Source organism: Niallia oryzisoli, from assembly GCF_036670025.1.
In the GTDB taxonomy this organism is placed as follows: domain Bacteria; phylum Bacillota; class Bacilli; order Bacillales; family Cytobacillaceae; genus Bacillus_BD; species Bacillus_BD oryzisoli.
Genome location: NZ_CP137640.1, coordinates 5,126,029 through 5,183,699 on the forward strand (window position 1 = coordinate 5,126,029; position 57,671 = coordinate 5,183,699).

At 39.6% G+C, this 57,671-nt stretch carries 57 protein-coding genes and 1 pseudogene (1 of these 58 running past the window's edge); 8 read left to right on the forward strand and 50 right to left on the reverse strand.

The features are described 5' to 3' along the window. On the reverse strand, positions 1-168 hold the beginning of the coding sequence (locus tag R4Z09_RS25600) for an alpha/beta hydrolase (RefSeq protein ID WP_338449510.1). Its footprint begins 672 nt before the window's first position; 168 of the gene's 840 nt are visible here — the first part of the coding sequence; the start codon lies at positions 166-168; its stop codon lies off the left edge, out of view. Between the two features lie 276 nt (positions 169-444). On the opposite strand from R4Z09_RS25600, the gene R4Z09_RS25605 reads away from it, so the two are divergent. Further along, on the forward strand, positions 445-1,242 hold the full coding sequence (locus R4Z09_RS25605; protein ID WP_338449511.1) for an IclR family transcriptional regulator: 798 nt from the start codon (positions 445-447) through the stop codon (positions 1,240-1,242). Between the two features lie 460 nt (positions 1,243-1,702). On the opposite strand, the gene yppF is transcribed toward R4Z09_RS25605, so the two are convergent. Continuing rightward, complete coding sequence (yppF, locus tag R4Z09_RS25610) at positions 1,703-1,939, reverse strand: YppF family protein (RefSeq protein ID WP_338449512.1); 237 nt, start codon at positions 1,937-1,939, stop codon at positions 1,703-1,705. A 308-nt stretch (positions 1,940-2,247) separates the two neighbouring features. Between yppF and R4Z09_RS25615 the strand changes: the two genes are divergently transcribed. The 3 genes from R4Z09_RS25615 (at position 2,248) to R4Z09_RS25625 (ending at position 5,625) form a co-directional block, all read left to right on the forward strand. Next, on the forward strand, positions 2,248-2,991 hold the full coding sequence (locus tag R4Z09_RS25615) for a glucose 1-dehydrogenase (protein WP_338449513.1): 744 nt from the start codon (positions 2,248-2,250) through the stop codon (positions 2,989-2,991). Between the two features lie 603 nt (positions 2,992-3,594). Further along, the gene (locus tag R4Z09_RS25620) at positions 3,595-4,530 is read left to right on the forward strand and encodes an endonuclease (RefSeq protein WP_338449514.1); all 936 of its coding nucleotides are present in this window, start codon (positions 3,595-3,597) and stop codon (positions 4,528-4,530) included. Between the two features lie 132 nt (positions 4,531-4,662). Further along, entirely contained in the window at positions 4,663-5,625 is a 963-nt protein-coding gene (locus R4Z09_RS25625; RefSeq protein ID WP_338449515.1) for an LAGLIDADG family homing endonuclease, read from the forward strand. Between the two features lie 44 nt (positions 5,626-5,669). On the opposite strand, the gene R4Z09_RS25630 is transcribed toward R4Z09_RS25625, so the two are convergent. The 20 genes and pseudogenes from R4Z09_RS25630 to R4Z09_RS25725 form a co-directional block, all read right to left on the reverse strand. Beyond that, positions 5,670-5,828 carry a hypothetical protein gene (locus R4Z09_RS25630; RefSeq protein WP_338449516.1) on the reverse strand — a complete coding sequence of 53 codons (159 nt, stop codon included), beginning with the start codon at positions 5,826-5,828 and terminating at the stop codon, positions 5,670-5,672. A 74-nt stretch (positions 5,829-5,902) separates the two neighbouring features. Continuing rightward, positions 5,903-6,058 carry a hypothetical protein gene (locus tag R4Z09_RS25635; protein WP_338449517.1) on the reverse strand — a complete coding sequence of 52 codons (156 nt, stop codon included), beginning with the start codon at positions 6,056-6,058 and terminating at the stop codon, positions 5,903-5,905. A 219-nt stretch (positions 6,059-6,277) separates the two neighbouring features. Then, positions 6,278-6,391, reverse strand: a complete 114-nt coding sequence (locus tag R4Z09_RS25640) for a flagellin (RefSeq protein WP_076512307.1) — start codon at positions 6,389-6,391, stop codon at positions 6,278-6,280. Positions 6,392-6,735: 344 nt separating this feature from the next. Beyond that, positions 6,736-7,767, reverse strand: a complete 1,032-nt coding sequence (locus R4Z09_RS25645) for a flagellin (RefSeq protein ID WP_422392219.1) — start codon at positions 7,765-7,767, stop codon at positions 6,736-6,738. Between the two features lie 313 nt (positions 7,768-8,080). Further along, positions 8,081-8,287: pseudogene (locus R4Z09_RS25650) on the reverse strand (flagellin); the annotation flags it as partial. Between the two features lie 140 nt (positions 8,288-8,427). After that, positions 8,428-8,661, reverse strand: coding sequence for a carbon storage regulator CsrA (gene csrA, locus R4Z09_RS25655; protein ID WP_338449519.1), 234 nt, complete (start codon positions 8,659-8,661; stop codon positions 8,428-8,430). Between the two features lie 6 nt (positions 8,662-8,667). Next, positions 8,668-9,114 carry a flagellar assembly protein FliW gene (gene fliW / locus R4Z09_RS25660; RefSeq protein ID WP_338449520.1) on the reverse strand — a complete coding sequence of 149 codons (447 nt, stop codon included), beginning with the start codon at positions 9,112-9,114 and terminating at the stop codon, positions 8,668-8,670. 57 nt (positions 9,115-9,171) lie between these two features. Then, positions 9,172-9,726, reverse strand: coding sequence for a DUF6470 family protein (locus tag R4Z09_RS25665; RefSeq protein WP_338449521.1), 555 nt, complete (start codon positions 9,724-9,726; stop codon positions 9,172-9,174). A gap of 82 nt (positions 9,727-9,808) precedes the next feature. Continuing rightward, positions 9,809-10,693, reverse strand: coding sequence for a flagellar hook-associated protein FlgL (gene flgL, locus R4Z09_RS25670; protein WP_338449522.1), 885 nt, complete (start codon positions 10,691-10,693; stop codon positions 9,809-9,811). Between the two features lie 15 nt (positions 10,694-10,708). Beyond that, positions 10,709-12,352 carry a flagellar hook-associated protein FlgK gene (gene flgK / locus R4Z09_RS25675; RefSeq protein ID WP_338449523.1) on the reverse strand — a complete coding sequence of 548 codons (1,644 nt, stop codon included), beginning with the start codon at positions 12,350-12,352 and terminating at the stop codon, positions 10,709-10,711. A gap of 18 nt (positions 12,353-12,370) precedes the next feature. Further along, entirely contained in the window at positions 12,371-12,847 is a 477-nt protein-coding gene (locus R4Z09_RS25680) for a flagellar protein FlgN (RefSeq protein WP_338449524.1), read from the reverse strand. 80 nt (positions 12,848-12,927) lie between these two features. Further along, positions 12,928-13,365, reverse strand: coding sequence for a YaaR family protein (locus R4Z09_RS25685; RefSeq protein WP_338449525.1), 438 nt, complete (start codon positions 13,363-13,365; stop codon positions 12,928-12,930). Between the two features lie 101 nt (positions 13,366-13,466). Beyond that, the gene (locus R4Z09_RS25690; RefSeq protein ID WP_338449526.1) at positions 13,467-14,306 is read right to left on the reverse strand and encodes a flagellin; all 840 of its coding nucleotides are present in this window, start codon (positions 14,304-14,306) and stop codon (positions 13,467-13,469) included. A gap of 3 nt (positions 14,307-14,309) precedes the next feature. Further along, positions 14,310-14,762 (reverse strand): flagellar export chaperone FliS, encoded by a 453-nt coding sequence (gene fliS / locus R4Z09_RS25695; RefSeq protein ID WP_338449527.1) that lies wholly within the window; start codon positions 14,760-14,762, stop codon positions 14,310-14,312. A gap of 165 nt (positions 14,763-14,927) precedes the next feature. Next, positions 14,928-15,191: a flagellar biosynthesis anti-sigma factor FlgM gene (gene flgM, locus R4Z09_RS25700; protein WP_338449528.1), complete on the reverse strand. Its 264-nt coding sequence runs from the start codon at positions 15,189-15,191 to the stop codon at positions 14,928-14,930. Positions 15,192-15,299: 108 nt separating this feature from the next. Beyond that, the gene (locus tag R4Z09_RS25705) at positions 15,300-15,599 is read right to left on the reverse strand and encodes an EscU/YscU/HrcU family type III secretion system export apparatus switch protein (RefSeq protein ID WP_338449529.1); all 300 of its coding nucleotides are present in this window, start codon (positions 15,597-15,599) and stop codon (positions 15,300-15,302) included. Next, positions 15,596-18,076, reverse strand: coding sequence for a hypothetical protein (locus tag R4Z09_RS25710; RefSeq protein ID WP_338449530.1), 2,481 nt, complete (start codon positions 18,074-18,076; stop codon positions 15,596-15,598). The genes R4Z09_RS25705 and R4Z09_RS25710 overlap by 4 nt, the downstream gene beginning before the upstream one ends. Positions 18,077-18,631: 555 nt before the next feature. After that, complete coding sequence (locus tag R4Z09_RS25715) at positions 18,632-19,054, reverse strand: TIGR03826 family flagellar region protein (RefSeq protein WP_338449531.1); 423 nt, start codon at positions 19,052-19,054, stop codon at positions 18,632-18,634. A 112-nt stretch (positions 19,055-19,166) separates the two neighbouring features. Then, on the reverse strand, positions 19,167-19,928 hold the full coding sequence (locus R4Z09_RS25720; RefSeq protein ID WP_338449532.1) for a ComF family protein: 762 nt from the start codon (positions 19,926-19,928) through the stop codon (positions 19,167-19,169). A gap of 96 nt (positions 19,929-20,024) precedes the next feature. After that, positions 20,025-21,536, reverse strand: coding sequence for a DEAD/DEAH box helicase (locus tag R4Z09_RS25725; protein WP_338449533.1), 1,512 nt, complete (start codon positions 21,534-21,536; stop codon positions 20,025-20,027). A gap of 14 nt (positions 21,537-21,550) precedes the next feature. Between R4Z09_RS25725 and R4Z09_RS25730 the strand changes: the two genes are divergently transcribed. Next, positions 21,551-21,811 carry a hypothetical protein gene (locus R4Z09_RS25730; protein ID WP_338449534.1) on the forward strand — a complete coding sequence of 87 codons (261 nt, stop codon included), beginning with the start codon at positions 21,551-21,553 and terminating at the stop codon, positions 21,809-21,811. Here R4Z09_RS25730 and R4Z09_RS25735 read toward each other — a convergent pair. The 3 genes from R4Z09_RS25735 to R4Z09_RS25745 form a co-directional block, all read right to left on the reverse strand. Next, a complete protein-coding gene (locus R4Z09_RS25735) occupies positions 21,785-22,624 on the reverse strand; it encodes a DegV family protein (protein WP_338449535.1) in 840 nt (279 codons plus the stop codon). The genes R4Z09_RS25730 and R4Z09_RS25735 overlap by 27 nt on opposite strands. A 973-nt stretch (positions 22,625-23,597) precedes the next feature. Further along, positions 23,598-24,281 (reverse strand): response regulator transcription factor, encoded by a 684-nt coding sequence (locus R4Z09_RS25740; RefSeq protein ID WP_338449536.1) that lies wholly within the window; start codon positions 24,279-24,281, stop codon positions 23,598-23,600. Between the two features lie 118 nt (positions 24,282-24,399). Continuing rightward, positions 24,400-25,569: a sensor histidine kinase gene (locus R4Z09_RS25745; protein ID WP_338449537.1), complete on the reverse strand. Its 1,170-nt coding sequence runs from the start codon at positions 25,567-25,569 to the stop codon at positions 24,400-24,402. 487 nt (positions 25,570-26,056) lie between these two features. Between R4Z09_RS25745 and R4Z09_RS25750 the strand changes: the two genes are divergently transcribed. Further along, positions 26,057-26,689, forward strand: coding sequence for a YigZ family protein (locus R4Z09_RS25750; RefSeq protein WP_338449538.1), 633 nt, complete (start codon positions 26,057-26,059; stop codon positions 26,687-26,689). A gap of 60 nt (positions 26,690-26,749) precedes the next feature. Here the strand turns inward: R4Z09_RS25750 and R4Z09_RS25755 are convergent, their stop codons facing one another. The 18 genes from R4Z09_RS25755 to R4Z09_RS25840 all read right to left on the reverse strand — a co-directional run bounded on the left by R4Z09_RS25755 (position 26,750) and on the right by R4Z09_RS25840 (position 48,462). Further along, the gene (locus R4Z09_RS25755) at positions 26,750-27,814 is read right to left on the reverse strand and encodes an MraY family glycosyltransferase (protein ID WP_338449539.1); all 1,065 of its coding nucleotides are present in this window, start codon (positions 27,812-27,814) and stop codon (positions 26,750-26,752) included. Positions 27,815-28,642: 828 nt separating this feature from the next. After that, positions 28,643-30,097: an oligosaccharide flippase family protein gene (locus tag R4Z09_RS25760; protein WP_338449540.1), complete on the reverse strand. Its 1,455-nt coding sequence runs from the start codon at positions 30,095-30,097 to the stop codon at positions 28,643-28,645. A gap of 22 nt (positions 30,098-30,119) precedes the next feature. Further along, on the reverse strand, positions 30,120-30,854 hold the full coding sequence (locus tag R4Z09_RS25765) for a LicD family protein (RefSeq protein ID WP_338449541.1): 735 nt from the start codon (positions 30,852-30,854) through the stop codon (positions 30,120-30,122). A 159-nt stretch (positions 30,855-31,013) separates the two neighbouring features. Continuing rightward, positions 31,014-31,865 carry a dTDP-4-dehydrorhamnose reductase gene (gene rfbD / locus R4Z09_RS25770; RefSeq protein WP_338449542.1) on the reverse strand — a complete coding sequence of 284 codons (852 nt, stop codon included), beginning with the start codon at positions 31,863-31,865 and terminating at the stop codon, positions 31,014-31,016. Then, positions 31,865-32,887 (reverse strand): dTDP-glucose 4,6-dehydratase, encoded by a 1,023-nt coding sequence (gene rfbB / locus R4Z09_RS25775; RefSeq protein WP_338449543.1) that lies wholly within the window; start codon positions 32,885-32,887, stop codon positions 31,865-31,867. The genes rfbD and rfbB overlap by 1 nt, the downstream gene beginning before the upstream one ends. Positions 32,888-32,902: 15 nt before the next feature. After that, positions 32,903-33,463: a dTDP-4-dehydrorhamnose 3,5-epimerase gene (rfbC, locus tag R4Z09_RS25780; protein WP_338449544.1), complete on the reverse strand. Its 561-nt coding sequence runs from the start codon at positions 33,461-33,463 to the stop codon at positions 32,903-32,905. 18 nt (positions 33,464-33,481) lie between these two features. Beyond that, positions 33,482-34,360 (reverse strand): glucose-1-phosphate thymidylyltransferase RfbA, encoded by an 879-nt coding sequence (gene rfbA, locus R4Z09_RS25785; protein ID WP_338449545.1) that lies wholly within the window; start codon positions 34,358-34,360, stop codon positions 33,482-33,484. A gap of 406 nt (positions 34,361-34,766) precedes the next feature. Continuing rightward, a complete protein-coding gene (locus R4Z09_RS25790; protein ID WP_338449546.1) occupies positions 34,767-35,474 on the reverse strand; it encodes a glycosyltransferase family 2 protein in 708 nt (235 codons plus the stop codon). A gap of 333 nt (positions 35,475-35,807) precedes the next feature. Continuing rightward, positions 35,808-36,641 (reverse strand): glycosyltransferase, encoded by an 834-nt coding sequence (locus R4Z09_RS25795; protein WP_338449547.1) that lies wholly within the window; start codon positions 36,639-36,641, stop codon positions 35,808-35,810. Then, positions 36,638-38,014 carry a hypothetical protein gene (locus tag R4Z09_RS25800; RefSeq protein ID WP_338449548.1) on the reverse strand — a complete coding sequence of 459 codons (1,377 nt, stop codon included), beginning with the start codon at positions 38,012-38,014 and terminating at the stop codon, positions 36,638-36,640. Before R4Z09_RS25800 ends, R4Z09_RS25795 begins: the two co-directional genes overlap by 4 nt. An 18-nt stretch (positions 38,015-38,032) precedes the next feature. Beyond that, the gene (locus R4Z09_RS25805; protein WP_338449549.1) at positions 38,033-39,082 is read right to left on the reverse strand and encodes an acyltransferase; all 1,050 of its coding nucleotides are present in this window, start codon (positions 39,080-39,082) and stop codon (positions 38,033-38,035) included. A gap of 41 nt (positions 39,083-39,123) precedes the next feature. Continuing rightward, positions 39,124-39,909 carry a glycosyltransferase family 2 protein gene (locus R4Z09_RS25810; RefSeq protein ID WP_338449550.1) on the reverse strand — a complete coding sequence of 262 codons (786 nt, stop codon included), beginning with the start codon at positions 39,907-39,909 and terminating at the stop codon, positions 39,124-39,126. 695 nt (positions 39,910-40,604) lie between these two features. Then, positions 40,605-41,795 (reverse strand): hypothetical protein, encoded by a 1,191-nt coding sequence (locus tag R4Z09_RS25815; protein ID WP_338449551.1) that lies wholly within the window; start codon positions 41,793-41,795, stop codon positions 40,605-40,607. A gap of 104 nt (positions 41,796-41,899) precedes the next feature. Then, positions 41,900-42,964, reverse strand: coding sequence for an acyltransferase family protein (locus tag R4Z09_RS25820; protein WP_338449552.1), 1,065 nt, complete (start codon positions 42,962-42,964; stop codon positions 41,900-41,902). A gap of 496 nt (positions 42,965-43,460) precedes the next feature. Further along, positions 43,461-44,528, reverse strand: coding sequence for an N-acetylmuramoyl-L-alanine amidase (locus tag R4Z09_RS25825; protein WP_338449553.1), 1,068 nt, complete (start codon positions 44,526-44,528; stop codon positions 43,461-43,463). A gap of 400 nt (positions 44,529-44,928) precedes the next feature. Then, a complete protein-coding gene (locus R4Z09_RS25830; RefSeq protein ID WP_338449554.1) occupies positions 44,929-45,618 on the reverse strand; it encodes a sugar phosphate nucleotidyltransferase in 690 nt (229 codons plus the stop codon). Beyond that, on the reverse strand, positions 45,615-46,595 hold the full coding sequence (locus R4Z09_RS25835) for a DMT family transporter (RefSeq protein ID WP_338449555.1): 981 nt from the start codon (positions 46,593-46,595) through the stop codon (positions 45,615-45,617). Before R4Z09_RS25835 ends, R4Z09_RS25830 begins: the two co-directional genes overlap by 4 nt. After that, a complete protein-coding gene (locus R4Z09_RS25840) occupies positions 46,582-48,462 on the reverse strand; it encodes a phosphotransferase (protein ID WP_338449556.1) in 1,881 nt (626 codons plus the stop codon). Before R4Z09_RS25840 ends, R4Z09_RS25835 begins: the two co-directional genes overlap by 14 nt. On the opposite strand from R4Z09_RS25840, the gene R4Z09_RS31195 reads away from it, so the two are divergent. After that, positions 48,427-48,504: a hypothetical protein gene (locus R4Z09_RS31195; protein WP_422392319.1), complete on the forward strand. Its 78-nt coding sequence runs from the start codon at positions 48,427-48,429 to the stop codon at positions 48,502-48,504. The genes R4Z09_RS25840 and R4Z09_RS31195 overlap by 36 nt on opposite strands. Before the next feature lie 154 nt (positions 48,505-48,658). Here the strand turns inward: R4Z09_RS31195 and R4Z09_RS25845 are convergent, their stop codons facing one another. From R4Z09_RS25845 to R4Z09_RS25860, 4 genes are all read right to left on the reverse strand, one after another. Next, a complete protein-coding gene (locus tag R4Z09_RS25845; RefSeq protein WP_338449557.1) occupies positions 48,659-50,578 on the reverse strand; it encodes a glucosaminidase domain-containing protein in 1,920 nt (639 codons plus the stop codon). 250 nt (positions 50,579-50,828) lie between these two features. Beyond that, positions 50,829-51,578 carry a C40 family peptidase gene (locus R4Z09_RS25850; RefSeq protein WP_338449558.1) on the reverse strand — a complete coding sequence of 250 codons (750 nt, stop codon included), beginning with the start codon at positions 51,576-51,578 and terminating at the stop codon, positions 50,829-50,831. A gap of 315 nt (positions 51,579-51,893) precedes the next feature. Further along, complete coding sequence (locus tag R4Z09_RS25855; protein ID WP_338449559.1) at positions 51,894-52,145, reverse strand: hypothetical protein; 252 nt, start codon at positions 52,143-52,145, stop codon at positions 51,894-51,896. Between the two features lie 275 nt (positions 52,146-52,420). Beyond that, positions 52,421-53,734 (reverse strand): hypothetical protein, encoded by a 1,314-nt coding sequence (locus R4Z09_RS25860; RefSeq protein ID WP_338449560.1) that lies wholly within the window; start codon positions 53,732-53,734, stop codon positions 52,421-52,423. Between the two features lie 448 nt (positions 53,735-54,182). Here R4Z09_RS25860 and R4Z09_RS25865 point away from each other — a divergent pair, with 448 nt between their 5' ends. Further along, complete coding sequence (locus R4Z09_RS25865) at positions 54,183-55,190, forward strand: LCP family protein (protein ID WP_338449561.1); 1,008 nt, start codon at positions 54,183-54,185, stop codon at positions 55,188-55,190. A gap of 71 nt (positions 55,191-55,261) precedes the next feature. Here the strand turns inward: R4Z09_RS25865 and pssE are convergent, their stop codons facing one another. Genes pssE through R4Z09_RS25880 form a run of 3 tightly spaced genes read right to left on the reverse strand, consistent with a single transcriptional unit; the run spans position 55,262 to position 57,339 of the window. Continuing rightward, on the reverse strand, positions 55,262-55,741 hold the full coding sequence (pssE, locus tag R4Z09_RS25870) for a PssE/Cps14G family polysaccharide biosynthesis glycosyltransferase (protein WP_338449562.1): 480 nt from the start codon (positions 55,739-55,741) through the stop codon (positions 55,262-55,264). Then, entirely contained in the window at positions 55,738-56,223 is a 486-nt protein-coding gene (gene pssD / locus R4Z09_RS25875) for a PssD/Cps14F family polysaccharide biosynthesis glycosyltransferase (protein ID WP_338449563.1), read from the reverse strand. Before pssD ends, pssE begins: the two co-directional genes overlap by 4 nt. A gap of 6 nt (positions 56,224-56,229) precedes the next feature. Beyond that, on the reverse strand, positions 56,230-57,339 hold the full coding sequence (locus R4Z09_RS25880; RefSeq protein WP_338449564.1) for a glycosyltransferase: 1,110 nt from the start codon (positions 57,337-57,339) through the stop codon (positions 56,230-56,232). Positions 57,340-57,671: the final 332 nt, after the last annotated feature.

The following is a 57,671-nucleotide window of genomic DNA, read 5'->3' on the forward strand; positions in this document are numbered from 1 at the left end:
GAGGTTATCGATAGCAAAGACTCTAAAGTGTTTTGCAAAGGCCGATAAATGATCACCCCAGACGGTATGGTCTACACCTGTTGCAGGAATTAAGAGTAATGGGGTACCTTCTCCTATTTCTAAGTAAGAAATCGTATGGCCGTTTGATAATTGCTTTTTCGCTAACACCCAAACACCTCCACATAGGAATAACATATTATTTTCTCTTTTAAGAGAATTGAAAACCTTTTCAGTTTGAGAGAAGTAATTTCTCAGTTGTCTGTAAGGAATAATATCTTATTTTTCAAATGATAAAAACAGGCAAATCCCTGTCAGAGGGATTATAATTTAATTATTCAGAAGAATGTAAATATTTTGATTAATTTACTTTTATATTGTATGATAAAAGATGCAATACCATATTCATATGTTTGTCTATCACTTTAAAGGAGAGATTGATCGTCTATGACTCTTTTGGAAAATCGAAAAAAGTCATCCGTTTCCTATGTAGTCAATGTATTGGACATTTTACGTTCTTTCACTATTGATGAACCGGAAAAAGGAGTGCTTGAAGTTTCAAATTCACTTGGAATGCCTAAAAGTGTAGTACAACGTATTATGGCAACTTTAGCTAGTGAAGGTTTTTTAGAGCAGAATCCTTCTACTAGAAAATACCGTCTTGGCTTCCCCTTTCTCTCCCTCAGTTCAATCGTTATGTCAAATTCAGAAGCACATAAAGAGGCATTCCCTTTATATAAGGAACTGGCTGATAAGTTAAATGAAACCGTGAGAGTCTGCACTTTAGAGGGTTCGAGGGTAACCAATGTACATTTCTTTGAATGTAAATTTCCACATAAAGCATATACCCATATTGGAAAAGATACCCCTATCCATTGTACAAGCGCTGGAAGGGTCTTACTTGCTTTTCATCAAGATGAAGAATTAATAGAAAGAGTAATAGATAATGGGTTGAAACGCTATACAAGTTATACGATAACAGATCCGGATTTATTTCGTGCGGAAATAAGTAAGGTAAGATCACAGGGATATTCGATATGTGAAGAAGAGTTTGGTTTAGGAGGAATTTCTTTTGCAGTACCCCTAAAGGATTCCAGCAGATCCGTTAATTTTGCTATACAGGTTATTTGTTCAAGCAAAAACTTTGATCGTAGTAAAATCTCTTACTATATAAAAGAAATGCAGAAAACTGCCAGTAATATTTCTACTATTTTAGAACAATGGGATTTTAAACGATATTGGTAATTAATTTATAAAGATGATAATTGAAAATTCCATACAATCTAATATGTCACCAGAAGCCTTTGACGTTCGTTTCCTTATTATATTCGTCAATATTATTGCATTTATTGGATACAGATTCCATTGATTTGGATTTAAATTTGTACTAGTCTCATTAATTGAAATGCGGGGACGATGTTTCTCCGAAAAAACCCCGAATAAGGACTTTTATTAAATGTCCACTAATCGGGGGTTCAGATCAAATTAAGAGGTTTTTTTTAATATTATTAAATGCTAAAGATATAAGTAGCGTGGAACATGATTGAAGATTAACTATATTAACTATGCTTTGAAATAAAGTTTGATTAAAATAACACTACAAACTTTAATACAAGAACAAATAAAAGAGCGTGTTTTGAAAAAGAATCGTTTTGTACAAAACATGCTCTTATTTAATATAATGAATAAACTTTTTATGAAAAAATCAGGATAGTTGTTGAACTGAACTTACATCTATAATTAACTCCCTATTATTACAAATAAAAGACTCTGGCTTTTTTGCACCAAGTTTGTTCAATTCAAAATAAAGCTTTTTGTACTCAGCAATACTTATTTCTCCATTAATATAACATTTCTGAGTGAAATCCAGTAGTTCGTTAAGATTTAATGCGTTTTGTTTTTTTACTATCGCAAATCCATACATTAAGTCTTTTAATAGCATTATAATTCACCCATTTCTTATGTGATTTAAGATACTGTAATCGCTTACATTTAGAATAACATATATCACTGATACATTATATAGTCCACTTTTTGGAAATTGATAAATAGTTTATGTTGGTTAGATAGAAAATAGCAATACAATGAAAAGAGGTAGTTATTGGAAGGTGATTTGATAAAAATGAAAAGGGTTTTACCTGCCAGCTCACTGTACTACCTGGAATTTTCCTAAAGAACCCTATAAAGACTGAATAATAAAAAATGAACTACAATATACTAAATTTGTTATAAATCAAAGGAGTTGTTATCATGTTTCATTTAAAACAAAAAGTCGCAATTGTAACAGGCGGAGCTTCTGGTATTGGTTTAGCCACGGTAAAAGCTTTTGTGGACAAAGGTGCAAAGGTTGTCATTGCTGATTATAATGAAGATGGTGGAAAATCAGTGGAAAAGGATTTAAAAGACAATGGTGCTGATGTTACGTTCATCTATGTAAATGCTGCTGAAGAAAAATCAGTCGAAAACCTTGTAAGTGAAACAGTCAAAATTTACGGAAGAGTCGATATTATGGTCAACAACGCAGGAATTGGTGTACTTGCAAAGACCCATGAGCTGACATTTGAAGAATATAACAAGGTAATTTCGATCAACCAAAATGGTGTCTTTTTTGGTTCAAAGTATGCCATTCGTGAAATGTTAAAAACAGGTGGAGGGTCCATTGTAAATACAGCTTCCATTTTGGGCCATGTTGGGGAGGCAGGTGCTTTTGCTTATAATGCAAGTAAAGGTGCTGTTAACATATTAACGAAATCACTTGCCCTAGAGTATGCGGATAAAAACATTCGCGTAAACGCTGTTTGCCCTGGATACGTTGAGTCTGGTATGGTTAATAAAGAAGCGTTAGGTGAATTTTATGATGGATTAGTGGCCAGACACCCTATTGGCCGACTCGGCCAGCCCGAAGAAATAGCACATGGAATCGTATTTTTGTGTGAAAATGAGTTTGTAACAGGAAGTTCGCTTATGATTGATGGTGGTTATACCGCAGTATAATAATGTTAGTGGTACATGGGGAAGGTACACGTGAACACCCCTATTCCCTGTTGGTCCATTACATATAAATAGAGTGATATTAATAAGTCATATAGATAACCTTGCTTTTTTGCAAGGTTATTTGTTTGGATGAATTTTCATCTGGTTTATATCCTGTAGAAAGTACCAATTCTTTAGTAAACAAAATACATCCATCTTGTGGAACAATTCGTGAAACAAGATTTTTCGGGGAGCGCCTGGCACCAAGCACCAGTAAAACACTTTTTATTAGGAAGTCCATCTAATGCCAAGTTATTACTTGATAAATATGTTGTAGATTCTAGATCGAATAAAAAGCAGTTGTATTTACCTATACAAATGAAAGTGGGGAAACGCGGGGACGATTCGTCCCGGCGTTTCAATTTTTCAGTAATCGGTGGTTAACGTATAACGTGAGGGCTGCAACGTGGAGCGATGAAGGTTAAATATTAATTTGCGGATATACGCATTGGTTTATTAAAATTTGTTACTAAAAAATTCAAAATTTTTATTTTAAAAAGCATTCAAACTAGGATCATATGTTCTATAATAAAGTTAAATGAGCTAGGGAAGGGAGTGTTTCAGATGAATTCCGTAGAAGAGAAAGACTTCTTATCATATATATGTGGTAAGTTATTAGGAGACGGCTGCATCACATTACAACCCAGACGCAAACCGAGATTTCAGTTTATTCATACTGCTAGTGACTATGATTGGTGTAACTTCTGTTACAAAAAACTTCAACCATTCTTACCTCTTAGTCCTCCCTCATATAGAAAAGTCCAAGATATTAGAACCTTGAAGGGGTATACAGAGAGATATATGGTTCAATCGAAAACGGCTAACATCATTACATACTTGGAGTCTATCTGGTATTCATCCCGAAAGAAAATTATCCCCTTTGACTTTTTAAAAAGTTATTTTAATGAAAAAGCTTTGGCATGGTGGTACTTAGATGATGGTCATTTAAAAGTAGATAACGGCACGCCAAGAAAAATAATCCTCTCTACAGACAACTTTACAAAGCTAGAAAATCAACAATTAATAAAGCTTCTTGTAAAAAGGTTTTCCTTGTGCTTTTCACTAGACGGCCAAAATCGTTTAGTTATTTATGATCAACCTCAAATTTATTACTTTTATCGACTAGTCGAGCCATTCATACACCCTTCAATGCACAGGAAAATGATTCAATTTGATGAACTACAAAACAAATCATTTCCTAAGAGGACTACAATCTATTTACCTAATAATTTCACAATATCAAAACCAACTTTTACCATCAATGATAATTTGGAATACCTGCCGAAGCTTTATGAAATTGTAAATGATAGAAATCATTATATAGACTATTACAAGAACTATTTCATAAAAGTCTTGGACCTAAAAGATATGAAACCCTATCAAGTAAATGTTGACCTGAAACATTGGCAAATAATTGATAATATAAAGAAATTTACCGGAATGAACAACAGTCAGATTACTAGTCTATGCTTTATTTTGCAAAGCTATAAGGAGATATAAAATTGGAAGATATCTAGGCTTTTTCGGAGCGTCATTGTGCAGGAACAATTTTCATTGAAACGCGAAATTACCGTCCCTGCGTTTTTAAATTCAAAATAACAAGTCAAAGCCTTGAAAGTGAGGAGCTGTCAAATGGGTAAGTTAATAAACTTAAAAGGTCGTATTTTTGGTATGTATACTGTAATTGATAGGGTTTTTTTAGAAAGCAGTAAAAATACCATATGGTTGTGCAAATGTAATACTTGTGGAAACAAGTTTGTAAAGCAAAGCAGACATTTATTAGCTGGTAAAGGACTAACGTGTAATTGCGCAAAAGATAAACCATATAAGTATAAAGAACAACTTAAAAAGATGCTCTTACAATATAATGATGTCGAAATAGGGAAAATGTTTAACGTCAAACCTGAAACAATTAAATACTTCCGAAAAAAATTTAATCTAGATCCATGCCCTATTAAGAAAAGTGCCGGCAGCTATAGAATCTATACATTAGACACACAATTCTTTAAGGAAATAAATACTGAATATCAAGCGTATATTCTAGGCTTTCTAACTGCAGATGGATATGTGAATAAAAACGGGAGAAATTTAGCTGTTGCAATAAAGGAAAGTGATGCCGATATACTTAAACAAATAAAAAAAGCTATGGGGAGTAATGCAATATTAGGAACAAAACGCAAACCCAAAAATCAAGAAGACTTAAAGGTATTGGGGATATCTAGCAAAGAAATAGTCAGCGACCTCGTGAAATTTGGTATTGTTCCTAATAAAACAAAGGAAATTACTTTACCGGTTCTCCATAAAGAATTGTATAGACATTATATCAGGGGTCTTTGGGATGGCGATGGCTACATTGGAAAACGTCAATTTGCCTTAACAGGTGGATCATATATGTTATTAAAACAATTACAAGTACATATCTACAAAGAAACAGGTTATATGTTAGTAATAAGAGAACTTAAAAAAGGAGATTATGTAAGAGGTTATCAACTTTATGGGAGCCGGAGAGATAAAGATGTAATTAATTGGATATATAAAAGCCCCAATATTGTCTTAGAGCGAAAATACCAAAGTTGCCTAAAATATTGGTCTTGACTTTTATAAAAAACAAAAAATACTAAAGAAATGTAGTTTGTATACTAGTTAAACATTCGGAGCATCATAGTATACTTAACCAAAAAGAAATGGGGTATTAGTGAATTAATTATTTCTATTTCTTCTAAGATGGCATTTTGTACTTTACACCATTCGAGCTGTTCCTCAAGAAATTTTTCACGATCTTGTTCATCTTTATTCAACTAGTTTCCTCCTTTCGAACAGCTTTATATGAAAAGAGACCCTAGTTAAACTAGAGCCTCTATCATATCTAAAATTAACGAAGAAGTTGTAAAACTCCTTGTGGTTGTTGGTTGGCTTGCTTTGCCGCTGTGTCTTTCGAAATCACAGAATAGACTATATTTTCATCCATGTTTTTCATGGAGCTGGGCACTTCGAACAGCTTTTGCTGCCCTACGAGATTCATAGTCATAGCTTTTACCTTAGACCGTATTCTCTAGTCGTTGAACCTTCTCCAGAGTTTCCTCACAGGAGCTTGGCTGCTGATTATCCATTGTTTTATCTCCATCATTTTCATACCTTCACACTGACCGTTTCCAGTTACGTTGTGGTTGATGAAGCTTTAGGAAGTTCCAGCAATTCACCCAGTTATACTCTAGCTCGTTACCAAGCTAGACGCCCTTCTCATCAATTATCTCAAGAGTTGTAATACACCTTGAGGCATTTGATTTGATTGAGCTAACATTGCTTGTGCTGCTTGAGAAAGAATAGAATTCTTAGTTTGGTTCATCATTTCTTTCGCCATCGTGCGAAAATTTGCTTTCACAAATTACTAGACTATATCTTCACCCTCTAGCAATCTAGTAGGGGTCGGGCACTTCGGATTCACAATGTTGATGACCATTGTTTCACCTATGGATTTCATCATCATAGCTTCCGACTTAGATGGTCTATCCTAGTCGTTGAACCTTCTCCACTCTTTCGAGACAGGAGCTTGGCTGCTGATTGCCCAATCTTCTCTTTTTTCAAACCATCACGCTTGTCGTTTCCAACTACGTTGTGGTAAGAAAAGCTCTAAGGGTTTTCCAGCAATTCACCCGATTGTAATCACTAGCCGTTACCAGCTAGGACGACTGTGCTAGTCACTGTTTAGGCAGCTAAAGCATAATCTACGTCACGGATACGAGATTCCGCAGCAGTTAAGTTTTCAGAAGAAGTTCCTAGGTTATTAATTGTGTGGTCTAAACGATTTTGGTATGCACCAAGTTTAGAACGCTCAGTAGATACCGTATTAATTGCAGCATCAATGGTTGAGATAGCATCTTTTGCATTAGAGTATGAAGAAACATCAATATTATCAACACCTAAGTTCTGTGCTCCCATATCTCTAATTGCAATTCTCATATTCTGGTCTTCATTTGCACCAATTTGTAACTGAATTGCTTCACCGCTAACTTTAAATGCTGCTGCATCAGTATTATTTGTCAAAGTTTTATCAACTGTAAGCTCAAATGCCCCAACATTTACTTTACCATCTGTTGTTGTTACTGATGCATTAGTCGCTTGATTAGTTGTAGTGTTTGTAACTGTATAATCAGCTGTAATACCTACATCAAATTTCATTGTTCCGTTACCTGTAATTTTACCAGCACCAATAGTTATTTCATTACCGCTACCATTGTCTAAAACAACAGCACCACCAGCAACGTCTACATTATCCTGTGTATCAATTACAGTTCCGTCTTGTCCCATAAGTGTTATCTTCTTGTTTGTTGTTCCATCTTCTACTTTAATAGAGAATGATTGATTCACATCAAAATTTGCTCCGCCACTTAAATCAATGTCAGCAGAAGTAACACCCGTACCACCAGCACTTAAATTGGCAGCATCAACAGATTTGCTTCCAACTGTAAGAGAGTAAGTTCCAGTATCAGTACTAGTTAAAACCTCAGCCTTTACAACTTTTGTATTTGCCGCTGCTAATGTTACACTTTGGGACTGTGAACCATCAAGCAAGTTTTTATTATTAAATTGTGTTGTAGTGCCAATACGGTCAACTTCACTTGTTAACTGGTCAATTTCCTTTTGAATAGCATCACGGTCAGTAGCTGTATTAGTATCAGTAGATGCCTGTACAGCTAATTCACGCATGCGTTGCAGAATATCATGAGTTTCACTCAATCCGCCTTCAGCAGTTTGAATTAAAGAAATCAAATATGTTATCGCAGTGGTTTTTTATCCTCTGCTTCTTTATGTTTCCATAAAGTTCAGGTCATATCTTCACCCTACCTTAAGGGTGCCCCGCGCTCGTGGGTAGGTTATTGGTACGGCTCCTCACTACCTGACCGTCACACCTTCCTAATTACTAGTTACCGATTCATTAGGCTTGGCTCGGTATTGCCTACCATCCACCTAGAAAGGTTTGGTTTAGGGTTCCACCGAATTCACGGAGTGTTCATCTAAACATTACTGTTTAGAGCGGCATTTCTAGTCTACCGTCTTGAGCGTTTGCTGAAGCTTGGTCTAACCCACGAATTTGTCCACGCATTTTCTCAGAAATCGCAAGACCTGCTGCATCATCGCCAGCTTTGTTAATACGAAGACCTGAAGATAATTTCTCCATTGAATTTGATTGTGCTTTGTTTGCGGCACCAAACTGACGATAAGTATTCAACGCCGCAATATTATGATTAATTCTCATTCCCTTTTTCCTCCTTGAATATCCGGCTCACTTCCCTGTGAACCAATAAATTTTCAGAGAAAACAAAGTCGGCCGCCCTTATTCCCTCTTACAATTCTAATATCGGAGGATTTGAGTAACTGTTTAATGTTTTAGTATAATTATTTTTTCAAATTGGGTAAATTTTTTAGGTTACTTAGTAGATTTTCAACAGAAGCTGTTGCAGCTTTGTTTTCAGCTTGAATCTCTTCAAATAACTCCTGCCGCAAAATCTCCACATTCTTCGGAGCTTGAATACCAATCTTCACCTGATCATTCACCGTAGCCACAATCGTAATCTCAATATCATCACCAATTCGAATTGTCTGTCCCTTTTTCCGTGTCAGCACTAGCATAAACGATCACCCCTTTGCAGTAACTGTTTCCTCTGCAAAGAGAGGATGTTTAGTAAGATAGTTAGTGTTGTTTAAGATCACTTGTCTGGCATTATTGTTTGCTGTATTAATAACAATAGGTGCCTGCAGATTTGCTGTTGACCGATTGAACGGTTCCTGTGGTGTAATAATGACAACAACTTTAACATCCTTTTCATGTTCAATCCCCAGACCTTCAACAACCGCATCATCTACCTCAAAATCATAGTCCTGCTTAAAAAAGAACGGATCTGTCGTAATAAATCCAACTTCTGCATTAACAGTTGATTGCAGTACTTGAAAAAGCCCATCCTCTGTCAAAGGAATCAGAACAAATTGCGATTCATACGGAAACCCCGGAATTCCTTTTTCAAAATATAATATATCTTCCTTATGTACAGTTATTTCTCCATGATATTTAGATTGAATGTTCATATGATCCTGTCCTTTTTGGTGATTTTTTGTTAAGAAATTGATCAGAATGATGCTTCTTTACATCTTAAAATCAATATTCAACTCCGCATTCTGTTTCATCCTGATGTTTACCTGTCCCTTTTGATAGTCAATTACAGGCTTCTCCGCCACCGTGTTATTAATCACTTGCTTAGGCTCCACCTGAATCGTTAGATGTCCCGGCTGGTAGTTCATTTTTACAGAGAACGGCGGCGGGACTAGACCGATATTGTAGTCATAATTCAATAGCTGGCTGTTTCGCGTTGCCTGACTTGCAATCGCACTGCCGCCGTTTTCAATCCGCATCATCTCTTCGCCTTCAGTGGCTCTTCTTGCTGTCCCGTTTAAGGCATCGTTTATCCCTTTTTGTGCATTTTCTTCAATCCGGCGAAAAATATGCTTAATGTTCATAGATTCCCACGCTCTTGTTTGATCAATACTTAACTGTCCTGGTGTGGTTTCCAAGATCATTTCTGCTTTCGGCTGCTGAAGAGAGAGCTGGGCTTTGGGCTGCTCAATCGTTTGCTGTGACGGAGTGGTTGAAATATCAATTTGAGCAAAACGGGACTGCATGACAATTTGTGGAATCTGCATGTTTTCACCCCTTTTTCTCTATGAACTTTCATCTTAATATAGAAATCCTGATACAGAAAAAGCTATCCGACTAGATAGCTTTTTACCTTAAAAAGTCCATTAATGACGGTTGAATAATACGGGCACTAATAGAGAGTGCGGCACGATGGACACTTTCCTGTGCCAGCATTTCCGTTACGACTTTTTCAAAATCAATATCCTCATTATTAGAGAGAACTTCTTTTGAAATTACCTCTTGCTGGTCGATCCGGTCTTCCATTAATTCAACCCGATTCATACGGGCACCTAGGCTAGAACGGGAATTGGTTACATTCGTTAAATGTCCATCCACCTTTTCAATAAAAGGGTTCAAGTTCTGCCCGGTTGGATTGGAAGCAGGATCTAACTGCTGGATCAGGTCATCAATATCTTTAAATAAGTTCGTGTTAAACACTTGATCTGGTGTGACATTCACATGGATAAAAACACCCTTTGATAACTCCAGCTCAACCGGATTATTATTGGTTGTAACAGCTGGCAGTGTTGCGGAAACGATCGGTTGATTGAGTGTATTTGTTCCATTAAAGATATATTTATCGCCCACTTTAGTATTAGCAATCTCCACAAGATGTTCTTTTAACTGTGAGACTTCCTGTCTAATCGAATCGCGCTGCGACTCATCGTACGTATCGTTGCTTGCCTGCACAACCAGTTCACGTATCCGCTGGAGTGCCTGCCCTGCTTTATCCAGTGACGCATCAGAGTTATCAATCCAGTTATAGGCTTCAGAAAAGTTCCGTTTATATTGCTCAATTTCCTGTAAATTTCGGCGGTAACTGATTCCCTTCATCGCGACAACGGGGTCATCTGAAGGACGAGTGATTTTTTTCTGACTTGAAATTTGGTCCTGATACTTGGCCATTTTTTCATAACTCTTACTTAAACTTGAAAGCATATTGCTTGAGAGCATTGATTGAGTAATACGCATTTCTATTCACCTGCCTTATCTTCCGCCTGTACCCATGCCATTGATAATTTTATCGAGCATTTCATCTACCACTGTAATTTGTCTAGCTGCCGCGTTATAGGCATGCTGAAACTTAATGACATTCGCCATTTCTTCATCTAACGAAACCGAGCTGACGGACTGGCGTTTTTCATCCACTGATTGGCTTAGTATCTGGCTGTTACTTGTCAGACGATTCGCCTGCAGCGCTTCGACCCCAAGCTTACCGATCATGGCTTCGTAGAAAGAGTTAAGTGTTCCAGTCTCAATTGCACTATACTGGTTGGCACTTGTAAGAAGCATGCTCGGAATGTCAGCCAGGTTCAAGGCGTTCTGTCCATCACCGGCATTTGTACCTGTTCCATTTGCAGATGCGGCAATACCATCCGGTCTCAAATCTGTTAAGAGTATATCTTTTGCTGCTCCTTTATAAGCTTCTTTATTTGAAAAATCGACTGCTGAACCTGCTGCCATTTTGAAGAAATCCTTCCCATTCACCCCTTCTAACGTATAGCCAGCGGTGTGGGTATGATTAAAGATATTAGCAAAGGAATAAGCCAATTTGTCCAATTTAGCAAGCATATCAGGATAGATGCCTTTTTCAATTGTTGTTGGGTTCCCTGAAGCATCTGTTGACGGGGCTTCATAACCGAACGACTCTATCAACCCTCTCAGCTTACCGAGAGAAAAGGTTATTTCCCCATTTGAATCGGAAATAGGAATAGTTGTTGTCATCGTTTTTCCTTTTGAATCATAAACAGCAAGATCCTTAATAGCTGCTGGTACAGCAAATGAAATTTCAGTATCGCCTTGAAAGCCGAGCTGCACGTAATCTGTACCTGATACCAACTGAATCGGTTTACCATCAGCACCAAGTAAAGCATTTCCATTGTTATCAACTAATTGAATTTGATATTGCCCTTCCGCAATAGCCTGTGGATCGCCTCCTGAAGAGGTCTTATTCACCTTTATACTCACATACTGCGATAGTTTGTCGACTAAAAGATCACGTTGATCATATAAATCATTCGGCAAATACCCGTGCGGCTCCACTTCTCCAATTTGTCTGTTCAGATCACCGATTTGACTTAGAATGGAGTTGATATCCTGCAAATTGATGCCAATTTCATTACGAAAATCATTCTTTATTGATGTCAAAGACTCATTTAAATAATGAAAAGTATCGACTACTGCTTGGCCGCGCTGCAGCACAACCTGTCTGGTGCCTTCATTTTCAGGATAAACAGATAAGTCCTGCAAGGATTGCCAAAATTCCCCCATGACCGCAGCTAATCCATTTTCAGTAGGTTCATTCATAATATCTTCCATTTTACTTAATGAAGCTGCCCGGGATTCCCAATAGCCTAATTTGTTATTTTCATTTCGATATTGAATATCTAAAAAAGATTCCCTAACACGTTCAATGGTTCCCGCATATACACCTGTACCCATCTGCCCGGGAATTTGCGGCCGGTTCATGGCTGCTGCAGGATAGGGCTCTGATGTAACAAAGCTGACCCGCTGCCGTGAAAATCCTGGCGTGTTGGCATTGGCAATATTATGACCTGTTACATACAGTGCAGATTGCTGCGCATACATCCCTCTTTTCGCCGTTTCCAATCCGTGGAAAGTCGAACCCATGGTGATCCCTCCTTTAACCTATGCTTTTGAATCAAAAAAAGAAACCTGCGGCAATGAAGCCTCCTGTTCATGCCCTTTTGAATAATTTGTCAGTTCATCAGGCATTAGCAGATCTAGATTCAGCCTGACATATTGTAAGGACTGTTCCAGCAGTTCACGGTTTAACTCATTTACTGCTTTTAATTCGTCCAATTTTCCAATCAATTCTTGTTGAATGGATGCAAGCTCCTCGCGGATACTTTGTTCAAATCGAGGCAGACATTCAGACAACGTTGGTTCATTCAATTCTGGAAACAACCGCGAAATATGAATTGTTCGTTCTTTATCCATCATTTGAATCGCTGTTATATGTTTTTGTTCATTTTTAATTAACGCATTTAGAGCTTCGATATTTCCTTTTTTAATCGCCTCTGTTTTTTCCAAACTTATTTGGTATAGGCTTTTATGCAGCTGTAACAGCTTTTTTAATACTTCTATGAGTGGCTGGACTGACATCCGCTCCCACCTTCCAATGATAAAAATTAATCCTCTATTAATATCGGTTGTTAATATAGAATGTTAATAGGCGATCACAATCATGTGTACATATTAATAAGCATTCCTTTGATTTCTCCAACCATGCTTAAGATATCAATGCCTTTCTTTTCCTTATCCAGAACGGCGTTAGTTAAATCGATTAGTTTTTTATCGACTTCTTTGACAATTTTGTAAACCTTAGTTCGGCCGCGGCGGTTAAAGCCGCGCTGTTCCTCGAGCTTTAGTCCGTTGTTTACTGCTTCTTCCATAAACTGCTTGACTAGCTTTTTATATTTCTTTAAATCATCAATTGTTCTTGAATTTGCTAGGACTTTTCCTTGATCCTCAATGTCCTGCATCATCTTTGTCATTTTTTCATAGAGAATGTTTTCACGGTTCTTTCCCATTACTTCAGTGAAAGAAATAGACCCGGTGATCGCATCTTCTTTCTTTTGAATCCTGTTCAATCCCGCTTTAGAGACTCGATTAATCTCCATCCTTCGGACACCACCTATTTTTCAATACTTCTATTTTTCAATACTTCTATTTTAAAAGAAGAAAGAGGAGAAGCCAATGTGACTCACTCCTCTGGTAAATATTACTTTAATAATTGTAAGATCCCTTGTGGCAGCTGGTTTGATTGGGCCAGCATGGCTTGTCCTGCTTGGTTTAGAATGTTGTTTCTTGTAAAGTTTGTCATTTCTTCGGCCATGTCAAGGTCACGGATACGGGATTCGGCGGAAGTTAGGTTTTCACTTGCTGTTTGCAGGTTGTTGGTTGTATGTTCTAGGCGGTTTTGAATAGCACCTAGGTTGCTTCGTTGTTCTGACACCTTTGCAATTGCTGTATCAATCGTATCAATTGCAACGCTTGCTTTTACATGATCTGATATATCGATCCCCACTGTATTTGCTTCTGTTGTACCTGAACCAACACCTAATTTCCCAGCATTCATTTGCATTAGTGTAAGAGTCAACTCTTGTGAAGAGTTCGCACCTATTTGGAAAGTGAATTTTGTATTATCAGCAGCTAATAATTTTTTCTTATTAAATTCTGTTGTGTCAGAAATCCGTGTAATCTCTTTTGCTAATTGATCCAATTCACTTTGTATAGAAGTACGATCTGCACCTTCGTTTGTATCATTTGCAGACTGCACTGCCAACTCCCGCATCCTTTGCAAAATAGAGTGCGTTTCATTCAAAGCCCCTTCAGCCGTCTGAATCAACGAAATCGCATCCAATGTATTGCGTTCCGCCATATCCAAGCCGCGGATCTGCGAACGCATTTTTTCCGAAATCGCGAGACCAGCCGCATCATCAGCTGCTTTATTTATGCGCAAACCGGATGACAATTTTTCCAAACTCTTAGATGTGCTGTTCATTGTTTGTGATAAATTACGGTAGGCATTCAATGCTTGTATATTATGATTGATTCTCATCGTTTATTTCCCCTCTTCTACTTGGTTCATTTGTCTTTCAACGATCATGACATTTTTCTCATACGCATTCGCTTTTTGGCGGAATGGTGATGGTTTTTGAGCAGGCTTATTTTTCAACGCTTCATTCCAAGCTCCGACTATTCTTTCGGCAATCGAGATGACTTCTTGAATAATTGCCGTGTCCTTCTTTTTATTGGCTTCAATTACACGGTCAGCCATAAAGTTATAGAGATGGTCCAATTGATCGGCAATAATGCCTGCTTCATAGTTAAGACCAGCACCGAGACGGTATAGAATATCGTTCACCTTTTGCAGCTTCTTGTTTGCATCAAAGTATTGTTTAGTATGAATATCATCTATTGAGTTAGATAAGTGATCAAGTAAGGCCTCATAGAGAAGAGATGTGATCTCCTGTGAACTCTTTTTATAAATCAATTCTTCAGTTAAAAAATCCATTCGATGGCCTCCTATTATTTCAACCATTTGTATATTTCGATTCAAATCCTCTAACTACTTTATCGGCAGAAACGAGGAGAGCTTAATAGATACCTTTAATTTTTCTTTACAAGCATAATGGCAATTTTAGGCAAAAAAAATAAACCAATACGATTTCGTATTGATTTATTTACTATAGTAATTGATGATACTTTTGGCTATTTCCTTTGGTTGCGGTTTATAAGTCCCGTTCTCTATTTGAAGCTTCAGATCATCCACTTTTTTTTGCCGTTCTAATTCATAGGATGAAACCTGCTGTAATTCTTTTGCCTCTGATGAGATTTCGACTACGTCCCTTTTCTTACTGGCTGCTTTCTCGATATTGTCCAGCTTGTTCATCTGATTTTTATATGGATTGACGCCCTGAGGTCTGAAGTTATTTATTTTCATTGAATCCCCTCCTATTTGCCGTTTTCGTTCTCCTTACTAGTATTATCGGCAAATCGGAACTTTATTTTAACAGTTTGGAAAAATATACTTCTATTTGCCCATCTAGGATTAATATTTTCGTTCCATTTCCTCAATAAGCAGGAGAATTTCCGACATGACCGAGTACAACTGCGGGGGAATATTGTCCCCCAAGTCCATGTCCAAAAGATTCGCTACAAGAGTGGAATCCTCCTGCATATGAATATTATTTTCTTTTGCGAGGTCAATAATTTGCTTTGCCACATGCCCTTTGCCCTGCGCCACCACAACAGGTGCCTTTCCTGAGGCCTCATCGTATTTAATCACAGCAGCCTGCGGACCATTGATTTCCTTGCGTTTTTTCTGGTTGTAAAAATGAGAAACTCTCATATCGTGAAATCCACTCCTTTCTTTGTGAAGGCTTGTCTTGTTGTACTTGTCTGTTTAGCTTCTTGACCTGACTGCTCAACGGCCTTACTCTGTTCAAGGTTCATTTTTGTAAAATGGATGCCTGTAATGTTGTAGCCGACTTCCTGAAGTTTTTCCTTTGTGATGGCAGCCAAAGGCTCCATTTTCTCTTTAAAGCCAGGCAGATCATTTTTAATCGTAATCGATAAGTTCCGATCATTTGAATTCAACAGAATTCCTACATCACCAAGCTTCTTCGTGTCCAGTAAAAAGTAAAGGCTGCAGTTTTCCCATTCGACCTGCTGACCTTCATTTTTCGAGTTAATAAAGACCTGGAAATTTTCAGGCTTACCGCCTAATAAAAGGGGAAGATTTAAAAACATACTTTGTAATGTTCCGCTTCCGTCAGATTTGCTTAAAAGTTGCTGGCCGGTAATGTTTGTTAAGGCCTGCTCTGCCTGCTGGACGATTTTCGGATTTATTTCCTGCCCTTCACCTTGCGCGAGCTTCATTAATGCTGCTTTGACGTTTTGGTGTTCCTGCAGTGAATGGTCATTTTTATGGAAAACAAGCGAATTTGCCTGATCGCTCTCATGGTTTAGACCAAGCGAACGAACCGCATCATACATTTGCCTTGCTGACGGCTCCTGGTTCGGGTTTGTTCCGTACGTCGCATCACTGAAACTACTCAGCATTTGTTTGATTGGAGAGCTTTCACCTAAGAGTAGATTTTCCTTATTTACATAGTGGATTATTTTTTGCTCGGCCGGTTTGAAAATCATTTTATCCACTAATGTTTTTACTTCACTGACAATCCTCACTGCTTCGGTATGGTCCCCTTTTGTTAATAGTTTCTTTGCTTCAGCTAATTGGGTACTTGCCTGCATCAGCTGCTTTTCTGTTTTCATATCCGTAAACAGCATCATTTCACTTTTCAAAATGGCGTGATCAAGCTTGCTGATCGTATTCTCAAGGATTTGCTTTGCCTGCGGTGCAGCATTTTGCTTAAACGTTTGGATAACCCGCTCAGCCGAATCAAGATTCCGTGTGATTTCCCTTTTCAACTCCCGAAAACCATGTGTAAATTGCGACAGCTTTTGTGTAACCTTTGTAACTAAAATATCCTTTGATTGAAGGTTCAAGGATTGCAGCAATTCATTAACGTCATAAGGCTGGGATGCGCTCTCTATCTGTGACTCAGTTTTGACTGAAGACTGATCCATGTTTGATAATTCCTTGGAAAGAAGCTGGCGAGCAGCTAATTCCCTGCCTTTTGAAAGGAGCTGATGTGCTTGATCTATTGCATTCTCGATTGTTTTTGCTGAATTGGATGGCAGGCTTGTTATTTCCTTTCGCATTTGGTCAATCGCTTTTTCTAGATCAGGTTCTTTTTGCAACTGCTGTAAAGCTTGTGTCATTTGGGAGCCCACTTTATTGGCTGGCTCTCCTTCCTGCTGCAGCATATTGAATATGCGGTCACGACCTGCCTGCTCCAATTGTTTTGCCTGGAGAGCTAAACGTTCAATATTACGTGCTGCTTCCGGGTTCATGTTTTTCAAAAGGTCTTGAATCTTCTGCAAGACTTTGTTGATATCGGGCTCGTTTTTTATTTGGTTAATGACTTCTTTTGATTGAAGTCCTTCTTTTATCAAGGCTTCAATAAGACGCTGTCTCCCAATTTTCTGGAGCTTTTCGGCTTCTTGTGCAGCTTTTTCAATGTTTTGTGCCTGTTCAGGGTTTGATATTCTCTGAATTGATTCTTTTATCTGCTGGATGACCTTTTTTAAATCGGGCCCTGTTTCTAGTATTTCACGGCTGCTTTTACTAGAGGATCTGATTGCTAGATCAGTAGATTGGGCTTGAATCTGTTGTTTCTCCAGCTTAAACTCCGGATCAATTTCCTTTGCTATATCCGACAGTACCTCATTCAGCGGTCTACCGTGCAATGCTTCGTGAACGGCACGAAGCTGTGTGCCGGTTGCTTCCAATCGTTTATTCGCCAATGCCCTGACAGTATCGATTTTTTCCTCAAGAGTGCCCTGAGCTTTTTCTATAAAACTGTCTAACTCTTGAACGGTTTCTTTTGATACAGACAAACCTTTGTCCAAAAGGATTCTTACAGCTTGCTTGACTCCAGCGGATTCTTTTCCCGTTAACCCAGCACTAGCAAATATTTTTTCCTCAGCGAATGGTGTTTTGGTAGTTTCCTCGGCAATCGTTTTTGCCTGGAGCATGCCGTCAGCCTGTCCGTTAACCTGGATGGTGACTGCTTTCCCGGACACGGGTACTCCTTCCGAAAACCTGGCACGGACTTCTTTTCCTCTTATCTGTAAAATCGCATCGGTATCTGACAGGGTTTCTTTAATAGTTGCTCTCACCACTTCCCCTTGCTTCAGCTCTAGAGGGGTTTCAGACAAGGCTGGTTGCTGCTGGCGAATTGTTTGATTGTTAACCTGCATATGTTCCACTCCCGTACAATCACTTTCACTACATGTTATATCGGTAAAATGCTGAGGAAATTTAGTAGGGCAAATTGACCAAATAATAGATAGGTGAGGGATTAGATGTCTTGATTGCATTTTATAAAACCTTCTCGGGAGCCTATCATCTCTATTGACTACCGAAAACTACTACTTTTTGCTTTTTCGAGTTCCTATAACCCCCTACCGAAATCGGCTCCTTGTCGCTTTTTCGTGCTCCTATAACCCCTATTGGCTACCGAAATCGGCTCCTTATTGCTTTTTCGGGCTCCTATAACCCTTATTGGCTACCGAAATTAACGCACTTTCTCTTTTTCGGGTGCCTATCACCTCCATTGGCAACCGAACCATGCGGAAGAATTTCATTTCGGTAGCCAATAATTAAGTAGCTACTAAAATATGAAAATGAATTCTATGTATTCTGTGGAAGCAATAGAACCGTCCCTCTGCTTCCTCTATTGGTTTCATATTAGTGATAAAAAAAACCAACAGTTTTGGCTGTTGATTTTTTTGTTTTAGATTATATATTCTTCTTTAATCTCTATTTCTACTAGCTAAATATGTCCGTTGTCTTTCCCGATCCCGCAGCTCCTGCTTGCGGATTTCTTCTTTTTCATGGGCAGCCAGCTCCGATCTTAACTCTCCGGCACAGCTTTCACACAGCTTGCCTGTATGAATAATCTTTCCGCACTTATCACAGGGGTAGCCGAGATTGGGAAAGTGCGTTTGCTGAAATCGTCCGTTTTTAATGAATTTAAGAAGCAGGTCTTCCTCGACACCCGTCGCTTCAATGATTTGCGGAATCGTTGCAGCTCGATTTTCCCGCTTTCGCATATATCGATAAATAGTCTCAAACTGCCTTTCTTCTTCCTTATAGCATCCTTCACATACATCACGAAACTTATTTCTTACCATTATTTTTCCACAGTTCGGGCAATTAATTAAATCAGGCATCATAAACGTTGTCTCCTTTATGAAACTTTTGCTATGTATATTCTTATTATATAGGAAAATGTTTAACTTTTGTTACAAAAGTCGGAGGATAATAGACTTAGTACCTAGCAAAAATTCAGCCTCTTGCAATTGTGATCGATGTGACAGATGCGGCACCGTGACTTGTTAATACCTTTGCTGCATGTCTCAGGGTTGAGCCGGTTGTGTAGACATCGTCGATTAGGATGATCGTTTTCCCTTTTATATCTGGGAGATGTTCGGGCTCGGCAATGTGCTGTGTTGGGGTGTGATTAAGTGGTTTTGACGGCAACTCGGCAAACCTAAACACCTGACCGGCATGGATCCGTTCATTGCGCGATTTCTTAGACTGTTTTTCACCATGGATACGGGTCAGGATATTTGCCGGGGTAAGGGAGGCCTCCATGATCAGTGCTTCTGCTTGATTAAAGCCGCGCTCCTGCAGCCGCTCCTGACTTAAGGGAATCGGGACGAGCAGATCAAAGGGCTGTCCGTCTAGCTTCTGCAGCAGCTGCTCGGTAAAAAGCTGCGCTAATGCATAATCACCGCGGAACTTATAACGGGCAATCACCTCTTGGAGAAAGTCATTATAAAGATAGAGTGATTGATTTTTAAGACACCCCTTCCATTCAGGATCCTCCTCCCAGCGGACACAGTCATAACAGCGGTCCCCCTGAATAAAGCGGGCATCCAGCTGTTCGAACGGCCGGCCACATATAGAGCATGTCTCCCCTATAATTTCTTCCAACTTTGCTTTACAGGTCTGGCAAATCGTTTGTTTTTTCACCTTTGAAATGAGATCATTCCATCCCATTGGAAGGATAATTTTGGTAAAACAGATTAGACAGTAGTCACGCATTGGGATCAGTCCTTTTATGTGGGATGTGGGTCAGGGGGACAGGCACCGCGACCCAGTGGGTGGGTCGCGGTGCCTGTCCCCCTGACCCACTTAGTCTTAATTATCAATCAACCCCCTTACTCTCGCTTCTTTGTTCATCGCTAAAATTTGTTTGCGGGCTTTGACCATGGCGTCGGTTTTTCCGTAGTGAAAAAAGGTAATATCCCCGCTTGGAAAATCGGAGCTGCGACCGACACGGCCGGCGATTTGGACAAGGGCGCTTTCTGTGAAAATCCGGTCCTCTGCTCCGACCACAGCTACATCAAGTTTGGGAAAGGTCACACCGCGCTCTAAGATTGTAGTAGTTAATAGAATTGGGATTTCCTTATCACGCATGGCCTGCACCTTTTCTTTGCGTTTCGGGTCTTCGGCATGGACAGCTTCGATTCTCGGATCGATTGTTTTCATCAGAGGAAGGATTTTTTCCATTAATTCGATGCGGGGGAAAAAGAAGAGTGCCTGCTGCCCGTCAGAAACCCGTCTCGTGATCCATTTCAGGACATTACCTGGGAGCTTCCCTTTCTTCAGCTGCTTGTACCAGTTTCCGCACCAGACAAACCGCGGCACCGGCAAGGAATAGCGGTGAAAACGGGCGGGTATGGTGACAAAACTTCTCTTTCCGGTCTTACACTCTTTTCGCCACTTTTCATTGGGTGTGGCCGTAAGATAAATAATCGAGGAAACCTTTTTGCGGGCCTCTTCCACGCAGTATTGCAGCGCTTCTTCAACCGAGTATGGAAAGGCATCAACCTCATCTAACACCACGACATCAAACGCCTGGTAAAAACGGAGAAGCTGATGGGTCGTCGCGATCGTCAGCGGAGCATACAAATGGCGGTCTTCACTGCCGCCGTACAAGGTCGCAACTGGAATACCCGGAAATACCTTTTTCAAGCGCGGCGAAAGCTCCAATACCACATCCGTTCTCGGTGTCGCCAGACAAACCCGCTTGCCCTCAAGCAGTGCTGCATTTATTCCATTAAAAAGCACCTCTGTTTTCCCTGCCCCGCATACTGCCCAGACAAGCAGAGAATCTGTTTCGTGCACTGCTTTCACTACTGCGTCTGACGCGAACCCCTGACCCGCCGATAAAGTTCCTGTCCACAGGAGAGGCGGGTTGGTTATTTCAATCGGTATGGGAGGGCCTGTCCAGCTGACCAACGGGGTACACGTACTCGTTCTCCCCATCATGATACATTTTCGGCAATAGACACAGGTTTCCCCGCACCTCGCACATGGAAAAGACGCAAATAGGTGTTTTTGCCGGTTTCCGCAGCGAAGACAGGTATGTTTATTTTTTTCGATTACAATGCTTTTTCGGTAGATAAGATATCCGTTTTCGTAGTGGGATTGAATTTCCTGTAATGAATGGGGCAGGTCTTGAAGAAGAAGCTGTTTTCCGGATAAGAGTTTTTGCAGGTCTCGATTAAAGGGATAGTTCGGGTTTATTAACGGTGTTTCCGGCAGATTTTCAATTAGTGAAATTGGAAGTGGGGTAGTGGATTGTTTTTGAGTTGGAGGCAGGAGTTTTTCAGGAATTAATTTTCCATTTAGGCAGAAGAATTTCATGGGGTCACCTCTTATTGATATTGGTTGCGATGGTCGTAGAAGGTTCATATGAATGGCTGATTTTACAGGTTGTGAAGGTTTCGGAAGGTACTTACGAATGGATGATTTTACAGGTTGCGAAGGTTTCGGAACCTGCTTGCGAAGGAGAACGTTCAGGAGGAAAATGTTATATCTACGCCACTCCGAAGAATAACGTTCAGGAAGAAAATTTTACATCTACGCCACTCCAAAACGGAATGGCGTCATGTTTATTTTTTTACCCAGCCAAGACCTAAGGCGCCTTCACCAAGGTGCGTTCCAATCACAGCACCAAAATAACTGAGCTGGAATTCAACATTTGGAAACAGTTCCTCAAGCTCACTTTTCCAAGCTAAGACTTCCTCTTCACAGTTAGCATGGATAATCGCAGCTTGGTAGGATGCTCCATCGCTGACATCTTCCTGCATAAGTTCTACAATTCGTTTGATTGCTTTTTTTCGGGTACGGATTTTTTCAAAGGGGACAATGACTTTGTTTTCAAAATGAAGGAGCGGTTTCACTTGGAGTAATCCGCCTATTAGGGCTTGAGCGCTTGAAAGACGACCTCCGCGCTGTAAATGGGAGAGGTCATCAACCATAAAGTACGCTCGCATCGTTTTCTTCATTTCTGCTAAACGAGTCATTATTTCTTGAGGGTCGCTTCCTTGGGCTGCCATTTTTGCAGCTTCAATTGCATAAAAGCCTTGTGGCATGCAGGCAATTTCCGAATCAAAGGAATACACCTCAATGCCATCCACCATTTCCCCTGCCGTAATGGAACCCTGATATGTACCACTGATTCCGCTTGAAAGATGAACACTGATAACCGCATCATATTCTTTAGAAAGGGACTGGTATAACTCGACGAAATTTCCGATCGCCGGCATGGAGGTTTTCGGCAGCTCGCGGCGCTTTACTTCTTCATAGAACTGCTCAGCACTCAGTTCAATTTCCTCCTGATAGGATTCATCGCCAAAGATGATATTTAATGGGATGATGTGTATGTTGAATTGCTCGACCAATTCTTTCGGAAGATAGGCCGTACTATCTGATACAACAGCTGTTTTCATAAAAGGGATACCTTCCTTAATGATGAATTTTCAATAAGTAAAGTCGAGGCCGCTTGTACAGAGGTTAAAATTGACTGACTGGACATTTTCGTTTTAGCTCAGTCTGGCATTTTTCATACCAATCATCGATATGAATTTACCTATAACCTGTGCCCCTCAACCTTTACTATTTGTCTAAGTACCATTTTATATGAAAACCGTTTAAATTGCATTATGTAAAGGTGAGTTTAGATTCATGTTTGGAACAATACAGCCTTTCAATTGATAGAATCATTAAAGAATTTATTTAGGTCAATAATAGTTATATCAATTTGGTCAGTAATGTAAAGCTGAATCATGATATCGTCACTAATGTTTCGTAAATAGAGGGAATCAAGCTCGTTTTTAGTTATTTTTTAAAAAAGTTGATTCCTTGCTAGGATGTAGTTGTGATTCCCAGCGAATCAGGCTGCATTTTTCTAATTATTGGGATGTACTTTTATTACTTAAATTATATCCGCGGTTTTCGGGCATTTTTCCGCACTTTTAGGCACTTTATCCGCGCTTTTTGAGAACTTATCCGACTTTTACGGTTTCTATAAAATAAGTGACCAATTTTCGGTTTGTACAGGTGAACAATCACCATTTAGCTCCTGTACCGAGCCAGTGAAACCCACAATCCATCTAAACCAAAACCAGTTTTCCACTGACATATCCACTGCTTTTAACTATTTATCCACAATATTCTAACTATTTATCCACATTCCTGTATAACTGGAAAATCCTATCTATTCATAATAACCACAATAATTAGCCTCCTCTGTTATCAAGTTATTCACAATTTTATGAACATATCCACAATTCATCCACACGAAGTATTGCCCAAAACTTAGAAATAAATAATCAATAGTTATCAACCCTTCGCGTTAGAAGGTTTTAACATATCTCCAAATGTTATTAAACAAAAAAAAAACGTACCCTCATAGAGAGTACGTTATCTAACTTCCACCCAGCCTTTTTTGATTGCTTCCACTACCGCCTGTGTACGGTCGTTTACATTCATTTTTTGCAGGATGTTACTTACGTGGTTTTTAACTGTTTTTTCACTGATATATAATGCATCACCGATTCCGCGGTTGCTTTTTCCATCTGCTAATAACTGAAGAACTTCACATTCACGGCGTGTTAATAGATGAAGAGGACGACGCACTTCCATTTGCAGTACATAATGATTTCCGCCTTCTTCTTCTGCCGCTAAGCGTCTGAATTCATTTACTAGATTGTGAGTAACCTTTGGATGTAAATACGATCCGCCTGCAGCGACTACTTTTACCGCTTCAATTAATGCATCCGCATCCATTTCCTTTAATAAATAACCGCATGCACCTGTTTTTAAGGCATGTGTCACATAGTTTTCATCATCATGAATCGAAAGGATAATTACTTTGGATTCTGGATATTTTTCAACCAATAGACGAGTTGCTTCAATTCCGTTCGTCTCCGGCATATTGATATCCATAAGTACGACATCCGGACGGTGTTCTTCCACAAGCTGAAGTGCTTCGCAGCCGTCATTACCTTCCGCTACAACCTGAAATGTCTTTTCAAATTCCAGGATTCTTTTTACACCTTCTCTAAATAACTGATGATCGTCGATTATCACAATTTTCGTTGTCAAAATACTCCGCCTCCCTAAAACATTACCAATCTCTCTATTTGTTGTCGAACTTTGTATATTCTTTCACTTAGCATGTCTAATGTCACATTCAAATTTCCATCTATCCTCATTTTACCTGTTAAAGTGTGTGTTGCTTCAGTTTACTTTCCACCGCAACCGGTACCTGGATGATGACGATGGTTCCTTTACCTGGTTTGGAATCAAGTGAAAGCTCCCCTTCCAGAAGTTCGACTCTCTCTCTCATTCCTATCAATCCAAAGGAATTTGGCTTTTTCTGATTTACATCAAAGCCTTTCCCATTATCTCGAACAATTACGGTCAGAAAGTCTCGTTGAAACTCTAGTTTTACGACCACTTCACTGGCCTCAGCATGTTTCATTGCATTTTGGACAGACTCTTGTATCAAACGGAAGAGTGCGACTTCATAATTAGCCGGAAGTCTCCTTGCTTCTCCGATATACATAAAACGAATGTTCGTCCCATTGAAATACTCTTCAATGGTTTGTAAATATTTTTTTAGAGTTGGAACTAAACCTAAGTCATCAAGTGCCATTGGGCGTAAGTCATAAATGATATGACGTACCTCATAAAGAGCATCACGAACCATTTTCTTCAGGTTCCTGATTTCCATAATAGCCTCTTCCGCTCCCCGTTCCCGGTATATTTTTTCAATTAGATCCGAACGCATCATTACATTTGCCATCATTTGTGCAGGTCCATCATGAATTTCTCTAGATAATCGTTTGCGTTCTTCTTCCTGCGCTTCAATAATTTTCAAGCCAAAATCCTGCTTTTGCTTAGCATCCTCCAACACTTCACCAATTTGCTTTAAATCACTTGATAAGTAATTCATTACGACCGTTATTTGTGAAACAAGACTTTCAGCCCGCTGAATCGTTTCAGCCAACCCTGATAATCTTCGTTCAAGGTCATCACGGCGTGCACGCAGCTGTTTTTCCATCTGCCTGTTCATCGTAAGGTCTGTTTGGATCCGGTGGGCCTTTTCGTACACCTCCCGGACTTCTGCCTCAGAGTAAAGGTTGAAATGCTTGCTGACTTCTGAAAGCCGCTTTCGCGATAATCGTGCCATCGTCTCCAGCTCGTCGCCTTCTTCGATCATGTTGCGGACTGCTATTTTAATTTCACGCAGTTCTTCTGAGAGTGTTTTAAAGTCATTCTGGCATGTTTGTCCAATTTCAAAGATTTCCCTTTTACTGTTACCGACAGTTTCCATCATTTTTTCCAGAATCTGATCAAGTGCTTTTGTATCAAATTTTTTAATGTTCATCGTATTCCCCCAGAGGACACTAGAACCTTTCACACATTCTATTAAACTACCGCGAAAGGTGTACATTGGGATATTTTTGTTCGCTTTAATGTAATACTCCTAGGTAGTTATATCGATTATCCTAACATGTATGGCATATATCCTATTTTACACCATTTTCCATTTGTTCGTTATAAAATACTACCAATATTTTAAAATTTTTTTTGAGTATGTCACAATGATTTTTTAGTCCTCATTGATTATAACCATTATACCATGCAATTAAGACACCCGTGTTAAAGTTTGTTTACAATCCTTTTGTAAATTGATGTTAAGAAGCATGTCGATTTATAATAGAGGTATTAATTCATAAGACAAAAAACCCTTTAATATTACAGTATTTTTACAAAGACAGAACTTTTAAGTTGATTTAAGATGAATAATCTGTAACATTTTTGTCATGTACATGCTATGCCAATGGAAAACTAATGAGGAAAGGTGCGGTACTATGTTACCCCAGTACTATACGGTAAAAGGGAATGGCGAACATGAAATCGTCATCCAAAAATCCCGCTTCATTGCTCATGTGATGAGAGCTGAAACAGAAGAAGCAGCCCAGGAATTTATTCAGAAAATCAAAAAGGAGCATTGGAATGCAACGCATAACTGCTCCGCCTATCTAATCGGAGAACACGACCAGATTCAAAAAGCCAATGACGACGGCGAGCCAAGCGGCACGGCCGGTGTTCCGATTTTGGAAGTGTTAAAAAAGAAGCATTTAAAAGACACGGTTGTTGTCATCACCCGCTATTTCGGAGGCATTAAGCTTGGAGCAGGCGGTCTGATTCGCGCTTATGGAAAAGCGACATCAGAAGGCATCGACGCAACCGGTGTAGTAGAACGCAAGCTGATGAGAGTGATGTCAACGAAAATTGACTACACTTGGCTCGGCAAAGTGGAAAATGAACTCCGCTCCTCCATTTACGAGATTAAAGAGATTCACTACCTTGATGCCGTTGAAATCGAAACCTATGTGGAAGAAGCCGATGTACAGAACTTCACCGAATGGATGGTAGAGCTGACAAATGGCCAGGGAGAGATTGCTTCTGGAGAAGTGCTTTATTTAGAAAGAGATATGTAGGTGTATGAAACCAAAAAAGGTGAGAGACTATTGATAGTTCCTCACCTTTTTTATACTCTATTAACGGTTCTTTACGGTTGGGTATCGAACGCTGCGAATGAATTTTAGTAATGGGCGGTAGTTTTTCCCAACGAGCCCGATTTTTTCAGCGATGACTTCGATGACGATTAACAGTGCAATGATCAAAGCAAATGAGCCTAAAAGCTTTGCTTGTGACAGGATCACTGCTACCAATCCGAAGAAAGCTGCCATTGCATAAATGATTAATACGGTTTGTCTATGTGTAAAGCCCAGTCCCAATAAACAATGGTGTAAATGGGATTTATCTGGTGCCATTAACGGCTTTTTGTTTACGATTCGGCGAAGGATCGCAAAGAACGTATCTGAGATCGGAACGCCAAGAATAATGATTGGTAAAATAAGGGAAATAAACGCAGAGGTTTTAAATCCTAATAGGGACAATACCGAAATCATAAAACCTAAGAACAGTGCCCCTGTATCACCCATGAAAATTTTTGCCGGGTGGAAGTTAAAAACTAGGAAACCAAGCGTACTTGCTAACACGATGGATGCAATGATAACAACGAATGGGTTTCCGAATAGAATCGCCATTCCGGAAATCGTAATTAAAGCGATCGAAGAAACACCGGCAGCCAGACCATCAAGACCATCAATCAGGTTGATTGCATTGGTAATTCCGACAATCCATAGGATCGTAATCGGTACACTTAAAAATCCAAATTCCAGAGTACCGTCGCTAAAAGGAAGGTTAATGAATTCAACCTGTACTCCGCCCCAAAAAACAACGACCCCGGCTGCGGCAAGCTGACCCACTAATTTAAGTTTAGCTGAGATTTCAAACATATCATCAAGGATACCAGTGATGATAATAATGGTTGCTCCAGCCAGAATGGACATGATATATGGCGATTGCGGCTGATAGAACCAAACCCCAAGTACAAAACTGATGTATATCGCTAAACCTCCAAGGCGAGGCATAATTTTCTGGTGAACCTTTCGTTGATTCGGTTTATCCGTTGCACCGATTTTAAAAGCTAACTTTATCACGACAGGAGTTATTAAGATCGAAATGATAAAACATAGCAACATCGTCAAGTAAATCATGAGTATCCTCCCTTAATTGTATATTGCCCACCGCATCACAAATGAATACAGGCAAATACAGTCAACAAAAACCATTATCTTATTTTTTAATTGGTAAAATCAGCTAACCTAGTAATATATCAAATGGATTATATCACAAATATATAATGTTGAGAATCTAATTTACGTCACAAATTCGTTACAAGCTCCGTAATAATGATTCCCTCTAATTATAAAAAGTCACTTTCATACTCTCACTATAATAGACGGTATGTAACAAGAAACGTTTCACGAATAACTTAAAAAATCATATCACTTTATTTTTAAAAAGCAATGGGAATGGATACCAAGTTCAAAATTTTGGATATAGAAAATAGCGTGCATCCCTTGCCACGCTATTTTTTGTGATTTTGTTATTTTATATTCTTGAACTACTCCACCTTAATTTTCTAACGAAAATTTGAAGGATGGAGATTCCTGCGAACACCGAGGTATCCCTCAGTTATTTAGCAGGCTATCCCCGTCGCACCGACGGTTAGCAGTACAAGTGGCGTAAGCCTCCTGCAAGTGTTGCAAACTTGTACGTTGAACTCGCCACGCACCCTACTTTAGCTTGGTTTTCGCAATTTCGGTGTGCCGTGGAGGCGAATGGTGCTTGGATATTTTACAGTGCGAAGACTTTCTCGCACTAACCCTATATATCCTGTTTTCAAAGAACAACTAACAGGAATATTATACCATACGAACAAGCGTTTTCGCTATCGCCAACCGACATTCATCACCCACTTATTTTTGGGCTACGCCCTGCACAAAATTGAAGTGGGAGTCTTCTGTCGGAAAAAGATAAAACTATTTTCTTCCAAAGCGCCCTTTCACCTTTTCCAGCGCAATCTGGACAACGATATCCTTTGTGACGATCAGGATGATACCGTAGATCACAGAGCAGGTGATTCCGATAGCAATAAAGAGCGGAATCGGACCGGAGACAAATTGTCTGATACCATAAGCGATCGGAATGAATAACAGTGAATAGAATAAATATTTCATTTTCGCCCATTCAAACAGCTTGTACTCTATTTTGATATAACGTTTGATATACCAGTACTCGAGTAGAATTAAAATCAACGTAGCCAGACCTGTTGTAAAAACGGCTGTAGCCGGTGTCAGCTTGTCCATAAACAGTAAACCAATTTTAAATAAAACGTTAATAAAACCTGTTAAGAACACAAGCTTGATCAGCACATTTTCCTTCTTTTTTACATAAATGATCTGGTTGGCAAGGATAAAGTCGATGCCGAGCACGATCATATAAAAGGCGAATAAGCTTAAGGCGGTTGATGCCCCGATAAAATCCTGACCTCCATAGATTAAAACGGCAACATCCGCTAAGACAAAGATGCCTGCAGAGGCAGGGAATAACAATGAAAAATAGACCTTTGAGATATTATTAAGGAGAATATGATAACTCTTTTCATCATTCGACCCGAGAATATAAGAAAGTCTTGGGAGTGTTACTTGAATGATACTTAACATTAATGTATTGATAATCCCCATGATTTGCTGCGGAATGACATAAAAGGAGACATCCCTTTTGGTAGCAAATTGACCGAGCATCAGACGGTCTAAGAGCGTAAACAAAACATTCCCATTGGCGAACACAACGACCACAAATAATGGTTTTAGATGCTGGACAATCGTAATATTACTGAAATCAAATTTTATTTTACGTTTAATATAGATAAAACTTACGATATTATTTAAAACGGTTGAAAGTACCAAAAGCATCGCATATTCGTAATAATTGTCACTGTTATTGACCATCGCAAAAATTAGGATGACATAAATAATCCGGACAATGACCGTTTTAATTGTAATGAAATCGTAGTTTTCCAGCGCCTCGTTAACCCATTCCACCATGAAAATGTTCGCGATGAAATTAAAACCGAAAATCATTAAAATCGGGAAAATACTGTCCTCACCGTAGCCAAAATAACTGACCGCTCCATAACAAAGCAAGGCGGCAAGACTTGTGACAAGACCAATCGTAAATAAGCTCGTAAACAGCTGACTGACCTTCTGTTTGTCGTCTTTCACGCGGCTGATTTCACGCATCCCGTATTGATAGACGCCAAAGGTCGCAAAGATTAAAAAGTACGCATAAATCGATTCAACAAACTGCACTTTCCCGATCGATTCGGCACCGAGTACACGGTTCACATAGGGACCTACTAAGATGGGAAGAATAAGGTTAAAGCTGTTCAAAATAACCTTGTAGAGCATGTTTTTAAACAATGATTTTTTCATAAAATTCCTTCTAATCCCCTAATTAATGAAACAAATATGCCCTCGTGTTATCCTGGAATGGAAGTGTCTCATTATCAACTTTTGTCCAATCCCAATTTGGATTTGGGATCATATAAGTTTCACCGTAATTTTCTTTTAAATACTGGTCATAGTTTTCCGGTATTGGAAATGGATTGCCTTTAAAATCAATCCTTGTGATCCCGCTGAAAGTGGAAGTTAATTTCTTCACTACAAGTCCGGTAATTTGCGTTTTTTCAGGTCCTTTCTTGTAGATTGTCTTCTCGCCTTCCTCTAAGGCAAAGCAGGAAACGCGGTTTTCACCTTTGATATAGTAATACACATCGAGATTAACCCCTTTGTAAAGATAAGTTTCCTCGACAATATTGCCTTCGAGCCAAAATTCACGAGCCTTTTTAAAGCCCTTCCCGATCAATGCTGTTTCAATTGCCTTGGCATCTTCTCCAGTTGTAAAAAAGGTACCGATATCAATATCCGCATCATGGCCGATAAAATCTTTTTCCCGGATGGCACCAAGCAGCGTTCCATAATCAAGCCAAAAATCCAGCTTCATCTCTGCAAACACATCCTTCACATGCAATAAAGCCTCGTAGCCGTAATTTTTTACTGATTCACGCTTTGCCGCCTCTGCCGATTCTCGGTAATGCTGGTTGATTTTTAACAAGACGGGATTTTGCCGTAATGCTTGGTATACCTTTTTACTTCGGAAGTAAGATTTCACTTTTTCATATACTGTCACCTAAGATGCCCCCTTCAAACCTGTTGTACACTTATGAAAAAGAGGCTGACCAAGCTAAGCGTTAGACTTCGAGGTAGTGTAAGGCACCATAAAAAGACGTGTGGTGCCTTACATCTATCCCTCATTGGTCAAACTCTTATAAGTCATCCTCATGAATAATTAAAGAGTGGAATCAAGCTCTTTTAAGTAAGCTGAAAGTGCTTCTTTCCAATCTCTTAATGGTGTGAATCCTTGTTCTTCAAGTTTCTTTTTGCTAAGAACAGAATACTTCGGACGCGCTGCCGGACGCGGGAATTGCTCCGTTGTCAGCGGGTTCGTTTTTACCTCCAAGCCTGCCTGCTTGTAGATTTCTACGGCAAATTCATACCAGGAACAAATCCCGCTGTTTGATGCATGGTAGATGCCATACTTATCACTTTCAATTAATTCGACAAGGAAGGCTGCTAAATCCACCGTGTAGGTTGGCGATCCGACCTGATCGGCGACAACACCAACTTCCCCGCGCTCCTTGCCTAATCGAAGCATCGTTTTGACAAAGTTATTGCCATTAATGCCATAAACCCATGCGGTCCGCACGATGAAATGCTGTTCAAGGCTTTCTTGTAAAAAGTTTTCCCCGGCAAGCTTTGTTTCGCCGTATACACCAAGTGGCTTTGTTGGCTCATCGACTTCATACGGCTCTGTTCCGTTTCCGTCAAAGACATAATCCGTACTTACATAAACCATTTTTGCCTTCACTTCATGTGCTGCCTGCGCCAAATATTTCGTGCCAAGCGCATTGACATTATAGGCAGTCTCGCGGTCTGTTTCCGCTTGGTCCACGTTAGTATATGCAGCGCAATGAATAATGGCATCAGGCTTTAGCTCTTGAACAAATCGGTAAACGTCCGCTTCGTTTGTCAGATCAAAATCCTCACGCTTTGTTCCATGAGCGGTATGTCCCTTTTTTTCAAGCTCTTTTACAACGTCATACCCTAATTGACCATTAATACCTGTTACTAAAACATTCATTATTCTACCTCTAGACGGTCGCCGTACTGGGACTTGAAATATTCCTGATATTCACCTGAAATAATGTTTTGCCACCATTCCTGGTTGTTTAGATACCAGTCGATTGTTTGCTTGATACCTGTTTCAAATGTATATTTCGGCTCCCAGCCAAGTTCTGTGCGAAGCTTTGTCGCATCAATCGCATAGCGGCGGTCATGTCCTGGACGGTCTTTAACGAATTTAATTAAGGATTCCGGCTTGCCAAGTTGGGCTAGTATTGTTTTTACAATATCGATATTTGTGCGTTCGTTGTTTCCGCCAACATTGTATACTTCGCCGTCACGGCCTTTGTGAAGCACTAAATCAATCGCCTGGCAGTGGTCTTCCACATGAAGCCAGTCACGGACGTTTAACCCATCACCGTAAATAGGAAGTTCTTTGTCATGCAGTGCATTGATAATCATCAATGGAATCAGCTTCTCAGGGAAATGGTACGGACCATAGTTGTTAGAGCAGCGAGTAATATTCACCGGAAGACCATATGTTTCGTGGTACGCACGAACTAACAAGTCTGCTCCTGTTTTACTTGCACTGTACGGGCTGTTTGGCGCTAATGGTGTTTCTTCTGTAAAATAACCAGTCTCACCTAGTGTGCCGTATACTTCATCAGTAGAAACTTGAAGGTATTTTTTCACGCCGATTGCTCTAGCTGCATCAAGTAGAGCAAGAGTACCTTGAATATTTGTCTGCACAAAAATCTCAGGGTTTGTGATGCTGCGGTCTACGTGAGACTCAGCTGCAAAGTTCAGCACGTAATCAAATTGTTCTTTTTCAAAAAGATCTTGTACAAATTCGCGGTCAGCAATATCGCCTCTAACAAACTTGTAGTTTGGAGCGTTCTCGATATCCTTTAAATTCTCAAGGTTACCGGCATATGTTAATAGATCAAGATTATAGATCGTGTACTCCGGATATTTATTGACCATATAGCGGACAAAGTTACTGCCGATAAAGCCCGCGCCGCCTGTTACTAGTAATTTCATGTAATGTTAAGCCTCCTATTCCTCGTAAACAAAATTTAAATGGGTTGCTTCTGCTAATGTCGGATGCTTCGTATCCTTATCCGATAAAATCGGGTTTGTTGTCGGCCAATCGATACCTAAAGCCGGATCATTCCATAGAATGCCGCCGTCATGCTCCGGTGAATAGTACTCATCTACCTTGTAAGCAACCGTTGTATCTGGAACGATCGTACAGAAACCGTGCGCAAAGCCTTTTGGTACAACAAGCTGACGTTTGTTGTGCTCAGAAAGAATAACGCCGACCCACTGTCCGTATGTAGGTGAACCTTTACGAATATCAACAGCTACATCATAGATCGCACCTGTGATGCAGCGGACAACCTTTGTCTGTGCCTTCGGATTCAACTGGAAGTGCAGTCCTCTTAGAGTTCCAACAGGAGCTGAAAGAGATTGGTTATCCTGAATAAAGTCATAATGTAAGCCTAATTCTTCAAAGATTTGTTTATTATAGCTTTCCATAAAATAACCGCGGTGGTCGCCGAACACTTTTGGTTCTAGAATAAAGACACCTGACAGTTTTGTTTCAATTTTATTCATTTTCATTAAACCTCGCTTTTATCGGTTAACGCCTTGCGTAGCAATTTTCATCAAATATTGTCCATATTGATTTTTCAATAACGGCTCAGCAAGTTCAATTAACTTATCTTTTGTTATATAGCCCATTTTATATGCAATTTCCTCAAGGCAAGCGATTTTCAGCGTTTGTCTTTTCTCAATTGTCTCAATAAACTGTGAAGCTTCTAACAAGGATTCGTGTGTTCCAGTATCAAGCCAAGCGTATCCGCGGCCAAGAAGCTCAACATTTAGTTCGCCCATTTCAAGATACTTTTTATTGACGTCTGTAATTTCAAGCTCACCGCGCGCAGATGGCTGAATGTTCTTCGCAATTTCAACCACACGATTATCGTAAAAATAAAGACCTGTTACAGCGTAGTTTGATTTTGGCTTTTCTGGTTTTTCTTCGATCGAAACCGCTTTGCCTTCTTCGTTAAATTCAACCACTCCAAAGCGCTCAGGATCGTTTACATAGTAACCGAAAACCGTTGCCCCTTTTTCACGACTGGCCGCATTTTTAAGCAGATTGGTCAGGCCGTGGCCATAGAAAATATTGTCGCCCAGCACTAATGCCACATTGTCGTCGCCGATAAATTCCTCACCGATGAGGAAAGCCTGTGCCAAGCCGCCTGGATCAGGCTGTACTTTATAAGAAAAATTCACACCTAAATCAGATCCGTCGCCTAAAATTTGCTCAAAACGGCCGATATCCTGCGGTGTTGAAATAATGAGAATATCTTTAATTCCTGCAAGCATTAATACGGATAGCGGATAATAAATCATCGGCTTATCATAAACAGGCAGCAACTGCTTTGATACTACCTTTGTTAATGGATAAAGCCGCGTTCCGCTTCCACCAGCTAAAATAATCCCTTTCATTTCAATCAACTCCCTGGTTAATGGTAACTGCTATTTACATGATTCTATTTTATCTGCCAATACTAGACATCTTCCCCAACATATTATAGAGAAGAAGTTGTGATTGTACAAACCTAATTTTGTAAAGAAATTCGTTTGTCGCTTTTGTGCATGTTGCCGGGATGGTGCTGTGACTAGGGTTGATGACTGGGCTTGGCCCGAGCTCTTAATGTCCATTATTTAAGGTGATTTTTCTTCTTTTGGTGTTGTGAAGGACAGTTTGGTTAATGACTTTTTTTACTTTGGCCTTTAGAAGCTTTAAGAAGGCATTTTCCTTGATGACTGATTTTGAATTGTCCTTTAGAAGCCTGCTATGAGACATTACCCTAGCTCTTTTTGTTTAAAAAGTTCTCTTTATAACCCCACATTAAAACAAATACCTTACAATAGCTCGAATCGTCCCAATTCTTCCTTTCAATTGCTGGGATAGAGTGCGTTTCTTTATCCCTGTGACGTTTCCACCATGGCGGACGTATTTGACGAGCTTCTCGTCAAGAAACACAATGTTTTTCTTTTTCATCATGCAGACAAGAGCAATCCATTGGTCATGCATTTCGATAGTCGGAGGAAATGGCGTGATTGCCGGAATTAAATCTTTTTTAAAAGCCATAAATGCTCCGGTGTATGCATTCTTCAAGATATTTCCTAAAATCCCCTGGTCGATTTTGTTGTTGTTATAATCATTCCAAGATGGAGACATAACCTTCAAATCGCCGTCGACGACAACCGCATCATGGACAACCAAATCGGCGTTCCTCTCTTTAAAAGCATTCATAACTAATTCGACTTTGTTGTCTTCCCAAATATCGTCCTGATCACACAGGAACACGACGTCACCTTGTGACAGCAGAATCGCCTTTTCAAAATTTCGGATTGCACCCATGTTATGTTTATTGACAAAAACCTGTACTCGTTCACCATATGTATTTTTAATAATCTCAACTGTATCGTCCGTCGAGCAATCATCAACGACAATAACTTCATCCGTATCCTTTAGCTGCTTGATCACAGAATCAAGCTGGCGGACAATAAATGCGGCCCCGTTATAGGTGGCCAGACAAACTGATATGTTCATAATCGTATCCCCTCTTTTTTGAAGGATCCTGTAATACGTTTATCCTTTTTTTCATTGAAAAAACGTAATCTCATAAAAATCCTTAACTAACTAAAAAAGCTCAAGGCATCCGCCTAGTGGCATGTGCCTTGAGCCGATGGCGCCTTTATGGACCATAACTTCCTAACTTTTCCTTCGAGCCGTACGCCATCTGGAATTCTTTATTATTTTTGCATAAGCCCACGCTGTGTATGCAAAGCGGCCGTTTATTTTTGCTGTACCCTGCCGAACTTATTCAGCAGACCGCCGTTTATTTTTACAGTACTCTTCTTAACCTACCTACCGAGCAGCCGTCTATTTCCCCATTAGCCTGCTCAAAGTATACAAAGCAATTCGCTTATTTTTCACAACCAACAGCTGCTTGGCCAAGCGTTTAAACAGCTGCTTTCGGTATTCGCCGATTAATTCGGTTTTATAATTACTGTAATATTTCATTTCCGAATCAAGAATGCTTTTATAACGATTAAGTGAAACTGTGCTGTAATCCATGACAGACAAATCGTGTTCAAGCGTGACCCGCAGCAGAAGAATTTTTTTGCCCTGTTCATAAATTTCATGAAACAGCCAGTGATCTAAATAATCGAGCGGAAATTCTGTATTGAAGCCGCCGATTTCATTTAAAAAGCTGATCCTCACCAGTGAACCGGAGTTAATCGCCATCACCGGTTTCTCCTGAATGCCTTCGACAGGTCTTTCTGTCTGTAACGGACGAAGGGAATGGCTGTAGACCGGAGACACCATAATCCCATTCGTCATAATCTTTGGCACGACCGCCGCAATCTCTTCGGTTATGTCGTGATCTTTTAACATCAGATCAATATATTCTTCCGTGACCATCGTATCATGATCGAACAGGAGCAGCCATTCACTCCCATTCTCCTGCGCTCTTTGCCACGTATAGTTATAGGCTGTTGCAATACCAAGATTGCGCGGATCATGAATATAGTCTATATTACCCGGGTAATGATTCGCATCAAAGTCCTGCTGTTCCGGACTGTTATCATATAGAATCATATCAATGCCCGCTAAAGAGTCCTTTCGTTCAAGCAAAACTTTTTTCAACGAAGAGAACGTCTTAGACTGCTCAATAACCTGCTTATAGAACACAACAACAATCGTTACCTTCATGCTGCCAGTTCCCCGTTTACTTCTTTTTCCTTACGGTTTTGTGACACGATTAGGATGAATAAGAAGAAGCCGATTCCAAGCGGATTATTAATAAATGGGTTGATATTGGTCAACAGCAGCATCCCCATAAATGCCGACATGAGCGATACTTCCAATGTTGAGATGCTTTTCTTTCGTTTATAAACGACATGGTAATTGTAATAAACGAGCAAACAAAGCACTAACCAAACAGCAAGTCCCACTAGTCCTTGTTCAATCAGGATGTCGAGCATACTCATTTCAATACCAGTTACACGTCCCCCGATTTCCGTACCGTATCCAAGCCCAAGGATTAGGTGAACCGGGTCACTTAACAACGTTTTCGCTTCGAGAATATCCTCGACACGTGTGTTTACACTCACGTCATTGACTTCAGGTGCAGGCTTTTTCTTTTCTGTTTTTGCAGAATCCTTTTTCCCTGTTTCTTTATGCGTTTCTTCCGTTTGCGGAGATGTTGTTTCAAATCTCTCCAACGTCATGTATTGGAACATAAACGGAACGGCCACGAAAATGCAGGCAGAAATGATCATTTTTCGTAAAAACTTCTTTGAGGTAAACATCGTACGGATTTTTTCCGAAAAGCGTTTAATCGGCTGGGTAATAATTCTTGCATCTAATATTACAATCATCATCACGCTGATCATGAAGGCAAGTAAAAATCCTCTTGTCTCAGACCACAGAACTGAAATGGAGCCTAAAATCAATGTGACAACATCCAGCTTCGTAAATTTTTTATCAAGAACAGCATTTAAGGAAATAATGACGGCAATCAGTACGAAAATATGACTCTTGTAAAACACGCTGTTGCTAGGTCTGAAATACAAATCATCGTTCATAAAGCCGTTGATGAAATAATAGTATGGAGCAAAGTTTGCACTAAAGACTGTTTTTCCTAAAATGGCGATCACAAGGGTGAAAATCGATACAGCAACCGCACTGTATTTTAATAAAGCTATGACACGATCCTTCGAGAACCGCTCTTCCGCAATATAATACGCTAATGGAAAATAAGCGGCAAAGAATGATACACGGAAAAAGTCAGTAATGATATCTGATAAGGAATGATCGTTGATGAGTCCGATTGCGCAGCTAAAAACAAAGCTGGCGATTAATAAATAAATTCCAATCGTTAGTGGATTAAAGCGAAAGAAAGTATTGACCCTCGTATCGAGAATCGCCTTTTCTTTTACAATTCTGACCATAAAAGTCAAGATGAGCAAAATGAATAGAACTTGGCGAATCGATAGAAAGCCGAAATCGATCAGCCTCCCCCCGCCGCCGACAAAAAGCTCAACAAAAAACAGTGTCAGCAGTATTTTTTCAAATTTATTCATAAAACATCCTCCGAAATCTTAATGAACGGACATGATAGATTTAACTAATGCAACATTTCTTAATTTCAAAGCCTTTTCCTCTACTAAATGCCAAGAGGCGATAGCAAAGCATAATGTGATTGGATACGAAATAATAAAATTTTGCAACGGCGTGATATCATTATGGAAAAGATTGACAACCATTTGTTGAACCGGGAATGCATAAATATAAATTCCGTATGAAAAATCACCATATTTACTGAAATGATGCAAAGTAATCTTGGACGCATATCCGATATAAAAAATGAAATATCCGCCAAAAATCGGAAACAAATAATTAAATTTTCCTAGTTTTGCGGATATAAAAACGATAACAAGCGAAAGTAACGCAAGCCACACATTTTGCAGAATTTTACCTCTGAACAAATAAAAAAGCATTCCCGCACTAAAATAGCGGAATAAATCGGTATAATAGCCGCCATGACCAAAATGAAAAAGAACAGTCGATGCAATAAAGGCAACGATAACCGTCTGCTTATGAAGCAGCCTTATGACACCTAAAAACCCTACCACTCCATAAAATAAGAATTCGTACCATAAGGTCCATAATGATCCGTTTACGGAAACCGGTGCAGTATTACTTTCAAACACTCCCGGTAAATCATATTGGATATGGTACATAAAAATCGTCCGCAAATACTCATAGGTTTGCGGATTTGTAAAATACTCAACTAGATTTAATGTAGTGAAAATGGGTCCAAGGATAAAAACACTTAAACTGACGACAACTACTAAGCCGGGGATAATCCGAAAAATACGCGCTTTAGAAAAACGGACGATATCCTTAGAGCGTTCAAAACTCTGCGTGATCAAGAATCCACTTATGATGAAAAAAATACTCACAGCTAGAGAACCAAACGTGCTTTGACTGTTTGTAAACAACCCAAAAGGCTCTGTCGCGTTATGTCCTATCGTTAACGGGTAAGCATGTGAGAGAATAACTAATGATGCAGCTAAAAATCTTATGATGTCTAGATTGTTCTTTTTACCTGCTAAGAACTCATCTAGGTATCTCCCTTGAAGCTTCACGGACTATTCCACTCCTTATTTATGAATGTACAGAATCAATTCTAGAAAAGGCGCCATCCCCATTTATTGAAAAATTTCCACATCGATTTTAGGAAAATTTTAAATAGCTTGGAGTTTTTATGTGCACCTCTTTCATAAAAGTGAATGACGTTTGAAAAAGGAGTATAAATGATTTTCTTCTTACGTTTTCCAAACTCTAAACAAAGATCATAGTCTTCAAAATACATGAAGTAACGGTCATCAAAGCCATTTACTTCTTTAAAATCATCGCCGCGTAAAAACATAAAGCAGCCTGAACCAATTCGGATATTTGCATACTCTTCCTCAGATAGGTTTCGGCATTCATATGATTCCAGACGCTTGGCAAATAATTTTTTAACGAATTGAAATGGAATATAACGAAGGGCATAGTCAAAAACCGAGACGCGGTCACGGATTAAGTATTGTGTTGTTCCATCCGGATTTAACACTTTTGGCACCAAGAGTGAAATGTCAGAATTACTCTCCATGTACTCCAGCATGCTTTCTAAGTTTTCCTTTGTCACCAAAATATCCGGATTAAACACTAGGAAGTATTTCTCTGATGCCTGCAGCAGGCTGTGGTTATGGCCGAAACCAAAACCATTGTTTTCATGATAAAAGTTAATATCCGCAAAATCCTGATATGCAGACAGCTTCTGTTTATATTCTTCGCTCGAGTTATTATCAAAGATGACAATTCGAAAGCGATCATCCTGCCCCAGCTCGCTTTTCAAATTATCAAGCACTTTGAATATATGTTTACTGTTGTATGTTACGATGCTTATCGCTACTTTTGCAATGCCCACATTTCCCCACTCTTTCGTTTTAACTATTGTTAGAAAAGCGCAAGCGCCTTGTCCAGCCCTACAGGCATAAGACGCGCGTGAATAGAAGGCGTTCTTTGCCTTCAATTCGCGAGTGGCTTATGACTTCGAGGGGCTAGGCGCTGGAGCTAGATCAAGAAAAGCGCAAGCGCCTAGAACATATAGAACCTGTTCCTGCGTTCACCTTTCAAGGAGAGCCTCCTTGATGGCCAGCCATGACATGCCTAAGACGCTCCTGTATGGAGACACGATTTGCCTTCCAATCAGAAGTGACATTTGATAGAAAGGACTGGCTGCTTGCACTAGACCAAGAAATCTTCATAAGCCTGCCTATCGGCTCATGCCCATTGCCGATTGCATTATCTTTTTCGTGTAGAACAACTCTTTCTAGCACAAATCTATGTTAATCGACAAATTATTCTAATGATACTTCAGCTTTCAATTATAGCATCAATTAGATATATTTTGTACATATTCCCGAGCACTTTTTGTCAATCTATATTGCATAGGTTGCATCAAGGCCGCCCCTTCTGTAACTGGCGATTCAGTATGAATCCTCTTTTTATGGCTATTAATGAATGATGATTTTTCCCTTCCCCTCATTTTAGCAATGAGCGAAATGGAGTGAAATTATGCATAAGAAAACCCCTCCACCACTCGATGAAGGGGTTACATCCTTAATAATAGTAGTAATAGTAATAATAATCCTCGATTGTATCCTGCAATACACCATTGCTGTCAAAATAATGGTAATCAAATCCGATACGGTAGATACCGGTCAACATGTCTCCATATTCGTTAAAATAGTACCATTTACCGCCGAGCTGCAGCCAGCCGGTATGCAGTGCACCGCTGCCTGTTGCATAATACCAGTCATATCCGTCTGTGTTCCAGCCATTTGTTTTCATCACTCCGCTGTTATCAAAGAAGTAATTCTTACCATTAATGCTTGACCAGCCTGTATCCATTGAACCGTCAGAATAATTTAAATAATACCATTTACCGCCGCTCGATAACCAGCCAAGGTATAACGTCCCGTTTGCTTGTGCATAGTACCAGTTATAGCCGTCGGTTACCCAGCCCTTTGTTGCCATAATCCCATTGCTGTCAAAGAAGTAATCATAGCCGTCAATATATTGATAACCTGTCGCCATTGCGTACGTATAGTCATCATAATATTCGTCATACATTCCGAAATAGTACCATTTTCCGTTATACGGAAGCCAGCCATGCTTTAGGGTTCCATCGGCATTGGCATAGTACCAATTGGATCCATCTGATACCCAGCCATTCGACTGCATGACACCTAGATGATTAAAGAAATAAACTTGACCGTTAATTTCATAGGTTTGGTTAGCAACCATGGCACCACTGTAATCAAGATAGTACCAATTACTGCCGCTTTGAACCCACTGATCATATAGTTGATAGCCAGTTTCATCGTAATAGTACCAGTCTCCGTAGCTTGCCACCCAGCCTGCTGCGGTAACATCGTTATGTACGGCTGCTGTTTGTACAGCTTCATCTTGTGCTTGTTCTTGTTGTGCTGCATCTGCTTGTACAGCTGTTGTTTGTTCTGCGTCTGTCTGAGGTGTTGCCGCTGGAGCAGTTTCAGGTTGGGCAGACTGCGTTTCTGTTGTTTGTGTTTCTTCAGCTGTTTGTTGTGGAGTTTCGGCTGCAGGTGCAGGGTCTGGCTGTGCCATGTCAGCTGCTTCTTCTTGATTAACTGCTTGATCTTGTAAAATCTGTTCTTCTACTACATTTGTACTGTCTAATTCTTCAGATGCATTTCCGTTCTCCTGTGCAAAAGAGACCGTAGGAATCATGAGAAGAGTCGTAAACAGCAAGGCAAACGAGACCTTTTTCATACTATAGACCCCCTTATTTTGTACTACTTTAATATTTTACCAATATAGTAGAAAAGTTCAAATAAAAGGGTCAAAGTTTATCGAAAAATAGATTAATTGTTTTGTTAAACAATTTTTTTATGTTTAACCGGTGGTAAAGGACGGTTCTTCTGATGCGATTTGGATTTTTTCCCTAGCACGATTGGGAAATATTTATTGATCATAAATATGACTGGTGTTAATAGAATACTCGTTAGAATTGTATATAATAGCCCTAATAAATTAGGGTTCGAAATTATCGATTGAAGCTGTACTGCACCAAAATGGTTAATAAAGTTAAAGCCTAAACTTACATGCAGGGCTAATAGGATTAATGAGTTTTTCCCCATAAAGCCTAGGACAGCTATAGAAAGGAACTGCGATAAATAAATGACAAAAAAGATTGCAAGAGCTGCCCAAATAATATTATTTAAATATAAAAAGATATAATCATATACATGCCAAGTTTCTCCGGTAATCATTTGAAAGATCTTCGCATAGATTGCATCATTGAAAAGGAAAAAAAGATATAGGATAGATGAAGCCAGTAAGAATGGAGACTTCTTTAAGTTTCCGTTCAAAACGCTTGCGTTTCTCAGCGTAGACCCTATCGCAAAGTAAAAAATAAAATAGAGTGATTGATCAAAGCTCCATGGCAGAATTGAGGTTCCAGCGAAAGCATCCAATACTGAAACGGAAAATAGTGACATGCCTGTAGTCAGCAGCATAATCCAGGATTGTTTTTTCACATATTTTACCAACAGGTAAAAAATAACTTCGATTGTAAAAAGTGACGTTAAAAACCAAAGCGGCTGATCGAAATAAATTCCATTTCTTTCTGATAATAAAAACGTCTTGATCAAGTTCGGGATATCGATGGTTCCAAGTTGGAAAATTTTCATTAATAAAATAGAAATGATTGAAAAGCTTACATAAGGAATTAACAAGGATTTGGCTTTTGCAAATATGAAGCCTTTTAAATCAGGATATTTCCTATTGGAAAATAGAAACCCTGATATAAAAAAGAACAACGGCATATGAAAAGCATAAATTTGCCCTCTCAGTTCCCCTTGGATCATGGTATGTCCTAAAATTACTAATAAAATGCCAATCCCCTTACTCGAATCTATCCATTGAATTCTATTATTCATTATTTACCCTTCCATCACATAATTCATAAACCGTTTGACATCACCCTAAAGCCTTAGAGCAACCATATTATATTCCGCTCAAACCAAACAAACAATCAAATTTTGCTACCAATTATATAATCTTTTTATTCAATAAATTACAAAAAAATATACATTAGCACGGTAATACTGTTGGAAGGTAAAGCAGTGAGGGACAGTCCCCCACTGCGGTACCGCTTTAATATGACGGGGGACTGTCCCCCGGTGCGGTAATGCTTTAATGTGGCGTGGGACTATTCCCGTTGGTTTAGGTAATTTCTTTTGATGCATTTTGAAATTTATTTAATTTCCAATTAAACGGCGAAATACTGCTTTTTTTACTTAAAAACATGAAAAAAACCCCTCCAATTGCTTGAAGGGGCCGATAGTTCAATAATACCAGTAGTAAGTATCGTACCAATAATCATAATCGAAAGGAACCAATCATAGACTGGTCCATCTTATAAGATATTAAATATTATTGATCAAAAAACACACTTAATCCGTTATAAATTCCCTTTGCAATTTTTTCCTGATAGCTGCTGTTTGTCAAGTTTGCCCGTTCGGCATCATTTGTGATAAAGCCCATTTCAACGAGTACCGCTGGAGTATAATTCCCTCTTGTGACGGCGAAGTTTGCATCCTTCACCTTTCTGTCATTTGCTCCCGTAGCTTTCAGAAGCTCGCTTTGAATCGCTGTTGCCAGCTCTTTACTTTCTTCAGGTAATACCCCTTTTGCAGAATTATGATAGGTTTCAATTCCGATCGCTGCACTGCCTGCCGAGTTTACATGAATACTTATGTATGCATCCGGTTGAATTTTATTCGAAAATGCAACCCGGTCTGTCAGTGAGATAAACTCATCAGTACTTCTTGTCATATAAACAGTTGCATTGTACTTAGTCAAGTAATCTCTTAATTTTAAACCTACATTCAGATTGATTGTTTTTTCAAAAACCCCTGCTGCTGTTGCGCCGCTGTCATGTCCTCCATGACCTGGATCAATTACAATAATTCTTCCTTCAAGATAGGAAGGATTGGGATTCCATACGCCGTTTTTATCGAGATAATATTCTTTGCCATTATCCTTAATCCAACGGGTTTGCATCACCCCGTTCTCATCAGAAAAGTACCACTTACCATTTAGTAAATACCAGCCAGTCAACATTTTGCCGGATGCGTCTAAGTAATACCACTCATTCCCATACAGCAGCCAGCCCGTCTGCATGTCACCATTAAAATTCAAGTAATACCAGGTACCTCTATCATTCACCCAGCCGGTTAACATCCTTCCATTCCAATCTGAATAGTACCATTTACCGCCAACAAGATACCAGCCGGTTAACATTTTCCCTGTTGAATCTAAGTAATACCACTCGTCCCCTTCATACAGCCAGCCTGTCGCTTTTTGGTTATCGTTATAGTAATACCAGTTTCCATTTTCCATCTTCCAGCCCGATTCACTCGCCTGTGCCAGATGAGAAGGTACCACAAAACCTAACAAAAAAACAAACAACATCACTAAAACAATTCTCTTCTTCAACATTCCGATCCCTTCTATGTATGTAGTAAACTAGTTTTAGCGCTCTAACGCACTGGGGGACAGACCCCCGCCGCTTTAACGCGTTACACCACCGGGGGCCTGACCCCCGGTGGGTTAATGCGTTACCTCAGTGAAGGTGCTGTCCCTGTTGGTGCCAGCACTGTCCTAGTACGTATTTAATCATAAACGGTTGGTTTGGGGTTGTGAAGAGATTTGATGGGAATTGTTGCAAAAATATACGAATTTCGGCAAATTCTCCTTTTGAATTGGAATTTATTGGGTTAATTTTACAGGAGTTATCCGTTCGCATATTCCGCCCTTTGACCCAACCACCACTGCAACAGAAAAAAAACACCTGAAGTCCAAAACTTCAGATGTTTTCCTTCATTATTCATCTATCCCATTACAATTGCTTTACTAACTCCTGCACACGGTTATAATCTTCAATCGAATCAATTTCATAGCTGTCGTCTGAGTTAATCTTCTCCAAGTAGACATTCAAGCTGCCGATGTTGTCTTTAACAATGTTGTCCCAGTAGAGATCCGCAAAGTCTCCGTCCGCAATCACTTCTTCCAATTTCTTAACGATGTATTCCCCGTCTTCTTTTGACCAAAAGGAAATCCCGCAAAGGATATAATCTTCAACGTCGCTGCAAACTACGAGGTCATAAATCTTTAAATTTTCATCGTATCTAATGACCCATTCGTCTTTGAAATCCTTTTTCACGGCACTGAAGTACATCGATTTCTCCGGATTAGGCAACAAAAAGTTTCTCGTTAAATAATTATCGGCATCAATCACATAGGCCCCCGGCAGGTAATCCTTTACAAGGTACATCGTATAGATATTGTTATACACATCATACTTGTCATTATGAACTAACGTCACGCCGTATTTTTCCTTCAGATAATCAAATTTTTCCCGTAAATATCCAGTCACAACAATAATCTCTTCGACACCGATTTCCTGCAAATACTCAATTTGAATTTCAAGCATCGGCTTGCCGTTTACCGGAACAAGCGATTTAGGTGTGGTCAGTGTTAAAGGTCTTAATCTAGTGCCCATTCCTGCTGCTAATAAAATAGCTCTCATTTAATTGCTTCTCCTACATTACGTGATAATAGTTTTTTTAATGAAAATTCATCAGGTCCAGCTACTGTCAGAACAGAACCCACTAATATCATAATACTGAACACGAACATTTTCAATGTAAGAGGAGCTCCAAGGAACACTGCGCTTAAAATGATCGCCCATGCGGAATACGAAATATTTAAAGCCATCGCACGAGTTGGACCAATTTTGTAAATCGCACCGTAATAGAATAAGTAGGAAGCCGTTCCTGCTAAGGCAATAATCGCAATAAAGAAAATTTCTTTACTCATGATCGCCGTACCAACCAATGGATATGCCTTCATGAAAGGCAGGATAAGAACACCATATGTAACAGCTGATACTAATTGTCTCACTTGTAATGCTTGTTCAGGTGAAATCTCGTCATCCTTCATTCCATAGGCCAAAATAACACATTCCATGCCCCAGCCGAAAATAGCACCAAGTACAAATAAGAACCCAATAATATAGTTGTCTGATGTCATTTCTCCGCTTGAATAGCCTAATAGGAAAATAAATAAGATACTGATAAACAAGCCAATCCAGTTCTTTAACGTTAATTTATCCTTTAAAATTAAGAATGCCATAAACGCTCCCACTGCCGGGTAGATTGCTGAAAAAGAAGCTGTATAGGAAGCCCCGATATACTTAACGGCTAGTACATAGCAGGTCATACCGATTGGTCCGCCGAGGAGCGATCCAAAAATAACCCATCTTCCGCTTCTTGTTTTTATTTTTGAAAAAGTAGTCTTCAGCTCACCACGGAACGCCATAAATACCATCATCCATAACGAGGATAAAAGATCATGTAAAAACGTACTGACTAAAGGAGCTAAAAAGATGACTTGTTCACTTGATAAAAATAAAGCAGATGATAATACAATTCCAATTAGAATTGTGTCGATGGCCCAGGTCAAACCTGAGAGAAGTCCGAAATATACACCTTTATTCTTTAACATACTTTAAATGCTCCCTTAATAATGGATTCTTTAAATTCATTCTTGCCCGATTAAAGCGGTCGATTCCATATGTCCCGAAATCATCGCCTTTTGCTTCTTTGATACAAGTCCAGATGCTCCAGAGAAAGTCCTGGAAAATCTTGTTCATCAGCATCCGTTTTTGAATGTCCACAGGAATCTCTTCTGAATCTAAATAAAGGCGTAAGAATAATTCCTCGTCTTCTTCGGAAAAATCACATTCCAGAGCATGCGCAGCCAAGTCAAAGGTTGGGTCATTCATACCACCGTATTCCCAGTCAATTAAATAGATCTTGTCGTCGCCGCTTTTCACAAAATTCTCAGCCACCAGATCGTTATGGCACGGTGTCAGCTGAATATCCATCATTTCATATTCACGCTTTAACGCGATCACTTGAGCCTTTACTTCTTCGTACGGCTCATACATTTTTCCGTTTACTTCCTGTAATAGCTGCTCGTATTCAACCATTTTCTCGAAAACATCGAATTGATTTTCCATCTCCGCACCTGATTGATGCAGCTTCTTCAATACCGATGTCGTTAAGCGCATATGATCCTCACGTTTTGCAGTAGTCGGATTCAATGTTTCAGCATTTGGAATCAACTTAGAAATTTTCACACCAGTTTCTTCATTAAAGTAGATCAATTCTGTATCAATGCCTAAGCTGCTTGCAAGCGTTGAATTCACTTTTTCCTCATAACGATTAATCATTTTTTCTGTGCCATTGCCAGGCAGACGGAGAACATATTCGTCGTCCTTGATTGTGACCTTGTAATTTTTATTTGTCATCCCGCCGAACGGTTCAACTTTTTGAATATCTTCAATGGAAACCTCCATCGCATCAACCAAATGAAGCTTGATTTGATTTTCCCGATATTCTGCTTCTTTTCGTTTTAAAATAGGATAGACATTCTTCATGACCTGTTCATGCTGCTGTTTTGTATCCATCTCAGCCCAAACAAGGTTATGAATTTTCAAGAACCCGATATGATAATGTCTCGCAACATCTAAAAGCATATATTCATAGTTCATATATGGATTTTGATTGTTTTCCTTGAATTCTTTTACCATTTCAGAAAAAACCTCAAAGGAAAGCTTCGTCATTCCAACCATTTCCCCGTCCACACGGTTAAATTGGTGGATGTCCTTTGAAATTTTGTGTAAATAACCGTCCTTGATTTCGACGAAAGCCTCATCACCGGAGCCGGTTTCACTCGCAATCAGCATACAGTCCCGCTGCGGATACATAATCAACTGATGAATCGCACTTTCTTCAATTAAAATATCCTCTTCAAACAGTAAAAAGTCGTCCGTAATCTTCTCTTCCACACATGCGAGCGATGCCATCGATCCCGTCCACTTATACTTCGGATTTTCGACGAATTCAATATCCGGGAAATCTGCGAGCTCCCCTAGAAGAGTTTCCTTTTGAAATCCTGTCACAATTATAAACTTGGAAATACCATTCTTCTGGAGCAGTTCCAGGTTCCTTCTTAATAAGGGCTGACCCTCAACTGTAAGCAGGCCTGCCGGATGATTAAAATCCTTTCTTTTCCCTGCCGCCAGAATCACGACTGTATTAATGTCTTTAAAGGATTGCTGATGAATATTAATCTTTTTTTCTTTAAAAGACTCATATCCGTTTTTCAAAAATTCAATTCCATCCTCTGTTATGTAATAGCTTATATACCTGCCTGTTTTCTCACTAAAAACGAAGCCTCTTAAAATTAAATCATTGATTAAATAGTTTACTTTACCGATAGACAGCCCTGTTGTTTCTGCTATTTTCTTTTGGCTGACGTTGTTATTTTTATTGATAACTTCCATGATGCGCAGCAAGTGTTCCATACTAGCCTCCAAATATATATTCAATTTTTGAACGCATGTTGATTTTACATTCTTTTTACCATTCTGTAAACAAAATTTTACTTTCTTAATATTTACAAAATAAAAACAAATCCCTTTTTCTTGGTGTGAAAAAGGGATTCATTTTTTCCAGCAAAAAAAAAAGAGGCTGACCGCAAAACGATCAACCTCTCCAGCTTTATTTAAAAACCGGCACATCAAAATTCAATGTATACCAGCTTATTGAATCATACAGTTTTTTCAAATTCGTCACTTGCTTGGCTGCCCAGCCGATGTCTGTTGCATATTGGTGGGTACCAGGCTTGTTCGGATTCCATCTCATCTCATATAGAGTATCCTGTTGATAGGTTGGATTATGGATGTATTTTTCGCCGATAAATTTGGCACCGCCGATGATGGCCGCCTCCGGTGTAAACCAGCCGTTTTGGTAAGCATACTCTGCACCAAGTCGGATTGGATCCACATCTCTTGCCTGAATACCAAACATATTGTAAACAACCTTTGGCTCAACCGGTACGCCGTCTACAGAATCTACAAGTATCCCTGTCGCAAGTTCAGACGTCCCATTGCCTGTTTCCAGCAGCGCGTGTGAGATCAAGTAAAGCTCATTAATCTGATTGGTTAAGCTTGCTTCGACAAAGGCCTGACCTTTGCCCGCGAGAATCCCTTTGCCGGCAAGAATCTTCCTATTTAATTCATCTGCTGAAGCACCGGTATTCTTCGAGAGTAATAGAAATTGATAATACTCAGCCGAATCAGTGGAAAAATTAGCAGGATTTACATAATAAGCAACATCCTCTGTTTTCGCATAACGCCAAGCACTAAATTTAATTTCATACCAATCACCGGCAACGGACAGAATTTCAACCTTATCCCCGGCATTCAACGTTCCGACAATGCGGTAAGCATCACTATTGCCTTCACGTACATTTAACGGTGTAGTTGTCACGGTGCCTGTGACAGTAGCCGTGCCGTCTAATGGGTTTAACGGATCAAGCTGTATGTAGGATGAATGCACATATGCTTTGTCGTTACGATATTTATCCGTTTTCGGCAGAACAGACATTTGTTTGTCAATCATCTGTTGAAGCGTAAGATTATATGTTGTACTCGTTGTAACGGAACCTTTATTTAACACGCCGTTAATGTTGAATTCATAAACAACGCCGTTAATCGTATGTATACCAGTCAGCATGTATCCATCTTTGGTAAAATAATACCATTTCCCGTCATCCTCAAGCCAGCCCGTCTGCATAGCGCCGTCTTCATGGAAATAGAACCATTGGCCGCTTTCACTGACCCAACCCGTCTGCATTACGCCTGAGCCGTTTAATAAATACCATTTGCCTCCAAGCTCTAACCAGCCTCTGGCCATCTTGCCGTCAGCCTGTAAGTAATACCATTGATTTGCATCATAAAGCCACCCGGTTTGAGCAATGCCGGATTGATCAAAATAATACCATTGACCATTCTCTAAAAACCAACCTACTGGGAAGGAGCCGTCTGCATTAATGTATTGACGCTTTCCATCCACATCACGCCAGCCCGTTGAACCGGCAGATCCTGTTGAACCCGTAGATTCAATTAATTCACCTGAGTTTGAAAAGGTGTAGGTTACGCCGTCAATCAACACTTGCCCCGTTACCATTGCACCACTTGCTGTTAAATAATATTTTTGCTGATTTAACTCAAGCCAGCCTGTTTGCATAGCGCCGCTTGAATTCAAGTAATACCATGTCCCTCTATCCAATAGCCAACCGGTTTGCATCGCACCGCTGCTTTGTAAGTAATACCATTTACCACCGTCAAGCAGCCAGCCGGTTTGCATAGCACCACTTGGATTCAGATAATACCATGTCCCTCTATCCAAAAGCCAGCCGGTTTGCATGACACCGTCACCGCCTAAGTAATACCAGGCTTGTCCATCATGGAGCCAGCTGTTTTTGACAACAGCATCATCCTTTTGATAGTACCAGTGGTTACTCTCAAACTTCCATCCTGTTGTTCCCGAAGCAAGGGCAGGCTGAGAAAGGCATAGAAAACTAAGCAGTACCAGCACAATTATGAATTTTTTCTTCACCCATTTCTCCCCTTTCATGTTTGTCATCTCCTATTAATATAGAAAAAAGAAAAACTTCTTTTAATAGGTAACTAGTAAATCCGTGCAGAATGCCTGAGGAAAGTATTTTCCTGTCGCCGCGCATAACGCTGTGCAAGCAGGGATGCAGCATCCTGCAGGTTCTGCATTCTTTTTTTAAAAAAAAATATGTATAATTCATGAATTCTCTCTCTATCTCTTAAACAACCAAAAAAGAGCCGGCACTTAATAACCAGCTCTTCCTCTATCATTATTGCATAACACCATTGCTTGCGATTGTGTAGCCTTCAATCACTGTATCTTTTGCCATTGCACCATCTGCGTAGAAATAGTACCACTGGCCATCAAGATACTGCCAGCCAGTTAACATAGCACCGCTTGAAGTAAGGAAGTATTTTGCATTATTCCAATCAAGCCAGCCTGTTTGCATGACGCCATTTTGATCGAAGAAATACCAAGCTCCGTGATCCTGAACCCAACTTGTTAACTTGTTACCGTTTTGATCATAGTAGTACCAATTCCCATTGGACTGTGACCAGCCTGGCTCATTATTAAGCACTCGTTTCGCGCCATAGTATGTACTGCTCCAATATGAGTTTGATAATGAATCGATTCTAACTCCCTTTGAGCTAGAAGCGTGTACAAATTGATTGTCGCCTATGTAAATTCCTGCGTGGGATGGACCCGCTTTATATGTTTGGAAGAATACTAGATCTCCATCTTTTAATTCACTTTTAGAAACTGAATCTCCAACATTATACATTTCTGAAGTTGTTCTAGGTAATGTATAGCCTGCTTGCTTATATGCATATCCGACAAATCCTGAGCAATCAAATCCGCTTGGCGTTGTGCCGCCCCAGCGATATGGAACACCTATGTAATCATCTGCTATATCTGAAACAGTTTGACCTGTTGCTGCTTCTGCTGTATTATTTCCACCAATGTTTGCACTGAAGAGTAGCGAACATGAAAGTAACCCGCTGATTAATATTTTCTTCATGTTTTGCCTCCGAACATTTACTAATATTTTCTATCATTGGAAACTAGTATCTCATAATAAATGTTGGCGTGAGGTTACAGTTTAGTTTAACTTATGTTACAAAAATATTTCAAATGCGACCTTTTTCGACTCGAAAAGTACGCGAAAACCTTGATATCTCGACATTTATTTAGATTGTTACATTTTTCCTCCTGAAAAATTGGTGTCACAAATTGGACAAAGCTACATTCGTTTTGTAGAAAAGTTAATTACTATTTTAATAAAGAAATTGAACATAAAAATAGACCCTTTCGCAGGGCCTTACTTTTATATTTATTAATAACCATTAGAAAATAAGGTCTTCTGGAATTCTTTCATGGCTTCATACTGCAAAAATGATTTTGTTAAATATTCCTCACATAATTCTTCCAGCAGCTCAGCTTCCGTTTCACTCAGTGAAGGTTTAGAAGATAAAACCCATTCCTTAATTTTATCAGACTGCTTTTCGTAATGTTCCATGTCCTGTTGAATCAGCGACATAAAAAAATCTATTTTCTCAGAGATATTCCCTACTCCATTTAGATTCATTTTCCCTCCACCTTCCCTTATCGAGTTTTGAAAATTCTTAAAATTATTAACCTAATTCTATACTGTTATAGCGCTAATTCGAAGTCCCTTTTGCGTTTTTTAACATAAACGTAATGTCTTCGACGCTGTTCTGCACGTTTCTACCTATAATACTAGAAACAACTTCATTCTATGTCTTTCACTTTACTTTATAAATATGAAGAAACTATGACAATAACGTTAATTTTTACGAAAAAAAGGGCATCTGGAACTAAGTGACCAGACACCCTTTTGATTTACGATTGTACAGCGTTTTCCTTCGCACGTTGCGAAAAAACGAGCACAACTAGGAAAAAGACAATTCCAATGGGATTATTGATAAAAGGATTGATATTGGTTAAAAGCAGGACGCCCATAAAAATACCTAACAGCGAAACATCAGCGGTTTGTAAGGCCATCCCACGCTTAAAACTACCATAATAATTGGTATAAACAAGAAGGAAGAGAAATAACCAGATGGCTAAGCCAATACCGCCCTGCTCGACCAAAATATCGAGAAAGCTTGTTTCAATTCCGGTTACCCGGCCGGCAATCTCCGTTCCATAGCCCTTTCCCCAGACGAGATATTCAGGATGATCAAGGAGCAGATCCTTCGAATACAGCAGATAGTCGACCCTGACACTCGCACTGGTGTCATTGATTTCATCCGTGCTGCCCGCTGCCGCACTGCTTTTTTCAAAGCGTTCAAGCGTCATGTATTGGTATAAAAATGGCACCGCCACCGTAATAATCAATAGAATAATCGATTTCTTGACGAGCTGTCCGTTTTGAAAAACTGCTTTTATTTTACCGGATAGGCTCTTAATCGGGGTAGCCATCATGATGATATCAATGATCATAATCATCAGCACGCTGACCATTAACGCAAATAAGAAGCCCCTTGTTTCCGACCAAAAGATCGAGATTGGACATAAAATCAGATTGAGAATATCGACCTTTGAGAATTTTTTCGTCAAAACAGCATTTAATGATACAACGAGGCCTACAAACACGTAAAAGTGACTTTTGTAAAACACACTGTAGCTTGGCCTGAATAATAAATCATCTCCCATTAAGGATAATAGGAACAATTTATAAGGCTGGAAATTGCCGCTAAACACTGTTTTTCCTAATAAAGCAATCATGACGGTAAATAGTGCAACGGCAAATGCACTATATTTGAGAATGGTGATGATTCTTTGCTTTGTGAATCTTTTTTCCGAAATATAATAGGCAAGCGGGAAATAGGCGGCAAAAAAGGATACCCGCAAAAAGTCAGTGACAATTTCTGAAAGGGCATTCCCGTTGAGATAGCCGATGACTGAACTAATCCCAAACCATCCGATCAACAGATAGATGCCAACCGTGGCAGGGTTCAAGCGGAAAAACGTGTTTACTTCCAAATTTCGGACTTCCTTTTGACTTATAATCCGATAGAGAAACGTTAACATTAATCCTATAAATAAGACTTGGCGAATCGATAGAAAACCGAAATCAATCAGCCTTCCTCCGCCGCCAACAAAGAGCTCAACAAAAAACACCGTTAGCAATATTTTTTCAAATGTATTCATGAAAGTAGTCCACTCCCAAATTTTGTCGAAAGTAATTGATTTATCATTAGAATAATTTGTTTTATAATGGAAAATATTATCAATTTACTGAACTTATTATGACATTTTTTAAATTCAAAATACTGAAAGACGATCGTGTGGTATAATGTTTTGGGTCTAATATCATATACAGGCTTCCACTTCTCTTTCATTCTCATAGATGCCTCTGCCCGATCCTCTTCATTGTTTTTACACTTCCAAGCCAGCTTCCATTGTATCGCAAATGAATGAGAATACAGCTCTTTGTATGATAATCTCGAACATTCAACTTAGAATTATAGCATATGTCTGGAAAAATATATATAATCGGTTTTTAATTACTAGTTGAAGCTTTTATCTATGAAGCTTATAATTTCTTTATGACCGACCTTTGACAATACTAGACAAATTTATATAGAGGGGAACTTTTATGGAGACAAGAACAATCAGTAGGAAAAGGAAAAAGAAGAGAAAGCTGAGATGGAAACGCGTTGTTCTGATGACCTTTTTTGCTTTATTTATACTTGCCGGATTATTCGCTTATAACATTTATGGTGATGTCGCAAGTGCAGTTGATAAAATGACAACCTCTCTTGACCGTGAGAAATCAGATAAACGGGAAGAAGTTGTTGAATTTGCTGATAAAGATCCCGTTTCCATTTTGTTAGTTGGTGTTGACGAAAGAGAAGATGATGCCGGAAGAACGGACTCAATGTTAGTATTGACAGTTAATCCAGAATTAAACTCAACAAAAATCTTAAGTATTCCGCGTGATACACGTGCTGAATTAGTGGATAAGAGTGATTCTGAAAATAACACCGTGAACAAAATGAATCATGCCTATGCATACGGCGGAATTGAAATGACAATTGATACGATTGAGAACTTTTTAAATATCCCGCTGGATTATTATGTACAGGTTAACATGCAGGGATTCGAGGATATTGTTGACGCAGTAGGCGGAATTGATGTTAACAATAAATACGAGTTTGAATTGGATGGAGTGACTTTAAAAGAAGGCCAGCAGCATCTTGACGGTGAAGAAGCACTGCAATATGCGAGAATGAGAAAACAGGATCCTAATGGTGACTTTGGACGCCAAGAAAGACAACGTGAAGTTATTTCAAAAGTAATCAAACAAGGGGCATCCATCTCAACGTTAACAAACTACGATAAAGTGTTGGAAGCCTTATCTGATAACATCAAAACAAACTTAACGCTGCAAGAAATCATCGGCATGCAAAAATCATATAGAGCAGCTGCTGACAATATTGAAAAAATGCAAGTAGAAGGCGAAAACGAAACCCTTAATGGAGTTTATTATTTCAAAGTAGAAGACGAAACACGACAAGAGCTGTCAGATACGCTTCGTAAACATTTAGGGTTACCAACAGAAGAATTACGAGCAAGCAAGGCTAATGATGATGTGAATGGTTAATAGTTAAAAAAGGGGGCCTGTCCCCCATCGCTTTAAAGCGATGGGGGACAGGCCCCCAGTTGTTTAACGCGTTAAACACTGTCAATAAAGTTGCGGAGAATATTGAGAATTTCTTTGTTTCCGCTTTTGAATGGAGCAGGCTTGAAGGTTTGAATTTCCTTGAGTACCTCACTCATGTCCGTCGCGTCATCCCAAGAAAGAATATGCCCGGTTTGGCAGAACTGCTTGACAATCTCAATCTGGTGATTATCATTATGCTCGCCATATTTGACAAGACGAGGCACAGCGATAATCTTTTTCCCCATCTTCATCCCCATCGTGATCGAACCCGTTCCACCATGAGTAATAATAAAACTCGCTTCACGGTAAAGCTCCGCCATATGTTCGTACGTTGTAAAATCTATGAATTTCATCTGATTTGAGCGGTATTTCGTATGACCTGCCTGAACAAGAACTTCTTCCTTTATATTTCCTGCCGAAATTTGCTTATCAACTTCCTTCAGCAGCCGGTCAAAAGGAAGCTCGAATGTCCCTAACACTACAAATATCAATAGATTGACCCTCCATGTACTGCCTTAGGATAGTGTTTCTTCATTTCCTTCCACTGGACGATGAATAAATCAGCAATCGGATAGACAAGCTTCCCGGACATCGTAGGGGTCGATGTTTTGGCAAAGCTCTCAATAAATACCACTTTTTTGCCAAAAATTTTCGCAATATAGCACATCGGTACGGCCGTATGGGCACCTGTTGTAACAATCACATCCGGTTTTTCCCGCAAGAAATAATAAAGTGATTTAAAAATGTTATAGCTGAATTTAAAGAAATACCGAAATAAGTAATTTCTCGCTCCATATACTAAAAAGGACATACGGTATTGCTTGCTCAAATCCTCAGTGATGATCGATTTCTCCGTAATAATATGATAATCATACTCGTCAAAAAGGGGCTTTAACTGCAGCAACTGCGTTAAGTGCCCGCCTAATGATGAGATGAATAATACTTTTTTTCTTTTTTTCGTTTGGTCTTTCATTAGATCCTACCCTCCAGTAGGAAAATAGACTTCCATTACCTGATTAAGCATTCGTTCCTGGTCGTTTTCCTCTGCTTTTTTAAATCCATTTTTTATAAAGTTTGTCCGTATTTCCTCTGATGATAATACATGTAAGATAGCTTTTGCCAATTCTTCGGGGTTTTTCACAGGAATCGTGACCCCTGCCCCGTCAGAAAGTAAGTTTTTCAGGCCGCCGACATTCGTGCCAATTACCGGTGTACCGCATGCCATGGCTTCAAGTGCCACGAGGCCAAAACCTTCGATATGGGAAGGTAAGACAAGACAGTCCGCTGCGTTCATCCAAGTCGCTATTTCTGATTGACTTTTTGTTCCTTGGAAGTGGATAAGAGTTTGCAGCCTGCGTTCAGCTATTTTGGCATCTAGTTTCTGTTTGAAACTAGGGTCTTTTTCCGCGCCGATGATGAAAAGATGAACTGGCTGATCCGGCGCATTCTTATTGATAAGGCTGATGCTTTCGACAAGTTCCATCAGACCTTTTTGTTTAAGAAGATTGCCGACAAAAAGGACCGCTTTTTGGTCCGGTGCCATTCCGCATACTTCCCTGGCTGCCGCCTTTTCCTGCGGCTTAAACACTTGCCGGTTAACCCCCATATTAATAATGGAAACCTTCTGCGGGTCCACCTGAAAATGAGTGGTTATTTCGCTGTAAAGGTCCTGGCCGACTGCAATCACATGATCGGCATGATGTAAAATGGTTTTGGTCAGATCATGCAGCCTCTTGCTTTTTTTCGCCATTTTATCAATATCCCCGCCATGGGCTGTGACAATCAAACGGGATTTGAATAATTTTTTAAAAAGAAGTCCTAAAAGTCCGCTCGGAAAAACATAATGGGCATGTACCACATCATAGCTTTTCCCCTTTGTTAGAAGATTGGACACCGTTTGCAGCAGCCATACGGAATACTTTTTCATGACGTTAACTTTCCCGCTGTTCGGATTCGTGACAGCTAGTACATCAATCCACAAACCCCTCTTCTGTAAAGCATCGACCTGATTCTTTACAAAAATACCGAAACTTTTATATTTACTAGTAGGATACATATTGGTTATGACGAGAACTTTCTTCTGTTTCATTACATTTTCACCCTTAATAACCCTCTTATCCTCTCTAGTCCTTCTATTAAAAGTCGTTTTCTGTCAATTCGTAAATTATATTCACGAATTTTTCACATAAAGTCATTATAACAACTTTTACGAAAGAAGAAAATCAATTATCGTTAGTTTATTAATATAAGTTGGAAATAAGTCCGAAAGTTGGATTTAGCACTTTACCTGAATGGGGGACAGGCCCCCATTGGTTTAACGCTTTACCCGGGTGGGGGACAGGCCCCCGGCGATTTAACGCTTTACTTGGGTGGGGGACTGACCCCCGGCGGTTTAATACTTTACTCGGGCTGAGACTCCCC

Coding starts and splice junctions, on each gene's coding strand:
- R4Z09_RS25690 (WP_338449526.1), bottom strand. CDS start 14,306: ATGAGAATCAATCATAATATACAAGCATTGAATGCCTACCGTAATTTA.
- fliS (WP_338449527.1), bottom strand. CDS start 14,762: ATGGATTTTTTAACTGAAGAATTGATTTATAAAAAGAGTTCACAGGAG.
- rfbA (WP_338449545.1), bottom strand. CDS start 34,360: ATGAAAGGGATTATTTTAGCTGGTGGAAGCGGAACGCGGCTTTATCCA.
- R4Z09_RS25615 (WP_338449513.1), top strand. CDS start 2,248: ATGTTTCATTTAAAACAAAAAGTCGCAATTGTAACAGGCGGAGCTTCT.
- R4Z09_RS25680 (WP_338449524.1), bottom strand. CDS start 12,847: ATGTCAGTCCAGCCACTCATAGAAGTATTAAAAAAGCTGTTACAGCTG.
- R4Z09_RS25795 (WP_338449547.1), bottom strand. CDS start 36,641: ATGAAGGTAACGATTGTTGTTGTGTTCTATAAGCAGGTTATTGAGCAG.
- R4Z09_RS25625 (WP_338449515.1), top strand. CDS start 4,663: ATGGGTAAGTTAATAAACTTAAAAGGTCGTATTTTTGGTATGTATACT.
- R4Z09_RS25865 (WP_338449561.1), top strand. CDS start 54,183: ATGGAGACAAGAACAATCAGTAGGAAAAGGAAAAAGAAGAGAAAGCTG.
- R4Z09_RS25725 (WP_338449533.1), bottom strand. CDS start 21,536: ATGAAATTCTTCTGCCTAAATGGAAAATTAATTCCTGAAAAACTCCTG.
- R4Z09_RS25760 (WP_338449540.1), bottom strand. CDS start 30,097: ATGAAAAAATCATTGTTTAAAAACATGCTCTACAAGGTTATTTTGAAC.
- fliW (WP_338449520.1), bottom strand. CDS start 9,114: ATGAACATTCAATCTAAATATCATGGAGAAATAACTGTACATAAGGAA.
- R4Z09_RS25855 (WP_338449559.1), bottom strand. CDS start 52,145: ATGAATCTAAATGGAGTAGGGAATATCTCTGAGAAAATAGATTTTTTT.
- flgK (WP_338449523.1), bottom strand. CDS start 12,352: ATGGGTTCGACTTTCCACGGATTGGAAACGGCGAAAAGAGGGATGTAT.
- R4Z09_RS25750 (WP_338449538.1), top strand. CDS start 26,057: ATGTTACCCCAGTACTATACGGTAAAAGGGAATGGCGAACATGAAATC.
- R4Z09_RS25640 (WP_076512307.1), bottom strand. CDS start 6,391: ATGGCGAAAGAAATGATGAACCAAACTAAGAATTCTATTCTTTCTCAA.
- csrA (WP_338449519.1), bottom strand. CDS start 8,661: ATGCTAGTGCTGACACGGAAAAAGGGACAGACAATTCGAATTGGTGAT.
- R4Z09_RS25790 (WP_338449546.1), bottom strand. CDS start 35,474: ATGAACATATCAGTTTGTCTGGCCACCTATAACGGGGCCGCATTTATT.
- R4Z09_RS25665 (WP_338449521.1), bottom strand. CDS start 9,726: ATGCAGATTCCACAAATTGTCATGCAGTCCCGTTTTGCTCAAATTGAT.
- rfbC (WP_338449544.1), bottom strand. CDS start 33,463: ATGAATAAAATTGAAACAAAACTGTCAGGTGTCTTTATTCTAGAACCA.
- R4Z09_RS25860 (WP_338449560.1), bottom strand. CDS start 53,734: ATGAATACATTTGAAAAAATATTGCTAACGGTGTTTTTTGTTGAGCTC.
- flgL (WP_338449522.1), bottom strand. CDS start 10,693: ATGCGTATTACTCAATCAATGCTCTCAAGCAATATGCTTTCAAGTTTA.
- R4Z09_RS25850 (WP_338449558.1), bottom strand. CDS start 51,578: ATGAAGAAAATATTAATCAGCGGGTTACTTTCATGTTCGCTACTCTTC.
- R4Z09_RS25830 (WP_338449554.1), bottom strand. CDS start 45,618: ATGAGAGCTATTTTATTAGCAGCAGGAATGGGCACTAGATTAAGACCT.
- R4Z09_RS25685 (WP_338449525.1), bottom strand. CDS start 13,365: ATGGAGATTAATCGAGTCTCTAAAGCGGGATTGAACAGGATTCAAAAG.
- R4Z09_RS25840 (WP_338449556.1), bottom strand. CDS start 48,462: ATGGAACACTTGCTGCGCATCATGGAAGTTATCAATAAAAATAACAAC.
- pssD (WP_338449563.1), bottom strand. CDS start 56,223: ATGAAAGACCAAACGAAAAAAAGAAAAAAAGTATTATTCATCTCATCA.
- R4Z09_RS25800 (WP_338449548.1), bottom strand. CDS start 38,014: ATGAATAAATTTGAAAAAATACTGCTGACACTGTTTTTTGTTGAGCTT.
- R4Z09_RS25715 (WP_338449531.1), bottom strand. CDS start 19,054: ATGATGCCTGATTTAATTAATTGCCCGAACTGTGGAAAAATAATGGTA.
- R4Z09_RS25845 (WP_338449557.1), bottom strand. CDS start 50,578: ATGAAAGGGGAGAAATGGGTGAAGAAAAAATTCATAATTGTGCTGGTA.
- yppF (WP_338449512.1), bottom strand. CDS start 1,939: ATGCTATTAAAAGACTTAATGTATGGATTTGCGATAGTAAAAAAACAA.
- R4Z09_RS25620 (WP_338449514.1), top strand. CDS start 3,595: ATGAATTCCGTAGAAGAGAAAGACTTCTTATCATATATATGTGGTAAG.
- rfbD (WP_338449542.1), bottom strand. CDS start 31,865: ATGAATGTTTTAGTAACAGGTATTAATGGTCAATTAGGGTATGACGTT.
- R4Z09_RS25705 (WP_338449529.1), bottom strand. CDS start 15,599: ATGAGAGTTTCTCATTTTTACAACCAGAAAAAACGCAAGGAAATCAAT.
- R4Z09_RS25820 (WP_338449552.1), bottom strand. CDS start 42,964: ATGAATAATAGAATTCAATGGATAGATTCGAGTAAGGGGATTGGCATT.
- rfbB (WP_338449543.1), bottom strand. CDS start 32,887: ATGAAATTACTAGTAACAGGCGGCGCGGGCTTTATCGGCAGTAACTTT.
- R4Z09_RS25755 (WP_338449539.1), bottom strand. CDS start 27,814: ATGATTTACTTGACGATGTTGCTATGTTTTATCATTTCGATCTTAATA.
- R4Z09_RS25835 (WP_338449555.1), bottom strand. CDS start 46,595: ATGTTAAAGAATAAAGGTGTATATTTCGGACTTCTCTCAGGTTTGACC.
- R4Z09_RS25815 (WP_338449551.1), bottom strand. CDS start 41,795: ATGAAAAAGGTCTCGTTTGCCTTGCTGTTTACGACTCTTCTCATGATT.
- R4Z09_RS25635 (WP_338449517.1), bottom strand. CDS start 6,058: ATGACTATGAATCTCGTAGGGCAGCAAAAGCTGTTCGAAGTGCCCAGC.
- R4Z09_RS25720 (WP_338449532.1), bottom strand. CDS start 19,928: ATGCGTGACTACTGTCTAATCTGTTTTACCAAAATTATCCTTCCAATG.
- R4Z09_RS25605 (WP_338449511.1), top strand. CDS start 445: ATGACTCTTTTGGAAAATCGAAAAAAGTCATCCGTTTCCTATGTAGTC.
- R4Z09_RS25735 (WP_338449535.1), bottom strand. CDS start 22,624: ATGAAAACAGCTGTTGTATCAGATAGTACGGCCTATCTTCCGAAAGAA.
- R4Z09_RS25880 (WP_338449564.1), bottom strand. CDS start 57,339: ATGAAACAGAAGAAAGTTCTCGTCATAACCAATATGTATCCTACTAGT.
- R4Z09_RS25825 (WP_338449553.1), bottom strand. CDS start 44,528: ATGTTGAAGAAGAGAATTGTTTTAGTGATGTTGTTTGTTTTTTTGTTA.
- flgM (WP_338449528.1), bottom strand. CDS start 15,191: ATGAAAATAAATAACTTCAGACCTCAGGGCGTCAATCCATATAAAAAT.
- R4Z09_RS25710 (WP_338449530.1), bottom strand. CDS start 18,076: ATGCAGGTTAACAATCAAACAATTCGCCAGCAGCAACCAGCCTTGTCT.
- R4Z09_RS25745 (WP_338449537.1), bottom strand. CDS start 25,569: ATGAACATTAAAAAATTTGATACAAAAGCACTTGATCAGATTCTGGAA.